Raw genomic sequence first — 57,671 nt, 5'->3', positions numbered from 1 at the left:
CGCCTGTGGCGCCTCGCCCTGCCGGCAGGCGCCAAGCAACTGCGGATCACCTACGCCGGTACGCTGCCGGCGACCGAAGTGCACCGTGACTATCGCCAGGTGTTGAGCGGATTGCCGCCGATGGCGGCGGCGGAGGGATCGTTTCTTCCCGCTGGCAGCGGCTGGTATCCGCAGCCGCAGGCCGCGCTGTTTGCTTATCGGGTTCGCCTATCGGTGCCTGGCGAGCAGCGCGCGCTGGTTGCCGGCCGCCTGTTCGAGGAGCGCCTGCCGGTTCGCGCCGGCGAGCGCTACCAGGCCGAATTTGAGTTTTCCCAGGCAACCGGCGGCATCGATTTGATGGCCGGGCCATGGCGTATTCGCGAGCGCCTGGTGGCTCGCGGACGCGCACCGGCGCTGCGTTTGCGCACCTATTTTCCGGCCGATCTCGACTCCGAGCCGGGGCTGGCTGCGGGCTACCTCACCGATAGCGAGCGCTACATCGCGCGCTACAGTAGCCTCATCGGCGCCTATCCCTATGACGCGTTCTCGATCGTCGCCAGCCCGCTGCCGACGGGCTTCGGCATGCCGACGCTGACCTATCTCGGGGTCGACGTCCTGCGCCTGCCATTCATCCGCGCCAGTTCCCTCGGGCATGAAATCCTGCACAATTGGTGGGGTAACGGGGTTTATGTCGAGGCGCAGAGCGGCAACTGGAGCGAGGGGCTGACCACCTTCCTGGCGGATTACGCCTACAGCGAGGAGCGTTCGGCGGCGGCCGCGCGCGACATGCGTCTGGGCTGGCTGCGCGACGCCGCGGCGCTGCCGGCGACCGGCCAGCCAGCGCTAGGCGACTTTCGTTCGCGTCAGCATGGCGCCGAGGCGGCCATCGGCTACGGCAAGGCGGCAATGCTTTTCCTGATGCTGCGCGACCGCATCGGCGAGGCGGCCTTCCGGCAGGGGCTACGCGATTTCTGGCAGGCGCAGCGCTTCCAACAGGCCAGTTGGGACGATCTCTGCCGCGCCTTCGAGCGTTCCTCGGGCGCCGAACTGCGCGCTTTCTTCGCGCAATGGCTGAGTTCGCGGCAGTTGCCCGAGGTAGCGGTGGTTAGTGCCGTGGTCAGCGGACACGCCGCCGGCTATCGCCTGCACCTGACGCTGCGTCAGGAACAGCCGCCGCTCGCCCTGCGCTTGCCAGTTGAAATCGCCACCGGCGAGCGACGCGTCGTGCGCTGGGTCGCGTTTGACAAGGTGCGCGCGGTCGCCGAGATCGATCTCGACTTTCGTCCGGAGCAGCTTCGCCTTGACCCCGAAGCGCGTCTCTGGCGCCGCCTCGAGGTCAGTGAACGACCGCCCATCCTGCGCCGCTGGATCGGCGCGCTGAAGCCGCGCTCGATCGTTCTCGGTGGCGATGTCGCGTTTCGCGACGCGGCCAGGGTCGTCGTCGGTCAGTTTTTCGAGCGACCGGCGACGCCGCTTGGCTTGTCGGAGATGAAAGCGGCACTCGCTGCCGACGAGTCGGTGATGCTCATCGGCACACCGTCCGAGGTCGATGCCGCGCTGCTGGCCAGCGGCCTGCCAAAGCCGTCGGATGCCTTGGAAAAAAACGGTGAGCGGGGCTCGGCGCGGGTGTGGACGGTCGAGCGCGTGCCGCTGCTCGCGGTGGTCGCCACCGATGCCGCCGCGCTGCGTGCGCTGGCACGGCCGCTGCCGCACTACGGCGGGCAAAGCTGGCTGCTGTTCGATGGCGGGCGAGTCATTGCGCGCGGGCTGTGGCCGACACAGGCCCCGGTCATCAAGGTGCGAAGCGACAGACACGATCAAGGCCGCTCCAACATTCCCGAGTCGTTGTCACCCAGATCTGCCGTACCGACTTCGCACCCGTCACGCGCAGCATCCGGGTGACAGTCCAGACACGATGTTTTCACTCAGCGCCCCGAAAGCAAGGAGGCTTGATCAACCGGCTTGCGGGCGGATCGTTCATGGCTGCGGGTATTGCCCTGAGCACGGTGAACAATCGCTGAGCCCGTGTCGGTGCGCGTGAGACAGCTGAGCAGCAGAAGTACTGGCGTGGCGCTTCCCGGAGTTGACGGTGATTGTGGGTACTCGATGCTCGATCGCAGGACCTGCCCCCCGCCAGCCTGAGCGACCGGCAACTCCGTGCGCATTGCGATCGTGGCGAAGATGCATTCCGCTCACAGCGGTGTGATGGTAAAGCCAAGGTTCAACAGTGTTCAACGAGGCAAACCATGGCCGGTGACGATTGGGCGGCGCATCTCGACCGCCTCGGCATCTGCGATGAGCGCCACCGCCACATCGCCACCGAGGCCGCCTTGTTGGGCGGCCACGTGGCCAAAGGCATCCATCCGATGCTGGCCATCGCCAGTCTGAAGAAAACCTGCCGAATGCTCGGTGTCTCCTTCTGGGCCTATCTCACTGACCGCCTCACCAACGCCGGCAAAGTGCCGTCCCTCGCCGACCGCATGCGCCAACGCGCCGCATGAGCCGGACCACCAGTTTTTGAGAAGCTACACTTGGGCTAGGGAGGTCCGTCTGGGTCGCTGGCCAGGCTTGACGGCGGACCCAAGGCGCTTACAATGCCCACAAGGGCTTTTTCGCTCGCCGCGTCAGCCCGCCGAGGTTCATCTGCTGTAATAGGCAAGCGATCAGACTGGGTAGTTTCTGGGCAGCGGATAAACGCTATCCTTGGGATCTCCGTTCGTTTGGCTATCCATAGGAGGCCGACATGTCTTACCACTTGTCCCCAGATTCACCAGGCGAGCAGGGAACCGCTCCGCCGTACGAAGCTGAAATCCAGCGTGCAAAAGGGCGCCGTGAGGGCTTCAAGGTCGTCCGGCCGGAAGGACACGACGACGAGCAATGGGCGCTTGCCTTCTCCGGTGGAGGGATCCGCAGCGCCACGTTTTGCCTAGGCGTCCTGCAAGGCCTCGCCAGGGCGCCCCGTCCGCAGGGTTCATCGATCGAGAAGTCGGGCCAGTCCGGCAGTAGCCGTGAGAGTCTGCTTCCCCAGTTCGACTACCTCTCGACCGTCAGTGGGGGTGGCTATATAGGCAGTTTTTTCGGCAGCCTATTTGCGAGAGGGCGTTTAAACAAGGAAGATGATCCTCCCAAGCAAGGTGATGCTCCGGACCCAGCCTTGGATGCAAAAACTGCACAACAAGCGTACGAGGTCTTCGCACACGAACCTCCCGGACGACTCACCAGCCGGGTTCACTTCACCCCTGAACGTCCAGGTGCGGCGCCGCTCGCCTGGTTGCGAGAAAATGGGCGGTACATGGCCCCAACCGGTTCCGGCGACATGGTGTATGCAGCATCGCTGGCGGTGCGAAACTGGTTTTCTGTGCAATACGTCTTGGGCATTGTGTTCCTGACGGCGTTCGCGTTGATCGCATTGGGTCGCGCCGGCCTTGTTGCGATTTCGTGTACCGGATGCTGGCTAGAGACCTACCGTACATACGAGTTGTCCCTGTTGAAGGGCGTGACCGATTGCGGCGGCTGGGTTTGGTGGAGTCCCGTGTGGTGGGTTTCGTTGCCGGTTGCGTTATTGTGGGTGATCCCCTGCGGACTCGCCTTCTGGTTTACGCACCCACCCCGTGGTGGAACGGTTCAGACCCGGCCGAAGGTGTTTTCGAAAGCAGGGCTTTTCGGGTTGCTGCTTGGCTTCCTCCTTGTCGTTGTGGCTGCCGCCTGTTATTCGAAACTGGGGCCGAATTGGCGTGGGTTCGCAAGAGCCTTGGGGGCTCTCGGGGCCTTAAGCGTGGGTGCCTTCGTCTGGTACGCGACGACTGCACGTACCGCCGTTTCCATTGGAGTGCAGCGTGTCACCCTGACACGCATGCTTACCACCGGGTGTATCTGGTTGGCCGGCGTGACCTTGGTGGCTTTGGTGGATACGACAGCCCAGTCGATTTATGTTCTGGACCATCGGATCGCCGCATGGCTGACATCAACGGCCGCAACCGGCGGATTGGCCTGGGTACTCCGGCAGATGGCGACCTCGCTGCCTGACGCGGCGAAGGGAGGTTGGCTGAGCAAAATCCCGGCCAGTGCCGCCGCGACGATTGGCGGAGTCGCCTTGCTGTTCCTGACGGCCATGTTTTGGTCGCTCTTGGTGCTGTGGATTCGTTGGCGGGGCGAGTCGCCAGTCGACCTTCTCGAATCGACAATTCAGACTGACCACGTCGACGCAGTCATTGCACTTGCCGTGACATTTGGCATTGCCCTGATCCTCTCCCTCGTCGGCGGCCGGTTTCCCGGATTTCTCAATCTGTCGACCCTGCAAACGCTTTATAGCGCACGCCTTACCCGCGCCTACCTGGGTGCCAGCAATGGCGACCGTTTTGGGAAAGGCAGCGACAAGCTTCGCAGTGTCGCCGAACCGGCCCCCGGGGACCAGATGACCATGGATCGGTACTATGATAATTCGTTGATGCCGATTCATATTATCAATGTGTGCCTGAACCAGACCAGCGACCCGGGTGAGCAACTCGTTCAGAGGGATCGCAAGGGAAAGCCGCTAGCCGTCCTGCCATCGGGCTTCGTTGTCGATGGCAAGCTCGTCCCAGGTCCAGGCAAGATCAGCAGCGGCGAACTGGATGCTGAACTGACGCTTGGTGAGTGGGTAGGGGTCTCTGGCGCAGCTTTCTCCACCGCTCTGGGACGAGGCACTACACTCGGCTTGTCGCTCCTCATGGGATTGACGAATATCCGGCTGGGCCGCTGGTGGGCGTCTGGAATCACCAGCTCAGGAAAGGGCTCCGGAGCTGGCAAACAAGTTACAGGGATGGGCTCCGGATTTGGTAAAGGCATCCGCACCCTGTTCAAGACCCAGACGTACCTGTTCTATGAATTGTTTGCGACCTTTCATGGGACCCGCCGGCCTCTACTGTATCTCTCCGACGGCGGCCATTTCGAAAACACTGCCATCTACGAGCTGCTACGGCCCGAGCGGAAAGTTCGCTTGATCGTCGTTTGCGACTGCGGGTGCGATCCCGGGTATCAGTTTGACGACATCGCCAATCTGGTGCGCCTGGCGCGCATCGATTTTCGTATTGAGGTCGAGGTCGACCGCGAAATAGCGGAAGACAAGATTCTCGGACCTGTATTCGGTATACCTGAGGACTTTGAGCCTGTTGGCGATAAAGGTGGGCCTGAGAGCGCCAAATGCGCATTGCTGTTGAAGGTGTTCCATGCGGGGGCCAATCCTGTTGCCAGGAACGCTCCGGATGCTCACGTTGTTGTTCTCAAGCCGCGGCTCGTCTCAGGGGTACCGGTCGATCTCGTGCAGTATCATTCCGCTCACCCAGACTTTCCCCAGGAGTCGACGACCGACCAGTTCTACGATGAAGCTCAGTGGGAGAGTTACCGTAAGCTGGGACTCGAGATCTCCACGCGCGTCTTTGGGGACAGCAATGGAAACGACACCTTCCGCAACGCACTTTGGAAGTACCTGGAGCGCGTATAGCCTGCCGTCGACATGCGTCATGTGATGTGAATGTCGCGGTGGGTCACGAATCAACGCTCTCAACCTATCAGAAGATAGCCATATTCTTCTCTTGTAAGCGTTTGATAAACGTGGATTTTACTTTAAATTTCTGGGGTATGACCGGTTTGGCTTGATCTGGACGAAGTTCTTGTGCAGAAATGGCGTCCTCGCTGCCACAAGGCGGCGACGAGCCAGTAGGCCTGCTAACCGCGGTCGAGCACCAGAAGGTCGTTGGGGCGGAGTTTGTCGAGGAGTTCGAAGAGCCTCTGGCGCTCGCCGATGTCGGGAGTCTAGCGCTTGGTGGCCAGAGTCCTCTCGATCCCGGGCAGATAGAGCGCGAAGCCCATGGCGTCGACCACAGGGCGGACGAATGGCTTGCCGAACCGGGTCAGGTGCAGGACTGTGACATCGTCGGCCAGCACCCGCAACCCGTGCCCGAGAGGAAAGCCGAATTGCGCATCGACCAAGGCGAGGAAATGCTCGTTGAGCAGCCCGAAGGGGATAGCCGACACCTGCTTCCGGGCTTGGGCAAAGGCCTGCGCGGAGACTTCTCGCAGCAGGTCGGCGCGGTTCGCCCGATTGGCGAAGAACGCGTCGAGTTCCGACTGCACTTTCGACGGATATCCGCCGAGCAGGCAGGCGATCAGACGGGGAAAACTGAGGAAGCCGGTTCGCGAGAAGGCTTTCTTCGAAAGACGCGACTCCAGGAAAAAAAACTTGCGAAAAAAGATACTTGGAACATCAGTTAACGACTTTGTCATGGCATATAAAATTTTACATCCGTATCAAGGGCGAAAACCCTCGCCGGTCGGGTTTTCAGGAGGTCTGCACGCTGGGAGAGAGACACACCAGGCGCAAACCCAGGTAGCCGCTGCGGTAGCCAGGGAGGAAGCCGAGGCGGTAGGTACAGCGCGCGAAGCCGCGACCGTAATACCAGGAGCCGCCGCGCAGCACGCGCCGGACCTCGGCTTGTTCGGGATCCTTGCGGTGTCCATTGGGTGAATAAGAGTAAGGCAAATAGGGACTGCTGGTCCATTCCCAGACATTGCCGCACATGTCGACCAGCCCGTCCGGCGTATCACCTCCCGGAAAGACACCAATCGGTGTCGTGCCGCGCACATGGCTCTCGAAAGTGTTGCAGCGCGTCGCGTCAAAGACTTCGCCCCACGCATAGCGCCTGTGCTCAGGCCCGCGCGCAGCGGCTTCCCATTCGTCTTCGCTCGGCAGTCGCCAGCTCTGCCCGGTTTGCGCCGACAGCCACGCGCAGTAAGCAAGGGCTTCGTAGCAGCAGATACCGACCACCGGCTGACTGGGGTCATTGTACGCCGGGTCATTCCAGTACGCAGGCTGTGTTTGCCGACCGGAGGGGTACCAGTCATCGAGCAAGGCGTCAAATTCGCTGTCGGACATCTGCCGTATCGTCTCCCATTCCTTCGCATGCTTCGAGCTGATCCGCTCCTCTCTGAGCAGTTGTTCGATACGCTTCGGATTGTCACGCAGCCACTGCCTGAATTCGCGCTGCTGCTGCTTCTCTGCTTCCGTCGCCCCCTCGCCGCGCCGCCAGCGCTGCGCCGCTTTGCTCGGCCACCAGCGCTCGTCCTCATAGCCGCCAGCGTCGATGAAACCGCTCCATTCGGCGTTGCTCACCGGGAACTGACCAATCGCGAAAGGACTGAGCTGCACCTGGTGCGCCGTCAACTCTTCAGCGCTGCCGATCGAGTAGCTTCCGCCGTCGACAGTTACCAGCGGCGGCAACAGGAACTCGCCGTGTGGACCGGAGTGCCATGCGAAGCGCGGGTCGCCGAGTCCGCCGAGGGCACGGGCGGCGGCGATGCGCGCACGCAGGTCGACGGCGGGATCGCGAGTGCGCACGACCAGCGCCTGCTGCAGCCGCCGCCGCAGTGTGTCCGAGACGACGACGTCGGGCTGTGCCGCACAGCGACCGGCGAGCGGCAGGTTCACCGCCATCAAGGCGGTGACGAAAGCCTCCGGCGCCGGTGTCATGGCGGCAGCCAGAACGAAGGTTTCCTCCCAGCCGGTCGTCGGCACTTCGGGCAGCGGATCGGAATCGGCGAGGCTGGCCAGCACCTCGGCCAGGGTCGGTGAAATCTCATCGGTGCGCCAGGCGCTGGCCACGAGTTTGGGCTGCGGTTTGCCGGCCAGCACCCGCGCGGCAAAATACTCTTGCAGCAGTTGATGGACGTAGAGCACATCGTCCCACTGTACTTCGAGAACCTGCAGCGCGACGCCGGCGTGCAGCAGGTCGTCGCCGGGCTGTGCGCGCAGCAATTCGAGTGCGTCGTCGTACGGCACGCGCACCCGCGACACTTCACCGGGCACACGCCGCGCCTGCAGCGCGAAGGCGAGCTGGCACAAGGCCGGCAGCAGCGGCCCGCGTACTGGCAGGTCGATGGCGTTGCGCCATTGGCAGCGGATGATGCGTTCGTGGTCGCGCCTGCCGAGCAGCGCGCCGGGACGGAAGAGCGGATTGCCGGATGCGATCTCGCGCTGCAGCGCCTGCCGGACGAAACCGCTGAACAGCGCCGCCCTGCCCGACAAGGCCGGCCCGCCTTCGCCGGCCTGGGCGAGCAGCAGCTTGAGGAAAAAGAGCGAGCGGAAGAGGTCGAGCTGCGGCGTACCGCGCAGTTGCCGCCAAAGTGCGGGTCCGTGCCTGGAATCGTGGAGGGTCAGGAATTTTTCGACCTGGTGGTCGCTGAGCCGCTCGATGCGCACGTGCGGCACCGACAGCTTGGGAGTCGATAGCGAGGCGCTGTAATCGAGGCTGCGGCACGAGAACAGCACGCGTGTGCCGGCCGGCAGCTCGGCGACAAAGTCGCGCCAGCAGTGGATGCGCTCGCGGTAGTCGGCCTCATCGCTATGCGGAAGCTCATTGACGGCGTCGAGCAGGAGGATGAAGCGCCCCGCGTGCAGCACTTCGTCGAAAGCCGGCAGCTTCGGGTAGCGCCGCGCCCATTCCTGCGCCAGCCATTCCATCGGCGTCGGCAGTGCTTCGCCCGGGCGCGCCGGGCGATAGCGGTTGAGCGGCACGAAAAAGCTCAAGCACCCTGGCTCGGCTTCGCCAGCGTGCAAGGCATCGACCGCGAGGTCGAGTTCGAGCCGGCGCAGTAAGGTGCTCTTGCCACAGCCCGGCGGTCCGAGCAGTACCAGCGCGGGCTCGCTGAGCTCGGTCAGTACCGCGCGCAGGTCGTTGAAACGCTTCTGCTGCGCCTGCCAGCGCGGACCGTGCGTGTCCGGCCCCTGATCGAGCAGCAGGGTCAGGCGCGTGAAGCGCTTGTCGAGTGCATGGCGTGGCTGCGACCACTCGGCGATGCGCGCGAGACGGTATTCTTCGAGCGTGCACGGCGGATGGCGGAGGATTTCCTGCAGCGTTTTCTCGGTGAGTTGCAGGGTTTCGTGACGCACCATGAGCGCTTCACGAAAAACGCGCAGCGGCTCGGGCAACTCATCCGTTGCCGGCGCAACCCGCTGGCTCTGGATCGTGCACTGGCGGTCGAGTTCGTCGATCAGGGTCTGGAAGTGTTCCTGGAGTTCGCTGCCCGCTGCACCGCGTACAGTTTCAAGCAGCAGCGACAGCGCATGCCGGCTGCCGACACAGCCGCGTTCGAGCAGGTGGCGAACGCAGCGAACCGTGAAGACGGACGTCGCACCGTTCTGCGGAATGCCATCGTAGATACCGCGATGCTCGCCGTGGAATGCGAGTGTCAGCCAGGCGTCACGGTGATCCTCGCCCATGAAATGTCGCAGGAGCTGCGTCGCACGCTGGAGGATGTCCATGGTTTGCTCTGGTGGCCGGGCGGGAAGTCTGGCGCCTGTCGGGGGGTGGGGTACAAGGGCGATGTTAGCCGAAAATCGTCGTTAACGGTCATGGCCGTTGCAGGCACCCCCGATCATGACAGCCATGACCATTCCCTCTGCCGCTTGCTGGCGAGGGGAGACCTTCGACAAGGATTCGTTGGTCCGGAACGAGAACTGCCAGCCTGAAGCCGGGTCAAGGGCTGGCGCCAGCCCGGCGCAGCGAATCCTTCACAAAGTCAAAAGGGCAAAGTCAAAATGGGACAGACCACGTTTTCTTGTCCGCCAATTCGGCATGAAGCCACCCGGGGTCGAGATCTGCGCCATTCGGCCAGGTCAGCGCACCGAGTTCCAGTCTGACCTGCGCGAAGAACTCCGGGGAGGCCAGGGGTGCATAAACTCCCGGATTGGTGCTGGTAAGGATAGTTGAGCAGTCGACGATGCCGTTGCTGCCATCGCGAAAGATCACAGCCAGTCTGTACTCGGGAAGGACAGAGACTGCCTGAATTCGCCAAGGTGCTGCCGGGATTACTCCAGCGGCTGAATTTTCTTTGGCTGCTGTTTGGCTTGGCATAAGTTCCAATCCTCCATGAGTTCTGCGCGATGTTCGATGGCCCACTCGATGGTGAGGTTAAACGCACGCTTGGGTAAATGGCCGACGATGACCTCCAGTGTTCGAATATCGATCTGCGCTTCGTGCTCTCCATACAGCGCATGGAAATGCGGTGGAGCGTGTTCGCGCCAAAACATCTGGATGACGATTCCGAAGAACTGGCTGATGGTTGGCATGGTGTTCTTAGGCGCTCGGCTATTGTTTGATGCCTGCAATGCAAAGCATCAGCGCTACTGTTCAAAGGTCGTCTGCCAGGCGGCGAGCGAGTCAAGCGCGGTGGCTGGCCAAACCGGAGAATCAAGGTTCTCACCGAGGGGCCGAGGCAGTGGCACGGCTGCAAGCCTGGCGCGCCAAGCATCCGGGCTATAGCCGCCGTCCGGGCAAAAGCCCGAGCCCTGCGCACCTCCCGCACCGTTACCAGAGGTCCTGCCCAGGCAAGGCCTTGAATTTGTCGGCGTATCCGGATGGGCTGCACGGCCCAGACTACAAGCTCACCAGCAACACGCCCGCGAGTACCAGCACCGCGCCGGCGATCTGCGCAGCCGAGATCGGCTCGGACAACAAGCACCAGCCGAAGAAAATCGTCAGCATCGGACCGAGGGTGCCGATCAGCACCGCCTGCGATGAGCCGATGCGGCGAATCGCCGCCGACTGCATGAACACCGGCAAGACCGTCGAGAACAACGCCATCGCTACACCATAGCCATAGATCGGCAGCGGCTGCAGCAGTGCCGAGAGGGGTTTGGTGGCGAGGAAATGGATTTGCGTCGCCAGTGTCGAAGCCAGCATCGCCAGCGCCGTGAAGCGCGCTGCGCCCAGTCGCTGGATGGCCGGGCCGCTGCCGGCGAGATAGCAGGCGTAACAGAGCGACGAGCCGAAAACGAAGGCCGCGCCGATCAGCACACTGTTCCTCTCGCCCAGCACCTGCAGGTCGTGCGCAAAAGCGAGACCGATGCCGGCATACGAGAGCAGCAGCGAACCGACCTCACGCCGCGACAGCGTCCTGCCCATGAACAGCACGCCGATCAGCACGGTCAGCGTCGGGTAGGTGAACAGGATCAGACGTTCGAGGCCCGCCGAGATGTATTGCAGGCCCAGAAAATCGAGCAAGCTCGCGCCATAGTAGCCGAGCAACCCGAGCGTCACCAGCGTCCCCCAATCCCGACCCGTCAACGGCAGCGCCGAACGACTGGCGACGAAGCCGACCCAGAGAAAAGCTGGCAGCGCAAACACCATGCGCAGCGACAGCAGCGTCACCGCATCGACCGGCGCCGCCGCGTACGCGAGCTTGACGAAGATCGCCTTGAACGAGAAACCCAGTGCCGCCAGCACCGCGAGGGCGATACCAAGACGTTCTGCGGACCATTTTTTCCAGGGCATCGGGACTCCGGAGTATTAAAGCGTCGCCGCCCAATCCTTGCGCGACCATTCAGGGAGCCACACCAGCGTCGCGCAGACCTCGGCCACCTGAGCTGCGCAGAACTCGCGATCGCAATGCACTCCATGCGTGCTTCAGGGCTGGGGCGGCGCGCAAGTTTTGACCCGATTCTAGCCCAGCAGCGCTGCACCCGGAATAGTCAATCATCGTCCACAACCGTTGCGAGTGTCTCGGGAGCGCTTGCCGGGCGACGGTGCAGGATACCGCTTCGGGCCAGAGCGCCCTGCGGGTCGGCTATAATCGCGCCGTTCCTTCCTTGAGCGCAGCTCGCCTGCCCTGCCGCCCACCATGGCCGATCTCCTGTTTCTCCGCGGTGCCCCCGCATTTTCTTCTTTCCGCCTGCAGGGCCTGCAGCAACGCGTGGCCACTGTCGCGCCAGGTCTGCGCATCGTGGCTGCCGAATATTGGCACTTTGTCAGCACCCGGCAGCCGCTGAGCGACGCTGAACGCCGGCAACTCGCGGCTCTGCTCGAAGAACGCCCGGCAGCCAAAGACACGCCAGGCGAGTTGCTGCTCGTCACACCGCGCATCGGGACGATCTCGCCCTGGTCGTCGAAAGCCAGCGACATCGCCGTCAATTGCGGACTGCACGCCATCGAGCGCATCGAACGCGGCATTGCCTACTGGCTCAAGGCCAGGCGACGCAAGCTGTCGGCCTCCGAGAAGGAAGCCCTCGCCGCCCTGCTCCACGATCGCATGCTGGAGACCGTTGTCGACGACTTTGCGCGCAGCGCCGACCTGTTCCGCCACTTTGCGCCGCAACCACTGACCCGCGTCGATCTGCTGGCCGGCGGTCGTGCCGCGCTGGTCGCAGCCAATGCGCGGCTGGGGCTGGCCCTGTCGGAGGACGAAATCGATTACCTCGTCGAGCTGTTCCTCAAGGCACAGCGCAACCCGACCGACGTCGAACTGATGATGTTCGCGCAGGCCAATTCCGAGCACTGCCGGCACAAGATTTTCAACGCCTCCTGGGTGATCGACGGGCAGCCGCGCAGCGAAACGCTGTTCGGGATGATCCGCGAGACACATCAGGCGCATCCGGATGGCACCATCGTCGCCTATTCGGACAACTCATCGGTCATCGCAGGCGCCAGCGTCCTGCGCTTCCACGCCGGCGCCAACGCCCGTTATGCCTATCACGAAGAGCCGACGCACATTCTCGCCAAGGTCGAGACGCACAATCATCCGACCGCGATCTCCCCGTTCCCCGGTGCCGCGACCGGCGCGGGTGGCGAGATCCGCGATGAAGGCGCCACCGGCCGCGGCTCGAAACCGAAAGCCGGCCTCTGCGGTTTCTCGGTCTCCAACCTCCACATCCCGGATTTCCCGCAGCCCTGGGAGCGCGCCAGCGCCGACTACGGTCGCCCGGCCCGCATCGCTTCGCCACTGGCGATCATGCTCGAAGGGCCGATCGGCGCCGCCGCCTTCAACAACGAGTTCGGCCGCCCGAACCTGGCCGGTTATTTCCGCAGCTACGAGCAACTCACCGGCAGCGGCGACGAACCGCTCGTGCGTGGTTACCACAAGCCGATCATGCTTGCCGGCGGCGTCGGCAACATCGCCGCCAGCCAGTCGTTCAAGGCCGGCACGCTGCCGCCCGGCACGCTGCTGCTCCAGATCGGTGGACCGGGCATGCTGATCGGCCTCGGTGGCGGCGCCGCCAGTTCGATGACCACCGGCAGCAACGACGCCGACCTCGATTTCGCTTCGGTGCAGCGCGGCAATCCCGAGATTCAGCGGCGCGTACAGGAAGTCATCGACCGCTGCTGGCAGATGGGTTCGCCCGACGGTGACGGCTCCACACCCGGCGACGGCAATCCGATCCTCTCGGTGCATGACGTCGGCGCCGGCGGCATCTCGAATGCCCTGCCCGAACTCGCGCATGGCGCCGGCAGCGGCGCGCGCTTCGAGCTGCGCGCTGTGCACATCGAGGAACCCGGCATGTCGCCAGCCGAGATCTGGTGCAACGAAGCCCAGGAGCGCTACGTGCTGGCGATTGCGCCCAGCCGCCTCACCGAGTTCTCGGCGCTCTGCGAACGCGAACGCTGTCCCTTCGCCGTCGTCGGCGTGACCACCCACGAAAAGCGCCTGCTCGTCGCCGACAGTCATTTCGGCAACCATCCGGTGGACATGGACATGGACGCGCTGCTCGGCAAACCGCCGCGGATGACGCGCACGGCGACGCACCTGCCACCACTGTGCGTGCCTTTCGATGCCACCGAGGTGGATCTCAAGGAAGCCGCGTATCGCGTGCTGCGCCTGCCTGCAGTCGCCGACAAGACCTTCCTGATCAGCATCGGCGACCGCAGCGTCGGTGGCCTGACGGCACGTGACCAGATGGTTGGCCCCTGGCAACTGCCTTGTGCCGACGTTGCGGTGACGTTGATGGCTTTTCACGGCTACCGCGGCGAAGCCTTCGCCATCGGCGAACGCGCGCCGCTGGCGCTCATCGACGCGCCCGCTTCGGGTCGCATGGCAGTCGGCGAAGCGCTGACCAACCTCGTCGCCGCCGACATCGCGACGCTCGGCGAGATCAAACTCTCCGCCAACTGGATGGCCGCCGCCGGTTTCCCCGGCGAGGATGCCCGCCTGTTCGATAGCGTGCGTGCGGTCTCCGATCTCTGCCAGCAAATCGGCGTCTCGATTCCGGTCGGCAAGGATTCGCTATCGATGCGGACTGCCTGGCAGGAAAGCGCCGGTGCCGACAAAGGCCGCCAGAAACAGGTGGTCTCGCCCCTGTCGCTGATCGTCACCGGCTTCGCGCCGGTGCACGATGCCCGCCGGACGCTGACCCCGCAACTGCGGCTCGACGCCGGTGAAACCGACCTGTTGCTGATCGACCTCGGCGCCGGCCGCAATCGCCTTGGTGCTTCGGCGCTGGCGCAGGTGTATCACGCCACCGGCAGCGAGCCCCCCGACCGTCGACGACCCCACCCGCCTGCCCGCTTTCTTCACCGCGATCCGCCAACTCGCTGCCGCCCATCTGCTGCTCGCCTACCACGACCGCGCCGATGGTGGTCTCTTCGCCACCGTCTGCGAAATGGCCTTCGCTGCCCATTGTGGCGTTTCGATCGACACCGACGGCCTGTGCTACGACCCGCTGATCAACGACGTCGACGGCAACGAAAAAACGGCCCAACCTGCTCGGTGGCCGTTCCTTCGAGAAGCTGATGCGCGCCCTGTTCTGCGAGGAACTCGGCGCTGTCGTGCAGATTCGCCGCAGCGAAAGGAGCCAGGTGATGGGTGTCCTGCGCGCCGCCGGCCTCGGAGCCTGCTCGCAATTCATCGGCGCCCCCAACCCCTGGGACCAGATCCGCATCATTCGCAACGCCAGGGCGGTGCTCAGCGAAGCACGCGTCGATCTGCAGCGCGCCTGGTCGGAAACCAGTTTCCGCATGCAGCGCTTGCGTGACCACCCGGAATGTGCGCAACAGGAATACGACCGGATTCTCGATACCGCTGACCCCGGCCTGTCGGTGACGCTGAGCTTCGATCCCGCCGACGATGTCGCGGCGCCGTTCATCCATAGCGGCGTTCGACCACAAATCGCGATTCTGCGCGAACAGGGCGTCAATGGCCAGGTCGAAATGGCCGCCGCATTCGACCGCGCCGGCTTCGCCGCCATCGACGTACATATGAGCGACATTCTCGCCGCTCGCGTCGCGCTGGCCGACTTCAAGGGCGTCGTCGCCTGCGGCGGTTTCTCCTATGGTGACGTACTCGGCGCCGGTCAGGGCTGGGCGAAGACGATCCTCTTCAACGACCGCGCACGGGACAGCTTCTCGGCCTTCTTCGCACGCCCGGACACCTTTGCCCTCGGCGTCTGCAATGGTTGCCAGATGCTGAGCGCCCTCAAGGACATCATCCCCGGTGCCGACGCCTGGCCGCGTTTCGCACGCAACCGCGTCGAGCAGTTCGAAGCGCGCTTTACGCTGGTCGAGGTGCCCGAGTCGCCGTCGATCTTCTTCGCCGGCATGGGCGGCAGTCGTCTGCCGATCGTCGTTTCACACGGCGAGGGGCTGGCCGTCTTTGCCTCGGCGGCACAGCAGGCGAGCGCGCTGGTCGCGATGCGCTACATCGACAACATTGCTCAGCCGACCGAAGTCTATCCGTACAACCCGAACGGTTCGCCGGCCGGTGTCACCGGCTTCACTTCCGCCGACGGCCGTTTCTCGATCATGATGCCGCACCCCGAGCGCGTCTTCCGCAGCGTCCAGATGTCCTGGCACCCGGCCGACTGGGAAGCGCGTGGCTGGGAGGATTCGCCTTGGTTGCGGATGTTCCGGAATGCAAGGCGGTGGGTAGGATGATTAGTTCCGTTTGCGTGTCCTTGCCCGCATTGCCGTCATCGCCTTGTTGGCCAGCACGCTGTCGGGCACCGGATGAACGGGGAATCTAATCCGGCACGGCCAGCGCCCGTGCCTGTGCCCGGCAACGCTCGTGGATATCGGGGTCGAGTGCCTGCAGCCAGCGCGCCGGCAGGGCTTCGCGGCCGTAGAGCGCGCCGGCCAGCATGCCGGCGATGGCGCCGGTGGTGTCGGCATCGCCACCGCGATTGACTACGTCGACCAGGCAATGCTCGAAGCCGTCGAGCTCGACCAGCGCCTGCAGCACGGCCTGCACCGTCTCGACGATCCAGCCGCTGGGGTTTTCGCGCCGAGGCCGCTCGTCGAAGGCGAATTCCGGATGCTGCTGCACCAGCGGCGAGATGCGCTGGCGGAAAACCTGACCCAGCGATGCGCCCGTGATGAAATCCTGCACCGTCAGCACGAGGAATTCGCAGGCGGCGTCGGACAGCGCATTGTGGTGGGTGACGCGGGCCTGGGCGCGGCAGGCGGCGCGAACCTGGGCCTCGGATCGGCCGAGGGTGACCAGCGCCACCGGCAGCACGCGCATCGCGGCGCCGTTGCCTGCGTCATGATCGGAATACTCCGCCACGGGATTACCGCTGTTGCGAAAGCGGATCAGGTTGCGGCGCACGGTGTTGCCGATGTCGATCGGCTTGCTACGCATCCAGGCGTCGAAGGCCTCGGCGCAGGCGAGCGGGACGACGTTGCCGCCTTTGGCCAGGATCGCCTCGCCAAGCGCCAGTGACATGCCGGTATCGTCGGTGATCTGGCCGGGTTTGAGCCTGAGCCAGCCGCCGCCGACGATCTCCCGATGCACGCCATAGTGATGGACGATTTCACGCGGCGTCATGAACTCGACCGTGGCGCCGAGCGCATCGCCGAGCGCGAGACCGAGGTAGGCGGCCTCGGCGTGTGCCAGAACCGTCCCGGGGGGCCGCGCGGACGCTGGCGCGGCAGTCACCGGCTCGGATACTCGACCAGAATGTCCTCGTCGCGCACGATGTACTGGCAAGCGAGACGCCATTCCGTCGGTGGCAGGTCATCGACGTACATCTGCTCGATCTGTGCCTGCCTGATCTTGCCCATGTCCTTGAGCACCGCAACCTCGCGTACGTTCAGAGGACCACCCATGTGCCCGTATTTGTTGTGGCTGCTCTTGTCGACGCTGCTGACCCTGACCAGGCAGGTGCCACACTCGCCATCGCCACAGGAAAAGTCGATCGGGACATGGTTCTCCTTGGCGAGCTTGAGAATCGTCTGGGTGTGGCTGCCGGCGACGGCGTAAATGGTCTTGTCCTTGTGCATCGGACTGGAAAAGGTGATATTGGGCATGCTGGACTCCTTGTAGATGGGAGGGTTGGTGAAAAAACTCAGGCAGGCTGGACGACAATGTTGCCGCCGAGGATCTGCGCCTGACACGCCAGACGGTGACGGCGTGGCGCGAGGTTGTCCTTGAGCACCTGGTCTTCGAGCACGGAAGGTGCGGCCAGGTGTTCATGACCGGAAACGATCCGCGTCAGGCAGGTGCAACATTCGCCTTCGCGACAACCGTAGGTGATGCCGGCACCGACTTTTTCCGATACCTCGATCAGGCGGGTGCCCGCGGGTACGGTAACGGTGACGCCGATATCCTGAAAAGTGACGCTGGCTTTGGGCATGGGGTTTCTCCGGTAAGTGAAATCAGACGAGGTTGGCCATATCGATGGTACGTGGCACGGCGCGACCCAGCAGGTGTAGCGCGACCTGGCGGCCGAGATCGTGGCAGGCGCTGAATTCGTCGGCGGTCGGCGTCAGGCGCGCCTTGACGCCGAGCACCGGCACGCGCAGCTTGAGGCGGCGCAGACGGTCCTCGATCATCGGCACCGCCTCGCCGCTCCAGCCATAGGAGCCAAAGGCGGCGCCGAGCTTGCCCTTGACATCGACCATGGTCAGCGAAGAGAGCAGGTCCCAGACCGGCTTGACGGCGTCGCCGTTGATCGTCGGGCTGCCGAAGACCAGCGCATCCGCTTCCTCGATCAGGTCAACGAAAGGCTGGGCGTGGCCGCCCTCGAGGTCGTAGAGTGAGACGCGCACTTCGCCGGCAGCGGTCGATGCCGATTCGGCGCCGGCCGCAACGGCCTCGGCCATGCGCCGCGTCGCACCGTAGGCGGAGATGTAGAAAACCAGCAGGGTCTTGGTACTCGCGCCGTGCAGGCCGGGCGCCGAGAGCGCGCGATAGCGCGCCACGTAGTCGCGCGGGTCGTTGCGCAGGATTGGGCCGTGTCCCGGTGCGATGACCTTGATCGGCAGCGGTTCGATCAGGTCGAGCGCATCGCGCACATGTGCGCGGAAAGGCCGCATGATGTGCGCGTAGTAGTACTCGAAGGAGAAACGGAAATCGCCGACCGCGTCATTGAACAAACGCGTGTCGCAGTAGTGGCAACCGAGGAAGTCGGCCGAAAACAGGATGCCTTCCGCCGCCAGCCAGGTGCACTGCGTGTCCGGCCAGTGCAGGTAGGGCGTGTTGAAAAATTCCAGCCGCCGGTCGCCGAGACCGGTACTGTCGCCGGTGCCGACCGAGACGATGCGGTCGGCAAATTCGCCCGGATCGAAAAGCCCCTTCAGCATCAGGCGCGCCTGCGGCGAGACATGCAGCTTGGCGCCGGGCGCTCGCCGCAGCAACTCCGGCAGGGCGCCGGAGTGATCGGGTTCGAGGTGGTTGAGGACGATGGTGGTGATTTCGTCGTATTCGGCAACCGACTCGAGACGACGGAAGAAGGTCTCCGAAAAACCGAGCTTGACCGTATCGATGACGGCGACGCCCTCGCTGCCGCGTACGGCATAGGCATTGTAGCTGGTGCCGTTGGCAGTGCGCAGGATGATGTCGAAGCTGCGCAGATCGGGGTCGAAAGCGCCGATCCAGTGCACGCCGGGGGCAACAGCCAGCGCGCTTTCAGGGTTTGCAGAGGCTCGCATGCGCTCTTTCATCGGCGAAGCGGCAGGGATATGCACCGCCGCCAGCCGATTGCACATAGAAAATGACCTCGGCCATGGCTCAGCGCGCCGCGATCTCGGCCTGCGCCGCGGCCCAGCGTTCGGGCGGAATGCCGGTCAGCGATCCGGGCGGGTTCAGCGCTTCGCCCAGTTCATCGATGATCGCTCCCTCGATCGGGCAAATGCTGGCGCACTGCGCTTCGGCAAAGTCGCCGACGCACTCGCTGCATTTGTCGGCGTCGATCAGAAAGTGAGGGGTGGCCGCATGGATGGCCTGGTTTGGACACAGCGGCTCGCAGGCCCAGCAATTGACGCAGCTTTCGATGATTTCGAGAGCCATGATCTCCTCCTCAGGCGCGCTTCGCGGCAGTCGACCCGGCGGTCAGCCTGCCGGCCACGAGCATCTCGTGCCACACGGCGATCACCGCCTCCTCGATCGGCTGCATGGCGTGCTCGCCGTTCGGCTGAATTCCGGCTGCTTCCAGTTCACCCCAGGGTTCATAACCGATGCGCGAGCAGAGCACGACTTCGCAGTCCTCGAGCGCCTGGATGGTTCTCGCGAGCACCAAATCGGCATCGCCGCAGTTCTCATCACCTGCACAGTAGGACTCGGCCTTGCGATGCCCGACCAGGCGAGCCCCGCTTGCCGACGCTTCATAGACCAGGAACTCCTTCGCGTGACCGAAGTGCACGGCGACCAGTCCGTTTTTTGCCGCGACCGCCATCAGTACGGGCCGACCTGCGGCTGGAGCGGGTTTCGCGGCGTGGGGCTGGAAGTGAATCACCTGCGGGGTCACTTGCGGCGCGGCCGGCGCGTGTGCCTGGGCACGCTTTTCGGCCAGATCCGCCGCGATCTGCGCGCGCAACTCGGCGCGCACGACCATCGCTGCTTCGTAATCGATGTCCATGGCCTCGATCTTGTCGAGCGTGAACTCGGCGCCGCGATCCTCACCGAGCAGTCCGACCGCATCGGCGCGGCACTGGCGGCAGTGGCGCATCATGTTCATGTCGCCTTCGCAGGCATCCTGCAGCGCCTTGAGTTCGGCCGGCTTCGGGCTACGCTGTCCCATCACGCCATAGAAGGTGCCATGCTCGGCCTCGGCAATCAGCGGCATGACGTTATGCAGGAAAGCGCCTTTCGCCTTGACGATCTTCGACACTTCCGGCAGGTGATGATCATTGACGCCGGGGATCAGCACCGAGTTCACCTTGGCCAGAATGCCCCGCGCGGTGAGCATCTCGAGTCCCTGCTGCTGTTGCTTGATGAGGATCGCGGCGGCCTCGCGGCCGAAAACGCGCCGGTTCTTCCAGAATATCCACGGATAGATGCGGGCGCCGACCTCCGGGTCCACGCAGTTGATGGTGATCGTGACGTGGTCGATGTCATACCTCGCCAGTTCCTCGACGTACTCGGGCAACACCAGGCCGTTGGTGGACACGCAGAGCTTGATGTCCGGCGCTTGCAGCGCCAACTGGCGAAAAGTCTCGAAGGTCCGCTGCGGATTGGCCAGCGGATCGCCCGGGCCGGCGATGCCGAGCACGCTCATCTGCGGAATCGTCGCCGCCACGGCCAGCGTCTTGCGCACCGCCTGGTCGGGCATCAGCAGTTCGGAAACCACGCCGGGGCGCGACTCGTTGGCGCAGTCGTACTTGCGATTGCAGTAGTGACACTGGATGTTGCAGGCCGGCGCCACCGCGACGTGCATGCGCGCGAAATAGTGATGCGCTTCTTCCGAATAGCAGGGATGATCCTGCACCCTGGCGCGGATGTCGTCCGACAGGCCATCCATCTGGCTGGCCGTCGAGCCGCAACTGCCGGCGCTGCAGCCAGCGGCTACGGGCGGCGAGGATTCAATGACAGGCAGATCCATGGCGAGCTTCCCTTACGTTCCGTCGAAGTTGGCGACAGCAAAGATCCAGCAATCGGCATGCCATGTTTGTCGAAACCATTAACAGGCTGAAAAATAAGGGGTTCTATCTTCCTGCCGGAATGTCGCAAACGCGACAATGGCGGATTGGCGACCAGCCGCAGCGGGCTGGTTTCCGGCCGACGCGAGGAGGGATCAGGAAGACGGCCAAATGATCGGCAACGACGACCTCTGCATAGACCCTCTCAGCGGCCCGCTTACGGAATCATGCGCGGCGGAACCGGTGGAAAGCCTGAAGCCATGGAGATTCGCATGTCCCATTACGCCTACATAACGCGCTGCCGTCTTCTGCTCGTCACCGCCGCTGCCAGCGGACTCTCGCTCGCGGAGGACAACCTCGCGGCCGGTCGTGGCCGCTTGCCAGACGCACGGCAACGGACCAGAATGGCCAATTACTTGGCGACGCTTTGAGCCGGAAGGAAGCTCCGCTCCTGCCAGCCCTTGCGTATCCCGTTCGCGCCAACAGTTGCCGAGAAGGGTGGCGGCTAGCCAGGCTAGCTTTTTCAGATTGTCGGCGAATGGCGGCGTCGCTTACGCTTTGCGATTGTGTATCGCGCCAAGCAGCATGCCGATCGCCGCGCAGGCCAGGGTGATCGCCAGAACCGGCTCGCCGCTAGCCTGTTCGGGACCGACGATCGAAGACCAGACGGCGGCTGCCAGGCCACCCGCCAGCAAGCCGAAAACGCCGCCAATGAAAGCGCCACGCTTGATCGCTCCACGCCGACCGTCTTCGCCGCAGCAATGCGGGCAGTACGGCGAGCCGGCAGGCAGCAGTTGTTCGCAACTGCGGCAGAGAATCATCGCCGCGCCAACCTCTGCTGGCGGCTGCTCGGGCGCGTTGACGGGGCTTTCCTCGGGCCGCATCAGATCCTCCGCGCCAGTTTGGCGGCCATACCCGTGTAGCCCCATGGCGTCAGTTCGAGCAGAGCGGCCTTCGCCGCTTCCGGAATCGCGAGTGACTCGACAAAGCGCTGCATGTCCTCGCGCGAAACCCGCTTGCCACGAGTCAGTTCCTTGAGCTTCTCGTAGGGATTGACAACGCCATGACGACGCATCACCGTCTGCACCGGTTCGGCCAGCAGTTCCCAGTTGGCATCGAGGTCGGCATGCAGGCAAGCCGGATCGGCCTCGAGCTTGTTCAAGCCACGCAACAGCGAGTCGTAGGCGAGCAGCGTATGGCCTAGAGCAACGCCCATATTGCGCAGCACCGTCGAATCGGTCAGATCGCGCTGCCAGCGCGAGACCGGCAATTTCTCGGCAAGGTGGCGCAAGACGGCATTGGCCAGACCGAGGTTGCCTTCGGAATTCTCGAAGTCGATCGGATTGACCTTGTGCGGCATCGTCGAAGAACCGATCTCGCCGGCCTTGAGCTTCTGCTTGAAGAAGCCCAGCGAGATGTAGCCCCAGACATCCCGGTTCAGGTCGATGAGGATCAGGTTGGCGCGCGCAAAAGCATCGAACAACTCCGCCAGCGTGTCGTGTGGCTCGATCTGAATCGTGTAGGGATTGAATTCCAGGCCCAGCGATTCGACGAAGGTTCTGGCAAAGTTCTCCCAGTCAAAGTCCGGGTAAGCCGCAAGATGGGCGTTATAGTTGCCGACCGCGCCATTGATCTTGCCGAGCAACTGCACCCCGGCGATGGCCGACCGGGAACGACCAAGGCGATAGGCAGCATTTGCCATTTCCTTGCCGAGCGTCGTCGGCGTTGCCGGCTGGCCATGCGTACGCGACATCATCGGCAAATCGGCCAACTCGTGTGCGAGTTCCCTGAGCCGGGCGATCGCCCGGTCAAGCGTCGGCAGCATCGTTTCGTCACGCGCCGCTTGCAGCATCAGGGCGTGCGCAAGATTGTTGATATCCTCGGAGGTACACGCGAAGTGAATGAACTCGGCGACGCGCATGACTTCGGTGTTGTTCGCCAGACGTTTCCGGATCCAGTACTCCAGCGCCTTCACGTCATGATTGGTTACTGCCTCGATCTCTTTCACCTCGGCAGCCTGCTGCGGACCGAAATCGGCCAGCAATGCAGCCAGCTCAGCGAGCGTTCTCTGCGAGAAAGCAGGAATCTCGGCAAAATGCGGCTCGGCGGCAAGCGCCTTGAGCCATTCCAGTTCGACCTGCAAGCGGCGCCGGATCAGCCCGTATTCGGAAAACTGCGGGCGCAGCGCATCGAGCCTGCCAGCGTAGCGACCGTCCAGCGGGGAAAGGGAAGTCAGGGAAAATAGGGACATGCAGTTTATCCTCAAGGCGTGCGCCGGGTAGCCCGCTATTCTACCTGTCTGTGAGATATGCCAGTAAACGGGATACAAGCACGATGCTATAATTCTGTGCAAACACTTATCATCAGGAAGCCAATGAAGCTTATCGGATCACTGACCAGTCCTTACGTCCGCAAAGCGCGCGTCGTGCTGGCCGAGAAGAAGATCGACTACGACTTCGAACTCGACTCTCCGTGGACACCGAACAACCAGGTGAACAACGTCAATCCGCTCGGCAAGATTCCGGTACTCGTCCTCGACGACAACACGGTCCTGTTCGATTCACGGGTGATTGTCGAGTACCTGGACAATGTTGCCCCGAACAACAAGTTGATGCCTGGGCAAAATCGCGAACGTACCGAAGTCAAGCGCTGGGAGGCCCTGGCTGACGGTGTGTGCGATGCGGCCGCACTGGTTTTTCTTGAGAAGAAGCGGCCTGGCGAGCAGCAGAGCGGCGACTGGATTGCACGCCAGGAAGACAAGATCGTCCGCAGCCTGGCATTCATGTCGGGCGAACTTGCCGACAACACCTGGTGCATGGGAACCCATTTCTCGCTCGCCGACGTGGCTATCGGCTGCGCGCTCGGCTACCTGGTATTTCGCTTTCCCGAAATCGACTGGCAGGAAAAGCACCCCAATCTCGCTCGCCTGTACGACAAATTGATGCGGCGGCGTGCTTTCCTGGACACCATCCCGCAAATCGGCTGATTCTCAACCGGGCTTGCTGCCCGGCGTGCTCCGTGGCGCAATCTGCCTGGTGTCCATTCCCTGCGCGCCAACTTCGACCTCATCACCCTTGCTGTCTTCCTGCAACAGCGACTCTTCCGATCTTTTGTTCAGAACGACGATGCTGATCCGGCGATTGATCGAACTGAGCGGATCGTTCTTGTCGAACAACACCGTGGACGCGAGTCCAACCACGCGCAGCACCTTGTGTTCATCCATGCCGCCGACAATCATCTCGCGCCGGGAAGCGTTCGCACGATTGGCCGAAAGCTCCCAGTTCGAGAAACCCTTGTCGCCACCGCCGAACTGCGCTGCATCGGTGTGCCCTGACAGACTCAGCTTGTTCGGTACGGCATTCAGCGCCTTGCCGATCTCGCGCAGAATCACCCGCGTATAGGGTTTCAGCTCGGCACTACTGGTATCGAACATCGGGCGATTCTGCTCATCGACGATCTGAATTCGCAAACCTTCACTGGTAATGTCGATCAGGAGCTGACTCTTGAACTGTTGGAGGGCCGGATTGCTCTCGATCAGTTTCTCGATGTTCTGCTTGAGATCACCGAGCATTGCCTTCTCGCGCTCTTCAAACTCCTTGCGCGCCAGTTCGGCATTGGTCTCCTTGAGGTTTATGGCCTTGCTCTTGGCTTCCGTGTCGCCACCCTTGACCTGCCCGGCGGTGCGCGACAAATCCTTGCCACCACCCTTCAGCACACTCGAACTGTCACCCGTCCCCGAACCGCCTGTCGAAGCGATCTTCAGCGGGTTCTGAAAATAATCGGCAATCCCTTTCAGATCACCGCTGGCAGTCGACCCCAGCAGCCACATCAACAGGAAAAAGGCCATCATCGCTGTCACGAAATCGGCATAGGCGATTTTCCACGCACCGCCGTGGTGACCCGCCGCGAACTTCTTGATACGCTTGATGACTATCGGTCGTACATCGTCGCTCATTCAGCTCCTCCGATCCGCTGCAACGGCATGGTTTACTTGCCCTTGCGGTTCTTGAGCTCTTCCTCGAGTTCGCTGAAAGTCGGGCGAACCCCGGCAACCAGCGTCTTGCGCCCGAACTCGACGGCCACTTGCGGCGCATAACCGGACATCGAAGCCAGCAGGACGACCTTGATCACCTGATAAATCTTCGCACCGTCCTGTGCCTTTTGCTCAAGCAGGTTGGCCACTGGCGAAACGAAGCCATAGGCAATGAGAATGCCGAGGAAGGTGCCAACCAGCGCTCCGCCGATCATCTTGCCGAGCACTGCCGGTGGCTCACCCACCGAACCCATGACGTTGACCACGCCCATCACCGCCACGACGATACCAAAAGCCGGCACGGCGTCAGCAACTTTGGATACCACATGCCCCGGTGTCTCGGCCTCGTGATGGTGTGTCTCGATTTCGATATCCATCAGATTTTCGATCTCGATGGCATTGAGGTTGCCGCCCACCATCATCCGCAAGTAATCGGTGATGAATTCCATCACGTGATGGTCACTGGCAAGCGCGGGATACTTGCCGAATATCGGACTGTTCTGCGGGTTTTCGACATCGCTTTCGATCGACATCAGGCCTTCCTTGCGCACCTTGGCAAGCACCTCGAAGAGCATTGCCAGCAGGTCGACGTAGAGCACCTTGGTAAACTTCGAACCCTTGAAGATCCCCGGCAAGGCGCCCACCGTCGTCTTGATGGTCTTGATGTCGTTGGATGCGACAAAGCCACCGATCGTCAAACCAACGATCGCTACATATTCAAGCGGTACCCACAGGGCAGCCAGGCTGCCGTGAACCGAATAGGTTCCCAGTGCTGCCGCCAGAATGATCACATACCCAACAATCAGAAACATCCGCCACCCCTTGTCATTGCGCGTTCCGCAAACGTCGCTGCTCCAAGCTCATCATTGTCCCGCATTCTAGCCAGATTGCGAACCACAGACGGTAGCCAATTTCCAGCTCACCGCCTCCGCAGTACAACTTGCGTCCCGCGCGCAACAATTCCACGCAAGTGTCGCCGCCCACTCTCGGGCGGTGCCGCCGGCGGAGACTTCCTTCTCGACACGAATCATATAAACTTGCCGAATGATCAAACAACGGCCGAGGGGATTCCAATGAAATTCTGCAGCGAGTGCGGCCAAACGGTCAGCCTGCTGATTCCTGAGGGCGATAACCTGCCGCGTCACGTTTGCCAGCACTGCGGGACGATTCATTACCTCAACCCCAAGCTTGTCGTCGGCTGCATTGCCGAATGGCAGGATCAAATCCTGCTCTGCAGGCGCTCGATTGCTCCTCGCCATGGCTTATGGACCCTGCCTGCCGGGTTCATGGAAAACGGTGAGACAACGACCCAGGCGGCAATCCGTGAAACGCTCGAGGAAGCCTGTGCTCGGGTCGACATCAGGCAACTCTTTTCGCTGGTCAATGTGCCGCATATCAACCAGGTGCACCTGTTCTACCGTGCCCGACTGCTCGATACCCGCTTCTCCGCCGGCCTGGAAACCCTCGAAACAGCGCTGTTCTCGGAAGATGCCGTACCCTGGCCGGATCTCGCCTTCCAGAGCGTCACACTATGCCTGAAAGCCTATTTCTCCGATCGCAGGACTGGTCGCTTTGTGTTCCACGAAGAAGCACTGCAGCCTCGGCAGGGTTAATGCTCATCCGACAGGGTGAATTCAATCGGCAACAAAACACGGAAATCCCTGCCTCTCAGACTGTCCGGCAAAGTCGTTGCCGCTGCGGCCTGTTCAATCATCGACAGTGCCTGCTCATCCAGTAGAGCACGTCCACTGGATCGAATCAGAGAAAGTTGGGGGCTCGGCTGCCAGGCACTGACGTTCACCGCGACCTCGACGCGCCCTTCCCAGCCACGCTCCCGCGCTACCAGCGGATATCGCTTGAAGCGACGTGCGGCGATCGCCAGAGCGACACGATACTGGCGCAAATCGTCGGCGCTGGCCCCTTCACGCAGCACGGTCGACGCACCGCTGGGCACGGGTACGGGTACTGGTGCCACCTCCGACTCTGACGGCGACAAGCGCTCAGTATTGGCATTCGCCGGGGACGCCAGCGCTGCCGTCCCGACATCGCGGACAGCCAACTCCGAACGGACACGCCGCCCGGAAATCGGCATTGGCGCAGTTTTCAGGCGCGCCGGCGCATGCGTGCTTGCAGGCACCGGTACGGCAGCACCGGCCGGCAGCACCCGATTCGGAACCTTGATCACCGCCAGCAGTGGCTTCGTAGACACCACAAGGCGTAGCGGCAATACCTGGACCATCATGGTCAGCAAGCCCGCGTGCACTAGCGTTGACACCGCCAGGGCAAGCCATAGGCGAGAGTGGGCGGACGCGAGCATCGACATGCTCTGGCCCCCCCACTTCAATATGAAAGTCGCGTCAGCGACTCATGAACCACCCCTCCCCACTCGCGGGGGAGGGGGTTGGGGGAGAGGGGAAACGGTCATGGACTTTCATGATCGGGGATGCCTGCAACAGCCATGACCGTTAATGTGAAAGTCGCGTCAGCGACTCACGAATCTCCCCTCCACACTTGTGGGGGAGGGGTCGGGGGAGAGGGAAACGGTCATGACTTTCATGATCGGGGGTGCCTGAAGAAGTCATGACCGTTAGTCAGAATTCCCCTTCGACGCAGCTGTTGCGATGGCAGACGCCGGCAGACGCAGCACCGACTGTTTCCCGGTCACCCAATCGCCCACCAGCCGCCACGCCTGCCCTTCGTCTTCGAGCGTAATGTGCCAACGGCCAGAAAACGGCTTCACTGCTCCGGCATAGACAGTACCCCCCTCGGAGTGCAGGAGCACCTGCTGATCGAAACCCTGGCGCGTCGGGTGGGTAATACGCATACTCAGTGTTTCCGGCAGGAGGACCCCCTCCTTGCTGTGCAGCAGGGCACGAATCCGATCCCCGTCAGCGCCAATGAGCAACTCGGCTTCGATTCCCAGCTCGACCGCCCTTTGATCGCGCGCCGTGCGCTGATTGACCGTCAGGCCCTGCTTGTAGTAGTCGTCTTCCACCAGACCATCACTGCTGACGACTGCCAGATAGGCGGTGAATATGCCTGCGACGATGACGCTCGCCGGGCCCAGCATCAGCAGCCACGGCCACGGCTCACGATACCATACCGCAGAGCTGACATTCAGTTTGGGGTTCATGGCCTCGGGTTTTGCGTTCATGGCAGGAAGAAGCTCGTCATCTCGCGCACTGCGATTTTTTTCGTGATTGTCGGCTCGGACTTCGAAGAAGATCTGGTTTGCCCCTTTCTTGCCCGCCCCCGGCTCAACCCGCGCAGACAGCGCAACCGTCTTCGATGAAGCCGGCGGGAGTTCCACGCTGCGTTCGCCGACAATATCGATACCGTCAATACCGCTGACGCTGATCGAATAGCGATGCGGAGTTTCATCGGTATTCGAGATGTGCAGCCTGAACACGTTCTCGATGCGCCCATCATCGGCCTCGCGTGACAGCGTCGAGCGATCACGCAGGACATCAAGCTTCAATGGCACCCGGTGGGCTAGACTCCATGCTGCTGCCAGAATGATCGCCAGCAGGATGCTCGTGTACAGCAGTGTTCGTGGCCTCAGCAGGTGGCCAAACATCTCGCTTGCCGTATAGTGCTTCGTCAAGGCATTCTCGGTCGAGTAGCGGATCAGGCCACGCGGTGAACCCACCTTGTCCATCACCTGGTCGCAGGCATCGATACAGGCGGCACAGGCAATGCATTCGAGTTGCAGGCCGTTGCGGATATCGATGCCGGTCGGACAAACCTGAACACAGATGCTGCAATCCACGCAGTCGCCGAGCGGCTTCGCTGTGGACGCTGCGGCGCCTTTCCGACGCCCCCCCCCGTGGCTCGCCTCGTTCGGGATCATAGCTGATGATCAGGGTATCCGGGTCGAACATCACCCCCTGGAAACGCGCATACGGGCACATGTACTTGCAGACCTGCTCGCGCAGGAAACCTGCCATCAGGTAGAGGAAGGCCGTGTAGAAAAATATCCAGAAAGCCTCCCAGGGCCCCAGTTCGAAAGAGGCGATTTCGCCGAGCAGTTCCTTGATCGGCGTGAAATAGCCGACGAAGGTGACTCCTGTCCACAGGGCCACAAGCAGCCATAGCGAATGTTTGATGAACTTGAGGCGAAACTTGCGCGCAGACATCGGTTGTGCGTCGAGCTTCATTCGCGCCGGGCGTTCGCCCTCGATCTTGCGTTCGATCCACATCAGTATTTCGGTGTAGACCGTCTGCGGGCAGGCGTAACCGCAGAATAGACGACCGCCCACGGCAGTCACCAGGAACAGCCCGTAAGCGGAAATCACCAACAGTACGGCCAGGTAGATCACATCCTGCGGCCAGAACACCATGCCAAAGATGTAGAACTTGCGTTCGGTGATGTGGAAGAGCACCGCTTGCCGGCCACCCCATTCGATCCAGCACAGACCATAAAACAAGGCCTGGGTGATGCAAACCATCGCCCAACGCCAGCTGTTGAAGATCCCCGTGGTGCTGCGGGCGTAAACGGTGCGGTGTTTCTCGTACAAACCATCAACGTTGATGGGAATTGCCTTGGCCTTGCTGCTGGCCGCCTGGTCCATGATCTCAGCTCCGATCCATTTCAGAATTACACCAAACGCTAATATTACCTTTTTGGCGGGAGCGTGGCATTGATATGAATCAGCCAGGGCATGAACTTTCCAACTGGCGAGACGAGAACAACGATGGGCACGCGTGCGTCAATCGCCACCCTGGCACGCCGGTCGTGAACAAAAACGGAGCGGCCAAAAGCCGCTCCGCCGATCCCGCTTGGCTACTTGCTGCCCGCACCCAGGCTCAACACGTAGGCGGCAAGAACGTGCACCTTTTCTTCGCCGAGGAACTCCTTCCATGCCGGCATCTGGTTGGTGCGGCCCTTGGTAATGGTCTCGATGATTGTCGCTTCGGAACTGCCATAGAGCCAGATCTTGTCAGTGAGGTTCGGAGCACCCATGGCATGTACCCCCTTTGCGTCCGGACCGTGACAGCCCGAACAGCCAACGCTGTTGAAAGCTTCCTGTCCCTTGGATACGCGTAGCGAATCAGCCGGCATACCGGATAGAGAACGCACATAATTGGCAAGATCCTTGATCGTTTCGGCTCCGAGTTGGGCGTGTGGCGGCATCATCCCCATCCGGCCGGCGCTGATCGTCTCGACGATCACCGCCGGCTCACCACCCCACTGCCAATCATTGTCGGCAAGATTCGGGAAGCCCTTCGAGCCACGCCCGTCAGCGCCATGGCACTGCATGCAGTACGTGAGGTACAAGCGCTTGCCGGTCTCGTTGCCTTCCTTGTCGGCCGCCAGCGCCTGCAAGTCCATTTTCATGTACTTATCGTAGAGCGGTCGGCTCTGCTCTTCGGCCTTGGTCAATTCCTTCGCGAGCTGTCCACTCGACGACCAGCCAAGCATGCCCTGGTAGCTGCCCAGGGTCGGATAGAGCGCGCAGTAGACCAGCGAAAAGATGACAGTAATGTAGAACAGCCACATCCACCACTTCGGCAGCGGGTTGTTATATTCCTCAAGGGTCTCGTCCCAGACATGGCCGGTGGTATCGAGCTTGCCGCCAGTGGGCGGCACACTTTGCATCCACAGCAGCACGCCGCAGGCAATGATGCTGACCAGCACGAGAAGAATGACGTACCAGTTCCAAAACTGATTCACAAAATCGTTCATGATGCTTTCCTTTGTCCATTGCGATCCAGGCCCAATTCGGCCAGATCCGCCTCTTCATCGGTGAACGGCAGCATTGCCGCTTCTTCAAAGCGCTTCTTGTTGCCCTTCACGCCGTATGCCCACCAGACGATCCCGAGGAAGGTCAGCAGGGAAACGACGGTCACGATGGCTCGCAGATCGTTGATGTCCATGCGCTTACTTGACGTTCTTCATTTCGAGGCCCATCCCCTGCAGATAGGCGATGAGTGCGTCCAGTTCGCTCTTGCCTTCAAGCTGTTTTCTGGCTCCGGCAATCTCGTCATCGGTATAGGGAACACCAACCTTGCGCAGGGCGTGCATCTTGCTTTCAATGCTGTTCGCATCAGCAGGCGCTTTTTCGAGAAAAGCGAAAGCAGGCATGTTGGACTCGGGAACCAGGTCACGCGGATTGATCAGGTGTGCACGGTGCCATTCGTCCGAATAGCGACCTCCGACCCGATGCAGGTCCGGGCCGGTACGCTTCGAACCCCACTGGAACGGATGATCGTACACGAACTCACCGGCCACCGAATAATGCCCATAACGCTCGGTTTCCGCACGGAACGGACGAATCATTTGCGAATGACAAAGGAAACATCCTTCGCGAATATAGACATCACGACCCGTCAGGCGCACCGGATCGTAGGGCTTGAGTCCGGTCACCGGCTCGGTGGTGGACTTCTGGAAGTAAAGTGGCACGATTTCGACCAGGCCACCGATGCTGACCACCAGCAGAGTGAGCACCACCATCAACGTGACATTGCGTTCAATTGCATCATGCGTGAGTTTCATTTGATTCTCTCCTGTCAGGCGTGGTGAGCGGCAGGCACCAGAACGACGCGTGCATCATCGACCGAGCGGCCGCCGGCGATCGTCTTGAACATGTTGTACGCCATGATCAGCATGCCGAACAGGAAGAGAATCCCACCGAGGAATCGAATCGCCCAGAACGGATACGAGGCCTTGACCGATTCAACGAAGCTGTAGGTCAGCGTACCGTCGATATTGACCGCCCGCCACATCAGTCCCTGCATCACACCGGCAATCCACATCGAGGCGATATAGAGAACGACGCCGATGGTTGCCACCCAGAAGTGCACGGTGATCAGCTTGATGCTGAACATTTCGGACTTGCCATATAGACGCGGCAACAAATAGTAGATCGAACCGATCGAGATCATCGCCACCCAGCCCAGCGCACCCGAGTGCACGTGACCAATCGTCCAGTCGGTGTAGTGCGACAGCGCATTGACCGTCTTGATGGCCATCATCGGACCCTCAAAGGTCGACATGCCGTAGAACGACAGCGAGGTGATCAGAAACTTGAGGATCGGATCGTCACGCAGTTTGTGCCAGGCACCCGAGAGGGTCATCACGCCATTGATCATGCCCCCCCACGAAGGGGCCAGCAGAATCAGCGAGAACAACATGCCCACCGACTGGGTCCAGTCCGGCAGCGCCGTATAATGCAGGTGGTGCGGGCCGGCCCACATGTAGGTAAAGATCAGCGCCCAGAAGTGCACCACCGACAGGCGATACGAATAGACCGGACGACCGGCCTGCTTGGGAACGAAGTAGTACATCATTCCCAGGAAACCTGCCGTAAGGAAGAAGCCGACCGCGTTGTGGCCGTACCACCACTGCACCATCGCATCCTGCACGCCGGCGTAGGCCGAATAGGACTTGGTCAGCGAGACCGGGATGGCGGCGCTGTTGACGATGTGCAGCAGCGCAACGGCGAGAATAAAGCCACCGTAGAACCAGTTGGCCACATAGATATGGGTGGCCTTGCGCTTGACGATGGTGCCGAAGAAAACAATCGCGTAGGCGACCCAGACCACAGCGATCAGGATGTCGATCGGCCACTCCAGTTCGGCGTATTCCTTGCCCGAGGTGAAACCCAAGGGCAGGGTGACCGCGGCAAGGACGATGACCAGTTGCCAGCCCCAGAAGGTGAAGGCCGCCAGACCATCCGAGAAGATCCTCGTATGGCAGGTGCGTTGGACAACGTAGTAGGAGGTAGCGAACAAGGCGCTGCCACCAAAGGCGAAAATGACCGCATTGGTATGCAATGGACGCAGGCGACCGAAATGCAGATATGGCCCAAAGTTGAGTTCGGGCCAGACCAGTTGGGCGGCAATGATCACCCCCACCAGCATTCCGACAATTCCCCAGATGACGGTCATCACGGCAAACTGCCGCACCACCTTGTAGTTGTATGTTGACTGAGTTTCCGACATGGACTCACCTCGTTTATGACTAGAAACCGGTTTTCACCGCCCTGAATGCCCTTATCCATAGCATTGCTATGTAGATGCTATTCTAACCTCTCGGGCACCAATTTGACACAGATCAAGCGCCACAGCCTTCACCAGCGAATTCTGCCGCACAAAAAAAAGGGTGCGTTTCAACGCACCCGAACCCCAACAGAGAAAACATCTCTACACCCCCCCCTCAAGGCGTATGGCATCAGCACTCCCACCATCGACCGGCGAATTATCCCAAGCCGCGGGAGAATCCTGTTGACTTGCATCAAGAGTCACGCAGATTGACTGCCGAAGCTGGCCTTGAACTATCCCGAGGGGGCGCGCCTGGTTCCCCATCGGCAAGCGGTTCCGATGCTTGCGATGACTGCGATGACTGCGCTGACGCGCTGTCGTCATCCATCAGGATGCGATAGGCTGGCCCTTCGAGGTCATCGAACTGACCGTTGCGCAGCGACCACCAGAAGGCGATGGCAATCAGGAAGACCAGCACCACGGAAATCGGAATCAGCAGGTACAGCGTCTCCGTCATCGATCAGCCCTTGCAGCCTTTCTGCAGCCGCAGCGAATTCGCGACTACCAGCAATGAACTCCCGGACATGCCGATGCCGGCCATCCACGGTGTGATGAAACCGCTCATCGCCAGCGGCAGGGCAAGCAGGTTGTAGGCAAAGGACCATGACAGATTCTGCCGAATCACGCGCAAAGCACGCTGCGCCAGGAGCACGCCGCGCCAGAGATGATCCAGGTTTTCGGAGAGCAGCACCAGATCGGCCTGCGTACGCGCCAATTGCGAACCGCCTCCCATGGCCACCGAGACCTGCGCCTGCGCCAGTACCGGAGCATCATTGACGCCGTCGCCAACCATCGCCACCACTGCCCCGCTGGCCTGCAAGCGGCGCACATAGTCGTTCTTGGCCTGTGGTGACGCGTCCGCCTGCACCTCGTCGATGCCCAGTGCCTGCGCAACCCGGCGAGCAGCCGGCGCAGCATCACCGGTCAATAGCGCGACCTGCCGCCCCGCGGCGCGCAAGGCGGCGACCATCGCCGCCGCTTCCGGTCGCGGCTCATCGCCCAGACAAAACAGCGCGATCCAGCCCGACTCGTCGCCAAGCGCGATCACCGTATCGCCATTCGCAAGCAGGGACTGCGCGCCTTCCGGCAGGGGCTTGCCGTGCAGCGCCAGGACATAGTCCGGGCGGCCCAGGCGCACCGACTGGCCGGCATGCTGCGCACTCATGCCAGACCCTGGCTCGTTGATCAACCCGTCAACCGCCGGCAGCAGCTTGCCCGCAGTAGCCTGCCGCAAGGCTGCCCCGATCGGATGCTCCGAAGCCTGTTCGAGAGCCGCCGCCAGCACCAGACTGTCCAGCTGATCGAGTTTGCCGAGTGGCAGTATGTCAAGCACACGCATCTCACCGGTGGTCAGCGTTCCGGTCTTGTCGAAGATGAAATGGCTGGCGCGCGCGAGGGTCTCGACGGCATGACTGTGCGTCACCAGCAGACCGTTCCTGGCCATCGCCCCGCTGGCCACCGTCAGTGCTACCGGAGTAGCCAGCGACAATGCACAGGGACAGGTGACGACCAGCACCGAAACCGTGATCCACAGCACCTGCCCTGGATCGATGAACCACCAGGCCACCGCCACTGCCGTCGCCAGGAACAACAGGGTGATGATGAAGCCGTTGGCAATCTGGTCAGCGAGTTCAACGATGCGCGGCTTCTCGGTCGACGCACGCTCCATCAGACGGATGATCGCCGACAGGCGCGTCGCCTCGCCGACCTGCGTCACCTCGACCAGCAGCGGGCTCTCGACGTTAACCGCCCCGGCGATCACGAACGCTCCCGGGCGCTTGCTGACCGGCGCACTCTCACCAGTGAGCAGCGCCTCATTGGCGCTACTCTCGCCTTCAATGACCTGACCGTCCGCCGGAATCGTCGCGCCGGGCCTGACCAGAACGACATCGCCACGCCGCAGATCGGCCGCCATCACCTGCTCGAGGTCGCGACTCGCCGGATACGCAGAGATTCGCTCCGCTAGCGCCGGCATCAGCTTGGCCAGCGCCTCGGTGACACTGACCGCGCGCTGGCGGGCGGTCATTTCCAGGAATCGCCCGCTCAAGAGAAAGAATACGAACATCGTCACCGAATCGAAATAGACCTCGCCGCTGGCAGTCAGCGTCGCCCAGACACTGGCCGCAAAGGCAGCGCCAATCCCCAGTGCCACCGGCACATCCATGCCCGCACGCTGGAGTCGGAGGTCGCGCCAGGCATTGCGAAAAAAGGGGGCGGCCGAATAGCAGACCACCGGCACCGTCAGGACCAGGCTGGCCCAGCGCAACAATTGTTCGATCGCTGGGGTCATCTCGTCGGCACCTGCGAAATATACCGGCACGGCATACATCATCACCTGCATCATGCCGAAACCGGCGACGAACACCCGCCACAGCGCGCTGCGTCGTTCCTGGCGCGCCAGTTCCTCGCTTTTCGCCGCGTCGTAAGGATAGGCGCGATAGCCGATCGCAGCGATCGCCGCCAGAATGGCCGACAACTTGATCCGCCGCTCGTCCCAGCGCACCCGCGCACGCCGCGTCGCGTAATTGATATCGACCGCGGTCACCCCGGCGAGGCGGGAAAGATGCTGCTCGTTCAGCCAGATGCAAGCCGAACAGCTAATCCCCTCGAGAATCAGCGAGGCTTCGCGCTCGCTACCCTCAGGAGCGTCGCCGAGGATCCGCACGAAGCCCTTCTGGAAATCGGCGTGATCATAGAGCTGCAGACCCTCGACGATCGCCGGCAGAGCCTCGTGTGGCGCATTCGGCAAGGCATCGCGATGACGGTAGTAGTCGGCCAGCCCGTTGTCGACAATCGCCTGCGCCACCGCCTGACATCCACCACAGCACATGGCGCGCGGCTGCCCGTCGATGCTTACCGCAAGATCGACCGCAGTGGGTACGGGCTGGCCACAATGGTAACAATTGCCGACATTCATCGCTGCCACAGACGAGGAAAAGGGAAAGGGAAAAAGGGGAGGCGCCGGCTGGTGCCTCAAGAAACTGGTTATAATCGCACGTTTTGTCCGTTCCCACTCGCGCCCGATGCTCGTCTATCGCGGTTTTTCACAGACAGCGCCCAGTGCCACCGTCCTGACCGTAGGCAACTTCGATGGCGTGCATCTTGGCCACCGCGCGCTGCTCGCCCGTCTGAAGACGGCTGCTGTCGACGCCGGCCTGCCGGCGGCAGTGCTCACCTTCGAACCGCATCCGCGAGAATTCTTTGCGCCCGAATCGGCTCCGTCACGGCTGTCCACGCTGCGGGAAAAACTGGAACTGCTCGCCGACGACGGCGTCGATCTCGCGCATGTCTGCCACTTCAATGCCCGTTTCGCCTCCCTGAGCGCCGAAGAATTCGTCGAACGTGTGCTGCTTGGCGCGCTGCGCGTCCGGCATCTGATCGTCGGCGACGATTTTCGCTTCGGCGCCAGGCGCACCGGCGACTTTGCGATGCTGCGCGCCACCGGCGCCAGGCTCGGCTTTCAGGTCGAGGCCATGGACAGCGTCACCCTCGACGGCGAGCGCGCTTCGAGTTCGGCAGTGCGCGACGCGCTGCAGGCGGGGCGACTCGAACACGCGGCACGTCTGCTCGGCCGCCCCTACTCGATCGACGGACGTGTCGTGCACGGCGACCAGATCGGACGGCAACTCGGCTTCCACACCGCGAACATCCGCATCAAGCACGAGCGGCCGCCGCTGCAGGGGGTCTTTGCGGTCGAAGTCAAGGGTTTGCCGGGTGGCCCGCACCAAGGCGCCGCCAACCTCGGCTACCGCCCGAGTGCCCATCAGGTGCTACGGCCGCTGCTTGAAGTGCATCTGTTCGATTTCTGCGCCGACATCTATGGCGCCCATCTGAACGTCCGCTTCCTGCACAAGTTGCGGGACGAAATGAAATTCCCTGACTATGACGCCCTCAAGGCGCAGATCGCCAGAGACGTTGCCGCCGTGAAACAGTACTTCCAGATGTGAGAACCGCCATGGCCGATTACAAGAAAACCCTCAATCTTACCGACACGCCATTTCCGATGCGTGGCGATCTTGCCCGCCGCGAACCGCAGTGGCTTGCCGCCTGGCAGCAGACGAAACTCTACGAGCGGATTCGCGAGGCGTCGCGGGGACGCCCGCGCTTCGTTCTGCACGATGGCCCGCCCTACGCCAACGGCGACATTCACATTGGCCACGCGGTCAACAAGATCCTCAAGGACATCATCGTCCGCGCCAGGACCCTGGCCGGTTTCGACGCACCCTATGTGCCGGGCTGGGACTGCCACGGCCTGCCGATCGAGCACCAGATCGAAAAGCTGCACGGCAAGCATGTCCCGGCCGACCGCGTACGCGAGTTGTGCCGTGCTTTCGCCGGCGAACAGATCGAGCGACAGAAGAAGGACTTCATCCGCCTTGGCATTCTCGGCGAATGGGACAAACCCTATCTGACGATGAATTTCAAGACCGAGGCCGACGAAATCCGTGCGCTCGGCCGGATTCTCGAAAAGGGCTACCTTTACCAGGGTCTCAAGCCGGTCAACTGGTGTCTCGATTGCGGTTCCGCTCTGGCCGAAGCCGAGGTCGAATACGAAGACAAGACTTCGGCGGCAATCGACGTCGCCTTCGAAGTACACCCGAATCATTCTGACAAGGTGGCCAGGGCTTTCGGTCTGACGCACCTGCGCGGGCCGGCCTTCACGGTGATCTGGACGACGACGCCGTGGACGCTGCCGGCCAACGAGGCCGTCTGCGCGCACCCGGAATTCGACTACCAGTTGATCGATACCCCGAAGGGTGCGCTGATCCTCGTGCGTGAACTCGCCGAAGCCTGCCTGCAGCGGTATGCGCTGACCGGCACGGTGATCGGCGCAGCGAAGGGCGTCGCGCTCGAGCAGGTGCTGCTCAAACACCCGTTCCAGCCGCGCGACGTGGCAATCATCTGCGGCCGGCATGTCACCGTCGAGGCCGGCACCGGCCTGGTACACACCGCACCGGCGCATGGCACCGACGACTACCTGATCGGCAAGGTCTACGGTCTGCCGGTCAACAATCCGGTCGGCGACGACGGCCGCTTCGTTGCCGGTACGCCGGCGCTGGCCGTCGGCGAACTGGCCGGCAGGACGGTCTGGGAAGCCAATCCGCTGGTACTGCAGGAACTCGCCGCCAACGGCCATCTGCTCCAGTCCGAGAAAATCCAGCACAGCTACCCGCACTGCTGGCGCCACAAGACACCGATCATTTTCCGTGCCACGACGCAGTGGTTCATCGGCATGGAGCACCGCCCCAACTCGCCCGGCGCCACCTCGACACCGCCCGGCGACGAGCAGCCGACACTGCGCTGGTGCGCCGAGCGTGCGGTCGACGAAACGCAGTTCTTCCCGACCTGGGGTCGCGCGCGCCTCGAGGCGATGATGCGTACGCGCCCCGACTGGTGCGTCTCGCGGCAGCGTAACTGGGGGGTTCCCCTGCCCTTCTTTCTGCATCGCGAGACGGCGGCGCTGCACCCGCGCACCGGCGAACTCATCGAAGCCGTCGCGCAACGCGTCGAGAAATCCGGCATCGAAGCCTGGTTCGCGCTCGACGCCAGCGAACTGCTCGGCGCCGAAGCCAGCGAGTATCGCAAGATGAGCGACACCCTCGACGTCTGGTTCGACTCCGGGTCGACTCACTCGAGCGTCCTGCGCGGCTCGCATCGCAGCCAACTGGCCTATCCGGCCGATCTCTACCTGGAAGGCTCGGATCAGCATCGCGGCTGGTTCCAGAGCTCGCTGCTGATCGGCTGCGCGATGGATGGCCGCGCGCCATACAAGGCCTTGCTGACGCACGGCTTCGTCGTCGACGGCAAGGGCCTGAAGATGTCGAAATCCAGAGGCAATGTGATCGCACCACAGAAGATCGCCGATACCCTCGGCGCCGAGATCCTTCGCCTGTGGGTCGCGGCCACCGACTACTCTGGCGAACTGTCGATCTCCGACGAGATTCTCAAGCGCGTCGTCGAAGCCTACCGCCGCATTCGCAACACACTGCGCTTTCTGCTCGCCAACACCTCGGACTTCGACGCCAGCCGCGACGGACTACCGATTGAGGAATGGCTGGAGATCGACCGCTACGCGCTGGCCATGACCAGGCAAATGCAGGCGCAATGCGAGGCCGACTACGAACGCTTCGAGTTCCACCGCGCCGTGCAGTCGCTGCAGACCTTCTGTTCCGAAGATCTCGGCGGCTTCTACCTCGACATCCTCAAGGACCGCCTGTACACCACGGCCGCCGCTTCCCCGACACGCCGCTCGGCGCAGAGCGCGCTGTGGCACATCCTGCAGAGCCTGACCAAGACGATGGCACCGATTCTCTGCTTCACCGCCGAAGAGATCTGGCAACTGCAGACCGGTGACCGCGAACAGTCGGTGATGCTGCACACCTGGCAGCCGCTGCCGGCGCCGGCGTCTGAAGGCGAACTGCTCGAAAAATGGCAGAAGATTCGCGCTTATCGCGCCGAAGTCATGCGCGCCCTCGAGGAACTGCGCATCGCCGGCAGCATCGGTTCACCGTTGCAGGCCGAGGTGAGCCTCTACTGCGACGGCGAGAAGCACGAGATTCTCTCTTCGCTGGGCGACGACCTGCGCTTTGTCCTGATCTGCTCGCAGACCCGGGTCATTCGCGACGCCAACGACCGGCTGCTCTGCGCGCCACTGACCCATGCCAAATGCGAGCGCTGCTGGCACCTGCGCCCGGATGTCGGAGTTCACCCCGATCACCCCGGCCTCTGCGGTCGCTGCATCGAAAACCTGTATGGCGAGGGCGAAACCCGTGCCTTCGCGTAATATCGACCGCTGGCTGTGGCTGGCCGGCATCATCGTCGGCCTAGACCAGATCAGCAAGTGGCTGGTCCTCGCCTGGCTGCAACCTGGCGACTCGATCTATGTCGCTCCTTTCTTCAACTGGGTACTGACTTTCAACCCCGGCGCGGCCTTCAGCTTCCTTTCCGACGCCGGCGGTTGGCAGCGCTGGTTTTTCACGATCCTGTCACTGTCCATCTCGGCCTGGATCGTCAGCATCCTGCCACGCCACAGCGCTGAGTTCCGACTCTCGCTGGCCCTCACCCTGATCCTCGGCGGCGCGCTGGGCAACGTCATCGACCGCCTGCGCTTCGGCGCCGTGATCGACTTCATTCAATGGCATGCTGCGGGTTTCTACTGGCCAGCCTTCAACATCGCCGACTCGGCCATCTGCATCGGCGCGCTGCTGATGGCCTGGGACCAGTTTGCCAGCAGACCGAACGGTCATGACTTTTCCAGGCACCCCCGATGATGAAAGTCATGACCGATACGCCGAACGCCGACCCATCGCCTGCCGACATCGCAACGGTGAGATCCGACAGTTTCCTGACGCTGCACTACCGCCTCTCTGCCCATGACGGCAGCGATTACGTCAGCACCTTCGACCTCTCGCCGGCCACTCTCCAGATGGGCAGTGGCCAGCTTGCCGAATCGCTCGAAAACTGCCTGATCGGGCTCGCCGCCGGCGAACGCCAGGTCTTCCAGCTCGCCGGCCTGGACGCTTTTGGACCCCACAACCCGCGCCTCGTCGAACGCATCGCCCGCAGCGCGCTGCCCCCGGGAATCGAACTCCGGGTAAACTCGCTGATCGAGTTCAGCTCGCCCGACGGTTCGGCCAGTTTTGCCGGCTTCCTGCGCGAGCTGACCGACACCAGCGCGCTCTTCGATTTCAACCATCCGCTCGCCGGCAAACCGATCCGTTTCGAAGTCGAAGTCATCGCCATCCTATGAGGCCCAGCATGCAGGTCATTCTCGCCAAGCCGCGTGGCTTCTGCGCTGGCGTCGAGCGCGCCATCGCCATCGTCGAACGTGCCATCGAAATCCTGGGCGCACCGATCTACGTCCGCCATGAAGTGGTGCATAACCAGTTCGTCTGCGACAACCTGCGCGCCAAGGGCGCCGTCTTCATCGACGAACTGGCGCAAGCACCGGCCGGCAGTACGGTCGTCTTCAGTGCCCACGGCGTCTCGATGGCGGTTCGCGAAGAGGCCGCAGGACTCGGCCTGAAGGTCTTCGATGCCACCTGCCCGCTGGTCACCAAGGTGCACGTCGAAGTCGCCAAGATGCGCAGGGAAGGCTGCGAGATCGTGATGATCGGCCACAAGGGACATCCCGAGGTCGAGGGAACCATGGGACAGAGTCCGGATGGCATGTATCTCGTCGAAACCGTCGCCGACGCGCGCCAGTTGCAGGTCAGATCGCCGACGCGCCTGGCCTACGTCACGCAGACCACCTTGTCGGTCGACGACGCAGCCCTGGTGGTCGCGGCCTTGAAGGAACGCTTTCCCGGGATCATTGGCCCGAAGAAGGACGACATCTGCTACGCCACGCAGAATCGGCAGGATTCAGTCAAGCAGTTGGCCAGGACGTCGGAAGTCGTTCTCGTGGTCGGTAGCCGGTCGAGTTCCAACTCGAATCGCCTGCGCGAAGTCGCCGAACTGATCGGCAGCCGCTCCTATCTCGTCGATCAGGCCGAGCAGATCGACCCGGCCTGGCTCGCTGGCGCCAGCCGGGTGGGCGTCACCGCCGGCGCCTCCGCCCCGGAGGTGCTGGTCCAGGAGGTCGTCAATCGCCTGTCGGGTGGCGACCCGGCCAAGGTAGGCCAACTCGACGGCGCCGAAGAAAACGTCACCTTTGCCCTGCCGCGCGAACTGCAGTAGCCAGAACCGTCATACCTCGCACCACTCATCCCCCACAAGCGGCCGTATATCGCGCCGAGCTTGCTCGAAGCCGACCCTCGACTATGATGGAACGGTGTCTGTGCCCCGCCGGACCCGCTTGAGGCCCTGCCCTACACTTCACCTCGCAGGCGAAATGATGATGAATCATCGGACTGAACCAAAGAGTTCCGGCTTTACGCTGATTGAATTAATGATGGTTGTGGCAATCATCAGCATTTTGCTGGCGATTGCCGTACCGGCTTACAATGAATATATCAATCGAGCCCACCGTGCCGCCGCCCAGCAATTCCTGCTGGATGTCGCACAGCGTCAGGAACAGTATCTGCTGGACAATCGGCAGTACGCAACGGTACTGGGTGCCGGAGCTGGCGGACTGGGCATGAGCACACCCGCGGACATCGCTGCCGATTACGCCGACCCGGCTATTACAGTGAACATTGCAGGCACTCCTCCCTCGTTTCTGCTGTCCATGGCCCCGAAGGCCGGCGCCAGAATGGCTGCGGACGGGACTCTGTTCATCAACAACAGAACCGAGAAGTGGAGAGAAACCGACGGAGACAAAAAGTACACGGCAGGAGGGACGGACAAACTATGGTAATTCCCTTCCAGCAAACCCGCAATGACGGCTTCAGCCTGATTGAGCTGCTCGTCGTAATTGTCATCATGGGTATTCTGATGAGCATGGCCACGCTCCCCTTTCAGGAAATGATCGCCAATCAACGCCTCAGGACAGTCAGCTCGGACCTCACTGCTGACCTGGCTCTGGCGCGCGTCGAAGCGATCAAGCGCAGCACTCGCGTCGGTATCACGCGCACTACGGCCCAGTGGGTTGGCGGATGGCAGGTCTTTGACGATGCCAACCGCAATGGGGTGTGGGATGCCGGTGAGGGTGTCCTCGTCTCCCGACCGGCACTCGACAATACCGTCAAAGTCTGCAGCGTCGGCACAAACGTCGACAATTCGATCAAAGTCCTGAGCTTTGGTGCAGATGGCCGGGTACGCACCTTCATTGATGACGGCACCGAAAAAACGGGGGTCCGAGGAATCACGGTCAGTTCCACGCTCATTTCCCCGAGCGTACCGGCACGCCTGCTGGAGTTCAGTCCGACGGGACGGATCACGACCGTCAGTGGCGTTGCTGCTTGCCCTTGAGAACGCGCCATGAAATTCTTTCAACAGGCCACGCGCGGATTCACTCTTCTCGAAGTGCTGATTTCCCTGCTCATCCTCATGATTGCTTTGCTCGGCATTGCGGCCCTGATGCTCAAGGGGCAGCGCGCCGGGTTCGAGGCCTACCAACGTCAGCAGGCGCTGGCCATGGCTCAGGAAATGGCCGAAAAAATCCGGGCCAATCAGGGAGGAGCCCCGTACTACGTGACGGGGGTTGCCGACGGTGATGCTATGCCTGGATGGGGAGGTTTGTTCAAGACGTACAAAGCGCTCTCCGACGAAGCCAAGTGTTTGAGCGTCGATGAAAAGTACTACAAGTGCATTGACAACAAGCAGATTGCGGAGAATCACCTCGCCACATGGGATGGCGTGCTTGCCGGTCTATCGGAAATCAAGGATGCTGCGACCAATCGTGTCGGGGGCATCATCGGCGCACGCGGATGTGTCGAACGGCCCGACGCCAATCAGCCGGTGTTCTTGATCAGCGTTGCCTGGCAGGGCGAAAGCGACACGGGAATCCCAACGGCCTCGGCATGCGGTGCAGGACTGTATGGAACCGATGCTCGCCGCCGCCTGGTCACCCTCACGGTCGTCACCTGCCAATTGAACGCCGCCGCACCCTGGGGATGTTCCTGATGTTCAAGCGCGAGTCCATTCGGCCCGCAGCCCGCTCGCTGCAAAGTGGCATGACCCTGGTGGAAATCATGGTCGCCATGACGATTGGCATCATCCTGCTGCTCGCCCTGGGCAGTCTGTTCGTCAATTCCACCCGGGTTTTCAAGGTCAATGACGAATTCTCCCGCATGCAGGAGAACGGAGCCTATGCACTCAATACCATGGGCAATGACCTGCGCATGGCGGGATTCTATGGCCATATCGCCACCAACGACCTTGCCATTCCGGTGGCCATTACCATTACCAACGATTGTGGCACAGACTGGGCCACCACTTTCACGCAATCGCTCGGCACGGGCACCCTTGCGAAAATGTCCTGCATCAAAGCCGGCAATTACCTCAGTGGCAGCTTCATTCTCGTGCTGCGCGGAGCCATCGGAATAGAGGTGAAACCTGCCGATCTGCAAAATGGGACGCTGTATGTGCAGTCGGATCCGGGCGGCGGCATCCTGTTCCAGGGTGACCAATATGCCGGTTTGCCAGCGTCGTCCAAACGAGCTTTTCTGGGTGGAGCCGCTGCGCCGATTTATCCCTATCAGGCCAGGGCCTACTATCTACGCCCCTGCAGTCGCCCCACCGGCACGGGCGGCACCGTCTGTCTTGCCACAGATGACGGTAGCCAGCCGATTCCCACATTGGTACGACAGGAACTTGCCGGCACGACGATGACCGAGGTGGCTATCGCAGAAGGCATCGAGGCGGTGCGGATCCTCTACGGTCTCGGCACTGGCGGCACCGGCGCTCCAGTGACTTACACCGAGACACCGACGGCCGAGCAGTTTGCAGAAAGGGTGGTGATGGCGAGAATTTCTCTGCTGGTTCGCTCGCCCAGGCCAAGCAATGACTATGACGATCGCAGCAGATCCTATGATCTCGATGGTGACGGAACCGCCGAGTTGAACTGCCTGGAAGACGGACTTCCCTGCAATTATCATCGACATGTGTTCACACAATCCTTCCAGGTTCGCAATATCGCCCAACGGCTTGAATCCTCACCACCATGAAAACAACCGCCCAATCACAAACCGGCGTGGTACTGATGTTCAGCCTGATCATGATGGTCATCATGACGCTGCTCGTCGTTTCCATGCTGCGTACCGGTGTCCTCGAACTGAAGATCGGGGGCGCCAGCCAGACTTCCGCCCAGAACCTGGCCAACGCAGAAGCCGCCATCTGGGATTTCATGAACACGAACCGGGGAAAGTTCTCCCATCGCGCCGAACCTGAATTGGACGCAAAAAATTTCAATAAAAAGTTCGATTTGGACTCACGACAATTCAGCCATCTGAAGAATGTCACCTTGACCGCCACTGAAGTGGCATGTACCGACTTTGCCGGCCTGGGAAGCGGCAACATGCTGGGTCCGAGTGCCCTGCAGGCTGTCTATTTCGACGTTCTGGCGGAAGCCAGAGACCCGATCTTTAGCGGCAGAACCAATGTACACCAGGGGGTTCGTGGCGTCTTGCCCCCAGGTGGCTGCTCCTGATTACCAACCGTTGACGACATGCGAGGCCCGATCATGCTCACCCCCGACCCCACCCGGAATCCCCTCAAGCCCTGGCAAAGGCGTGTCGCTTGGACCCTGATTGCGGCGCTGGCAAATCCGGCGGCCGTACTGCCACTGTCTCTGTATTCCTCTGTCGCTTCGGCGCGAGACACGGACATCTACCTGTCGACGCCCTATGCCGGCAGTACCGCCGAACCGGCGATCCTGCTGATTCTCGACACCTCGGACTCGATGAACAGACCGGAAGGATGGCGCGAATATTCCGAGAATTCCGGCGCCTACGATTCGCATGTGGAATATCTGTGGAACGACCCCGGATTTATCAACAACATATCGGATACCGCAAGGGATCCCGGCCATGCATTGGCCAGAAACGGATTCTGGTCAGAGGAATTGATGGAATCCTATGGATCTTATATAAAATCGAAGAATATACCGGGCACCTTGACTACATTCCTAACTAACTACACCAACCAAGCCGAGGCAGACGACCCAGGGTCGCGCAGCATCTACCGCAATTACAATAACGCCAGCTGGATCTTCTGGCTGCCGGCCGGGGCCCCGGAGACAGACCCGCGACTGTGGTCGAATGCCTTCAATCGTTGGGCTGGTGGGGTGTCGCAGAGCAGTTTCCCTGCACAGGTTCGCGGGGGGATCGACTATGGGCCAACCCAGGATTTTCGTGAACATAACAAATGTAACGACTCGCCGGAGAAGCTTCTCCCATCCACGGTCTTCGCGCCGACACCCTACCCGCGCAATACGGGAAAATACCTGAACCAGCAATGGCAACGTTGGGAACCTTATCTGAACCTGAAAAATGGGCGGCAGAGCAACGGCGATACCACCTACCCCGGAAAATTGGATACTAGCCCGATTCCCAGCGCAACAAGCACGCTGCAGATTTCTAGCGGTAGCGTAGTCGGAGCCATCGGCAGCAACATCCGCGCACAAAGCGAGTTTCTGGGCACTGCGGGTGGCGGAGAACCCACCGGACCATTCCCGGTACGCGACAGTTTCCCACGTTCGGCTCCGTTTAGCAGCTGGACCGATATTGGCGACCAGGGGCAACCGATTCGCACCCAAGACACGTCGTCACGTTCCGGATGGACAGATCTCAAGGCCGACATGGGGGGATTCAACTTCCAGATTTACATCAATAGCATCCAGGTGGGGGGGCGTGAGTCGCTGTTCGACGTGCTCGGTCTCTACGGCCTCACCGTCACCTTCGACGCGATGACAACCACGGCAGAACAACAACTGTCGGCAGTAAAGCACACGGCGTGGAAAGGCAATCGCGACGCCTCCCCTGCCCCAGCTTTCGGCGATATGACCGGCACTCCTGCCTATTACGATTCCCCGAAATCGCTATTGAGACTGGCCGATGTCTCATCGGTCACCACCACCACGCTGTGTACACGCAGTTGCGTGATCGATGCCACGCCAAGCAGCAAGTTCCTGGGCAAAAAATGGGTTCCGAGTGGCACCCAATGCAGAGACAACGGCATCAATCCTGCAGATTGCAGCACGCCACCTCCGGCCTGCGGCGCGCCCGTTCCCGAGACGATCCAGAACACCATCAATTGCCAATGGAGTGACCGGCAAACGGTCCAGGTAGAGGGGGTGGGCACCTATTATCACGGTGGCACTTGCAGCGGCACTTGCACAGGGGTGGCCTGTTCGTTCGGCGCGAGCAGCTCCAGCTACTGTGAAAGCAACCTCCCTGACATTACCGTCGGTTCAACGGTCTATCGCAATGCCTCGCTCAACAGTAGCGCCGGTTGTAACGCAAAGCCCGACACCAGCACCACCTGCGAGGCAAACGAGGGCTCTCCCGCTTGTTTCTACGTCGGTGACAACGCTTGTGCCAATCCGATCAGCACGTCTCCAATCGATTACGACAAGGTTCCCAAGTACGATTACTACGTCTATCCGTTCGCTGCCAAGACGGATTATCTGGATCACGACTGCAAGGCCGATAATGGCACGAGCGGCAACCCGGGCAGCGGCTTCATGACTAACGCAACCGACCGTACCTTCGGCCAGGCCTGGAACACTACGAGTTCCGCCACAGGAAGCACAGCGTCCTATATACCGACCGACCCGTCCGCCAACTATAATGCGGTCGACATGTACTCGGTCAATTACCTCAACTGGAAATTCGGACCGAAAGGGCCGAATGGTGCCCCGATCGGGCGCAAGACACGTTTGCAGATCGCCAAGGACGCCTTCACATATCTGGTCGCGAACACGAACGGTGTCCGCTTTGGCCTGATGGTTTTCAACAGGATGCCCGCCCCTTCCACCGGACTTGCTGGTACTGAAGGTAGCCAGGGAGGCAACGTAGCCTATGCGATCCGTCGCATGGGTTCCAGCAGCACGGACACCGATTACGTCAATCGCGAGGGACTCTCCGGCGCAATCAACCGTGTGGTGGCCAGCGGCTCGACCCCACTGACGGAGGTGATGTACGAAGCATACCTGTACTTCCGTGGAGAAACTCCCCTATTCGGAATCAATTCCACCGACGCAGTCGGCGGTGGCAAGGTATCGGAGGGCAGAGACCCGTCAGCCATTGTCGACGGAAAATACGATTCTCCAATGATGAGTAACCCGCAAAAAGGCAAAGACAAACAAGCGAATTGTCAGAAAAACTATGTGGTTCTGGTTTCGGATGGCGGCCCCGAGAACGACAATCAGGCGGATACTCTGGTCAAGGCGCTCACCCAAGTCGGCACGCCCGAAATCAGCACACAGCAAGACAGCAGTTCAGGGCAGTACGAACCCGACCCAACCAGCCCCGGCGTACCGTATGGTCCACCGGACATCCTGTACCCCGCCAATTACATTTGGCTGGACGAACTGACCCATTTCATGGCCCAGGGCGACATGTCTCCCGGTGGTGCCACAGACTCTGACTCGATTCCAGGCACTCAGTCCGTCTCCACCTACACGATTGGTTTTGCCGGTGGCTCCTCGCCGGTGCTCGAAAATGCAGCCACAGCCGATAAAGGCGCTTACAAGGCAGATAAGGCTAGTGAACTGTCCAGTAAACTTTCCGAAGTCATCGCAACGATCCGCGACTGGAATCCGACGCTCGCTGCGCCGACCGTTCCCATCTCGGCGACCAACCGCGCAGAGAGTTCGGATGACATTTTTCTTGCTTTCTTTGGACCCAGACTGCAACAGTGTTGGGAGGGTACGGTCAAGAAGTTCAAGCTCAGTAGCGATGTCGATGAGTGCGGAAAAGACATCGACGGCGTGCAAATCCCGCTGTGCCTGACAGGCCAGACAACCTTCACAGACAAGCTGAAAAACATCGAGGAATTCGACACATCCAAGAGAACGGCCAGAGTGCGGGACGCGGCCGTGAGCCACTGGAGTGACCCTGCCAAGCCGGATGGTAGCAAGCCCAATGCGGGTGGGACCGGACATGTATTGAAGACGGCTTCCGGTTCCACGCCGGCTACCCGTAAGCTGTACACCCATCTCTCAAGCAGTACGGAGAAAGTCTTGACCGACAGCAGCAATGCCATGTCGGAAGTCAATACGGCGATCACCAAGACATTGCTGGGCGATCCCTCGATGCTGGATGCGACGCGGGCAACGATCATCAACTATGCCCGGGGGGGCGATCCGACGGATGCGGGATGCAAGGACGCCAACTCCGCAACGGCTTGTTCCACATGGCGAGCCTGGCCACATGGAGACGTGTTGCACTCCAACCCGGCCATCCTCATTTACGACAGCGACAAGAAAGGGGATCCTGCCGATCCGGTCGTCTATCTATTCTACATGTCCAATGATGGCCTGTTGCACGCCGTGGATACGAAGGATGGCAAGGAGCAATGGGCCTTCATGCCGGAAGAGTACCTCCCGAAACTCAAGACGATGTATGAAAACCCGATCGGCGAGCATCTCATCACAGGCGATGGCAGCCCGAAGATTTACTTTGAGGACAAGGATCAAGACGGCAAAATCGACAAGGCTTACCTGGCCTTCGGCATGCGCCGTGGTGGCCGTGCGGTCTACGCCCTCGACATTACCGACAAGGCGAAACCCCAGTTCCTGTGGAAGATTGACGACAAGACTACGGGATTTTCGGAATTAGGGGAGACCTGGTCTGCACCCGCCTTTACCAGGATGCGCGCAGATACGGAGAACCCCGTGCTGGTTTTTGGCGCCGGTTATGATCCGGTACCCAATGACCAGATCTCGGTGACGATCACTCGCTCGGGAACGACGGCAACCGCCACCACCCCCGTTGATCATGCTTACACCACAGGTGATTCGGTTCTGATATCGGGCGCTACGCTAGCTGGCTATAACGGCACCAAAACCATCACGGTCACAGGTGCTCGCAGCTTTACCTTTACGGTAAGCGATTCGCTATCCACTCCTGCGCTGGGTTCGGTGAAAGTCGAGAGTATTACGAGCACGAGCAAGCCAATGGGCCGTGGGGTATTTTTTGTGAACGGCAAAACCGGCGCCTTGATCAGGAGCTTTACCCCGCTAGACAAAACCGACCAGAACACACAGGTGTCCGAAATGGGGTTCAGCATTCCCTCGGATGCGACTCCTTTAAACACGGATCTCGATTCCAACGGCTATGCCGATCGTTTGTATCTGGGTGACCTGGGAGGAAACGTCTGGCGTTTCGATATCGACAGCGACAAGCCATCCGACTGGACCTCCATCAAGTTTGCCGATCTGACCAATGGCGAAACACCGCGGCGAAAGATTTTCTTCCCTCCCGCCGTAGTGAAACAGCTCGACCAGGGGCAGCGCTTTGACGCGGTATACGTCGGGACCGGAGACCGAGAGAATCCCTTGCGTACGGATAACCATGACCTGATGTTCATGATCAAGGATACCGACACAGGTTTGACGACGACGAAGGACAAGGCGGTCATCAAATACTCGTCCGACCCGAGCAAGAGTGACTTCTATGACCTGACCGACAATCTGGTCCAGTTCGGTACCGAGGACCAGAGAAAGACGGCGCAAACCGCACTTCACGACAAACTGGGCTGGGCGATGCGGCTGGACCAAACGGTCGACAGGGATGGCAAAAAGGTGGATGGAGAAAAGGTGGTCAATGCCCCATCGGTCTTCTTCAACATACTGCGTTTTGGATCCTATAGCCCGTTTGCTGCGGCCTCAGCCTCAGCCTGCGTGCCGCTCGGAAAGGGAACGAACTACGCCATGAACGCGCTCACAGGCGGAGTGGTGGTGGATACCAACTACGATGGTACGATCACGAGCAGCGATTCGCGCGTTTCCTCCAAGTATGCGATACGGGGTTTTCCATCGGATGGAATCCTCGTCATCCGTGGTGGCAAGATTTTTGAAGGGTCCTGCAGTGATGGCAACTGCGGGATGAGTCAAATCGGCACGGTGGGTGCGAATCAGCGCGCCTACTGGTTCCAGGAAGCCGAGAGATGAGGGTCGAACTGCTCGGTTCCCGGAGGCGCCTCTGCGGATGACACGGCAACTGGCAGGCTGGCTGCTGCTGTCCGCCTTGCTGCATGCCGAAATACTAGCCATCCTGGGGCCCGCGAGGGCCCCAATCCGGTCCACCGCACCCGCTCGTCTGGAGATCCGAATCCAGGATTCCCCGCATACGGTAGCCACTGATCCAGCACCACCCATTGAAACGATGACCTCGCCATTGGCTCCCTTCGCCATGGCTGAGGCCAGTAGTCAGGGGCCATTCGACTCACCCGGCACGCCTCCGGAGGCGCGGCTGCCCATGCCGGCGCCGCTCAATGAAACCGAGGCAAACGAGCGAATATCCACGCCGCCAGAAAAGGCTGAAGCCAGCAGTCCAGGATCATCCAACTCACCCGACGCATCCCCGGAGATCCCGCTTCCCATCGAGGAGTGGTTTTTCAAATCCTCCGAACTGGACGAACAACCGTATCCCTTGATTTCCGTAGTACCTGCCTATCCAGCGTATGCTCAAGCCCATGACCTCGAGGGTTGGGTTCGCTTATTGCTATTGATCGATGAAAGTGGCCGGCTGCGTCATCTGGAGGTGCTTGAGGCCAGCAGCCCCCCCCGGCATTTTTTGAAGAATCGGCACTGGCCGCATTTCGCATCACCCCGTTTTCTCCGGGGCGACGGGGAGGTGAGGCGGTCAAGTCTCGGATGATCATCAGGATAGACTTCAACATTACGGGAATCGAAGGGACCAAACTGCCTGGATCCTGACCGCATCAGGCCTGCGCCAGCGGCAGACTGAGAGTGAACAAGGCGCCGCCCTCTGGCCGGTTCGCCGCTTCCAGGCGGCCACCATGGCGTTCGACAATACCGTAACTGATCGACAGGCCGAGCCCGGTTCCCTGCCCGACCGGCTTGGTCGTGAAGAAGGGGTCAAACAGCCGCGACAGGTTCTCGGGTGCGATTCCTGGCCCGTTGTCGGCGAAGTACACCCGGATCATGCCGTCGCGGGGCTCGGCGCTGATCTCTAGGCTGGGCGATTCGCTGCTGCTGCTGGCGTCACGGGCGTTCTGCACGAGGTTCATCAGTACCTGCTGCATCTGGCCGGAAGAACCCATGACCGGCAACTCCTGCGGCAAATGGAACGTCACCCGAAAATTGCGCGGATCCGAGCGCGCCACCCAGCGCACCGCACGCGCAACGACTTCAGCGAGGTTGAAAGGCTCGGCAATGCTGCGGTCGATCGCCGAAAAGCGCTTGAGTCCATCGACGATGTCGCGCGTACGTTCGGCGCCCTCGTTCATGCCGTCGAGCAACGGCGGCAGGTCGGCCATGATGCGGTCGATGCGCAGTTCCTGGCGCAGATCTTCGAGTTCCAGCGAACGCGTGCACTGGTCCGAGTGGATCGCTTGCAGGTAAGTCTGCAGGCGCGCAGTGTAACGTCGGAGGGCCAGGACATTGCCGAGAACAAAGCTGATCGGATTGTTCAGTTCATGTGCCACACCAGCCACCAGACGTCCTAGCGAGGCCATTTTCTCAGCCTGTAGAAGCTGTTGCTGGGTGCGCTTGAGATCTTCGTGCGCCTGCCGCAGCGCGTGATAGGCACGCCGCAACTCGCCGACCGGGCGGCCGGTGAGCACCATGCCGACCAGCTTGCCGGTCCCCGAGAGGCGCGGCGTGCAGTTCAGCGAGACCGGCAGCGGACTGCCATCGCGGCCGCTGATCAACAACTCGCAATCCTGGACGGTCGCCGGACGGGCCGGCGAGAAGAAATCGCGGGCGCGTTGCTGCGACGCCTCGTCGGCGAAGAGATCGCAAAGCGGTCGCCCGCGCAGGACGGTCTCGTTCTGGCCGATGAAGCGGCACAGCGAATCATTGACCTCCTGGATCGCACCATGCCGGTTGCAGACGATCAGGATGTCCGACATCGACGCCAGGACGCTCTCGATGAACTGCTGCGAGTCCTCGAGCGCAGCGTTCTTCTGCTCGAGGACCACCTCGTATTGCAGGAGGTCATTGTAGACCTCGTCCATCTTGCGGATCACCTCGACCCAGACCGTCTCGTCCACGCCCGCAAACGCCGATGGTGACTCGGGCAGCGATTCGGGAGCAAGCAAAGGACGCCGCAGCGGCCGCTTGGCGGGTGACTCCGGGCTGGACATGGTGCGATCGTAGAGCCAAAAGACGCGCGCGGCAACGATCTGACGACGCCAGGGTGCAGCACCGAACCCCTCCTCCCTGACAGACTGCGAGTCCTCGCCGCCCGGCCCCTTCCTGGAAATGTTCGCCCGCGGCTCGCGCGACGGCTGGACGACCTGGGTTCAGCAGGCCGGCGCCTATTCTCCCGACTGGCCGACGTACGCCAATCACTCGCAGGCAGAAGCCGACGCCGACTGTCTGCTGGCGACGGGCCGATCGCGGCCCCCTGCCCCGCTCATCCTGGCAGGCAGGAACAGGAATCCGCGGCCGACCCTGGTTGCTGTTAACGGCGTCGTCATTCCGTAGAAATCTGGCGTCGACAGTTTTGCTACGTAGCCTGCAGGTCGGGTTTTTTGATTTTCAGTGATTTTTAAACCGGTTCTGCGGTTTGCGCCCGCAGGGCTTCCGGCGGAGGGATTGCATCGCAATCCCTCGTCTGGCAAGCGAAGCGCGGCAGGGCTGAGAGGCAGGGAATGGGTCGTCCCCACAGCCGGGGGCAGCGTTCGACTGGCGAGATTTTGTTCTGTACTGCCTGCGTGGGGATGGCGTCAGCGCCGCTGATGCGGTAGATAGTTGACCCGCCGGTGGAAACACGGGCAGGGCATCGGGACCAACCGCCAAGCCAGACCCGATGCCGCGCCCACAGCTGTGACGAAGCGACGCTGCCTGCAAAGTATGTCACGAAGCGGGCGTCGCCGTCTTTCCCCATTGGCCAAGGTGACCAATGGAACTGCCTGGAAGACGCTATCTGTGCGCCGCCTGCCGCACCGCTGTGCTGATCTGCAGCCACTGCGACCGTGGCCAACGCTACTGCACCCCCCGATGTGCCGGCGAAGCGCGCAGACGTTCGGTCCGTGCTGCCGGGCGCCGCTATCAAGCCGGCCTGCGCGGCCGTCATGCCCACGCCAAACATCAGCAGCGTTATCGGGCTCGAACGCAGAAAGTGACGCATCAGGGTTCCCCGCCCCCGGCCCCGGCTGATCCAATCTCATCCGAACCGTCGGTGCCGGTGAAGCCGGTGCCCTGGCACTGCTGGCGTTGCCATCGTCCCTTGCCGGACTGGGTGCGCCAGGACTTCCTGCGCCGTCGGATTCGCCGTAGCCAACCCGATCGGAGAACGCATGTCTATCCCCCCCGAAATTGAAGCGCAGATCCTGCGCTATTACCACGCCGAACGCTGGCGCATCGGCACCATTGCCACGCAACTGCACGTGCATCGCGACAGCGTCTCTCGCGTGCTCGCTCAGGCCGGCTTGCCGGCATTGGGTAGCTTCTGCCGGCCGTCGGCCATTGATGCCTACCTGCCCTTCATCCTGGAGACCCTTGCGCAGTTTCCGCGCCTGCGCGCTAGTCGCCTGTACGACATGGTGCAGGCGCGCGGCTACCCGGGACGACCGGATCACTTCCGGCATCTGATCGCTCGCCATCGACCGCGCCCCAAAGCGGACGCCTATCTGCGTCTGCGCACCTTGCCCGGTGAGGAAATGCAAGTGGACTGGGGGCACTTCGATCACCTTGAAATCGGACGTGCCCGTCGGCCGCTGATGGGCTTTGTCGCTGTCTTGTCGTGGTCGCGCCAGATCTTCCTGCGCTTCTATCTGGGCGCCCACATGGAGAACTTTTTGCGCGGCCATGTCGCCGCCTTCGAGGCGTGGCAAGGGGTGCCGAGGATGGCGCTCTACGATAATCTCAAGAGTGCGGTCCTCGAACGCCAGGGCACGGTCATCCGCTTCAATCCGACGCTCCTTTCCCTGGCCGGCCATTACCGCTTCGAGCCTCGTCCCGTGGCGGTGGCCCGAGGCAACGAGAAGGGCCGTGTGGAGCGCGCCATCCGTTATATCCGCGACGCCTTCTTCGCCGGTCGCGCGTTCCAGACACTGGACGACCTCAATGCCCAGGCCGATGCGTGGACCCGCGGACCCGCCGGCGAGCGTCGCTGCCCGGAGGACGAGGCACTGACCGTTTGCGCGGCCTTCGCCCAGGAACGGGGTCGTCTGCTGGCGCTGCCCGCCGACGGCTTCCCGACCGACGAGGTCAAGGCGGTAGTGGCCGGCAAGACCCCGTATGTGCGCTTCGACCTGAACGATTACTCGATCCCGCACGGCTGTGTTCAGCGCACGCTGACCGTTGTCGCCAGTCCGGATCAGGTGCGCATCCTCGATGGCCAGACGCTGATCGCCACGCACCCGCGCTCCCATGATCGCCGCCAACAGATCGAAATCCCCGCGCACATCGCCACCCTGGTCGCGCATAAACATCAGGCCCGTGCACATCGCGGCACCGATCATCTGATCCAGGCGGTGCCACTGAGCCGGGATCTGCTGACTCAGGCCGTCGAACGCGGCGAGCCACTGGGGCAAACGGTCAATACGCTGACTGACCTTCTGGCGCATTACGGCGTGGCCGAGCTGACGGCGGCGATTGCCGACGCCCTGGGGCGCGGTGTGCCGCATCCGAATGCGGTTCGCCTGGTGCTGGAGCGACGGCGGAAAGCACAGGCTGAACCGCCACCGCTGGCCATCACTCTGCCCGAACACATCAAGCACCGGGACGTTCCCGTGCGCCCCCATCGCCTCGATGGCTACGATCAATTGATGGAGAACGCCGATGACGACGACTGATGCCCGCCAGCGCGCAACGGCCTTGCAACTGCACGGCGTGTTGGCCCATTGGGCTGAATGCGCCGACCAGCCCTGGCTTGATCCGTTGTTGTCCTGGGAGGAAACCGAACGTGCTCGCCGCTCGCTTGAAAGGCGCTTGCGCTGCGCCCATATCGGCCGCTTCAAGCCGCTGGCCGATTTCGACTGGTCCTGGCCGCAGCAGTGCGACCAGCGTGCGATCGCGGAATTGATGACGCTCGACTTCATGGACTCGGCAAGCAATGCCATCCTGGTCGGCGCCAGCGGCCTGGGCAAGACGATGATTGCCCAGAATATCGCCCATCAGGCGGTCTTGCAGGGGCATACCGTGGTGTTTGCCACGGCCGGGCAGTTGCTCGGCGAACTGGCTGGTCTGGACAGCGATTCGGCCCTGCGTTATCGCTTGCGTCGCTATGCGGCGCCAGATTTGCTGCTGATCGACGAAGTCGGCTATCTCTCGTATTCGAACCGCCACGCCGATTTGCTCTTCGAACTGATCAATCGGCGCCACGAGAAGAAGAGCACCTTGATCACCACCAACAAGTCGTTCTCGGAATGGTCGGAGGTGTTTCCCAATGCCAGTTGCGTCGTGGCCATGATCGATCGCCTGGTGCATCACGCGGAAATCCTATCCATCAAGGGCGAATCCTACCGCCGCAAGGAAGCGCAGGAACACGCCGCTGCCAACGCCAGTAAGCGCAAGGCGAAGGGGGCGCCGTGAAAGGCTACCACTTACCCTCCGGACTGCACCACGGTCTGGAATTCCTCATCGATCCAAACTGGTCACCTGATCAGGCGCTTGCAATTGTCGAGTTGCTTGACGACCTGCGCGACCGGATCTGCTCTCACTATGGGCACGTTCTTCACCAACAACTGCGCAACGACCGGGTGATCCGGCTCCCCGTCGACAGCACCGATCCCCCTTTCTGACCAGCATCAGACTCTGTTACCCACAGGGGCCTTCGTGGCCCCTGTTTCGTCTACTCCCTTACCATGCTCGCCGCCAAATCCCACCGCCAGATTTCTGCGGATTTACTCCACCGGCAACAGTTGCTTCCCCCGTACCGTTGGCGACCACGTAGAGCAACAACGCAAGGGCGAATGAACGCCGGGTGGTGTTTTAGAGCGTGTTAAAAAACCTAACCTCTTGATTTATAATGATGGCTCATCCGGAAGGCGGGAAGAGAGGCCTGTCTGACCCGGAAAAATATTCCATCCGTTTAAACACGCCATTATCTATCCATTATATGAGCAGAGCAACCTACGATTCCGATCTGACGAACGAACAGTGGAAAATAATAGAACCGTTCTTGAATGAACGCCATCCGCTCGGGTCAATCCTCACAACTTAGCACTTTGTCATGATGGTTTATAGGCATGGGAGAGATGAGAGCGTGTTAAAAAACCATATTTGATTATGTTTTATATTTTAACAATGGAAGACGCGCTATGCCAAGGACTTGGAACAGGTGAAAGCTGCTTTAACATAATTCTAATCATAGAAATATAAATCATCGCCACGCTAGATTCCGTGGTACGCTCGTAGTCACGAGACATTCGTCGTTGCCGACTAATCCAAGCGAATGTTCTTTCTACTACCCAACGCTTACGCGCCGGCTTGAAGCCGGGCTCTTTCGGTGCCACCTCCGTTTTGATATTCAGAGTGTCCTTCAACCATTTTCGAAAAGGTTCCTGATAGCCAAGATCAGCGAATAAAATTCGTATTTTTGAATGCACGGCGAAAACCGGTGTGACCACACTCGGGGCCTCTGTCGTATCCGCTTTGTTGGCCGCGTGAACCGTGGCGCCAATCACATAACCCATTGTATCCGTTACGATATGACGCTTTCGCCCTTTGACCTTTTTCCCGCCGTCAAAGCCGCTTTCCTCCCCTCCCGATTCGGAGGTTCCTTTGATACTCTGGCTGTCGATCGTGGCAGCAGTCGGTTCGGGATCGCGTCCCGCAGTTTCTCTGCACTGCTGGGTCAGCGCCTGGTTCAATTGCGCCCAGGTCCCTTGGTTACGCCACTTCTTGAAGTAGTAAAATACGACCGGCCATGGGGGAAAGTCATGAGGCAAACTCCGCCATTGACATCCGGTCTTCAGGAGATAAAAAAATAGCATTGACCACCTCTCGTGTGTTCACGAGACGAGGTCTCCCCCACCCGAGCGGATGGCGTTCATTCAAGAACGGTTCTATTATTTTCCACTGTTCGTTCGTCAGATCGGAATCGTAGGTTGCTCTGCTCATATAATGGATAGATAATGGCGTGTTTAAACGGATGGAATATTTTCCCGGGTCAGACAGGCCTCTCTTCCCGCCTTCCGGATGAGCCATCATTATAAATCAAGAGGTTAGGTTTTTTTAACACGCTCTAAACCTAAAGAGCCTGTGATCTTAGATGCTTGTAGAACAGGGCAAGGAGATAACTCTAAGCGGTTCCAGATAAGTCCCCCGCTTTATGCCTGTATACTTGCCACCCCCACCTTCCGGAAGCCTCGCGATGTCCCGCACAGCCAAGACCCTAGCCCTCACTGAGGAAGAACGCCGCCAGTTGACGCAGATCGACGAGCGCGGCAGCGACTGGCGCGAACGCCGGCGAGCGCGGACCGTACTCCTCCTCGACAAGGGGCTGTCGATCAGCGCCGTAGTGACCGCGCAGAAAATTCATAAAGAGACCGTGGCC

The 57,671-nt window shown here is 61.4% G+C and carries 45 protein-coding genes and 4 pseudogenes (1 of these 49 running past the window's edge); 23 read left to right on the top strand and 26 right to left on the bottom strand.

The features are described from left to right. The 3 genes from E4Q08_RS19140 to E4Q08_RS19130 form a co-directional block, all read left to right on the top strand. Positions 1–1,881, top strand: partial view of a M1 family metallopeptidase gene (locus E4Q08_RS19140; protein WP_308240179.1) — the 3' portion only. Its footprint begins 195 nt before the window's first position; the window shows 1,881 of its 2,076 coding nt (coding positions 196–2,076); its start codon lies off the left edge, out of view; the stop codon is at positions 1,879–1,881. 344 nt (positions 1,882–2,225) lie between these two features. After that, positions 2,226–2,480 carry a hypothetical protein gene (locus E4Q08_RS24120; protein ID WP_211203491.1) on the top strand — a complete coding sequence of 85 codons (255 nt, stop codon included), beginning with the start codon at positions 2,226–2,228 and terminating at the stop codon, positions 2,478–2,480. 242 nt (positions 2,481–2,722) lie between these two features. Next, positions 2,723–5,461 (top strand): patatin-like phospholipase domain-containing protein, encoded by a 2,739-nt coding sequence (locus E4Q08_RS19130; protein ID WP_169071532.1) that lies wholly within the window; start codon positions 2,723–2,725, stop codon positions 5,459–5,461. Between the two features lie 311 nt (positions 5,462–5,772). On the opposite strand, the gene E4Q08_RS19125 is transcribed toward E4Q08_RS19130, so the two are convergent. From E4Q08_RS19125 to E4Q08_RS19105, 5 genes are all read right to left on the bottom strand, one after another. Further along, complete coding sequence (locus E4Q08_RS19125; RefSeq protein ID WP_169071531.1) at positions 5,773–6,093, bottom strand: hypothetical protein; 321 nt, start codon at positions 6,091–6,093, stop codon at positions 5,773–5,775. A gap of 205 nt (positions 6,094–6,298) precedes the next feature. Next, positions 6,299–9,277, bottom strand: a complete 2,979-nt coding sequence (locus E4Q08_RS19120) for an SUMF1/EgtB/PvdO family nonheme iron enzyme (protein ID WP_169071530.1) — start codon at positions 9,275–9,277, stop codon at positions 6,299–6,301. Between the two features lie 271 nt (positions 9,278–9,548). After that, a complete protein-coding gene (locus E4Q08_RS19115; RefSeq protein WP_169071529.1) occupies positions 9,549–9,869 on the bottom strand; it encodes a DUF2442 domain-containing protein in 321 nt (106 codons plus the stop codon). Continuing rightward, positions 9,824–10,084 (bottom strand): DUF4160 domain-containing protein, encoded by a 261-nt coding sequence (locus E4Q08_RS19110; RefSeq protein WP_169071528.1) that lies wholly within the window; start codon positions 10,082–10,084, stop codon positions 9,824–9,826. The genes E4Q08_RS19115 and E4Q08_RS19110 overlap by 46 nt, the downstream gene beginning before the upstream one ends. 307 nt (positions 10,085–10,391) lie before the next feature. Then, on the bottom strand, positions 10,392–11,288 hold the full coding sequence (locus E4Q08_RS19105) for a DMT family transporter (protein WP_169071527.1): 897 nt from the start codon (positions 11,286–11,288) through the stop codon (positions 10,392–10,394). A gap of 346 nt (positions 11,289–11,634) precedes the next feature. On the opposite strand from E4Q08_RS19105, the pseudogene purL reads away from it, so the two are divergent. Further along, positions 11,635–15,656, top strand: a pseudogene (gene purL / locus E4Q08_RS19100) (phosphoribosylformylglycinamidine synthase). Between the two features lie 85 nt (positions 15,657–15,741). On the opposite strand, the gene draG reads toward purL, so the two are convergent. The 6 genes from draG to nifB all read right to left on the bottom strand — a co-directional run bounded on the left by draG (position 15,742) and on the right by nifB (position 20,539). Next, on the bottom strand, positions 15,742–16,656 hold the full coding sequence (gene draG, locus E4Q08_RS19095) for an ADP-ribosyl-[dinitrogen reductase] hydrolase (RefSeq protein ID WP_308240178.1): 915 nt from the start codon (positions 16,654–16,656) through the stop codon (positions 15,742–15,744). Next, entirely contained in the window at positions 16,653–17,027 is a 375-nt protein-coding gene (locus tag E4Q08_RS19090) for a 2Fe-2S iron-sulfur cluster-binding protein (protein WP_034916411.1), read from the bottom strand. The genes draG and E4Q08_RS19090 overlap by 4 nt, the downstream gene beginning before the upstream one ends. Before the next feature lie 38 nt (positions 17,028–17,065). Then, positions 17,066–17,353 (bottom strand): 2Fe-2S iron-sulfur cluster-binding protein, encoded by a 288-nt coding sequence (locus tag E4Q08_RS19085; protein ID WP_034916413.1) that lies wholly within the window; start codon positions 17,351–17,353, stop codon positions 17,066–17,068. A 22-nt stretch (positions 17,354–17,375) separates the two neighbouring features. Next, positions 17,376–18,650: an FprA family A-type flavoprotein gene (locus tag E4Q08_RS19080; protein WP_034916420.1), complete on the bottom strand. Its 1,275-nt coding sequence runs from the start codon at positions 18,648–18,650 to the stop codon at positions 17,376–17,378. 79 nt (positions 18,651–18,729) lie between these two features. Further along, positions 18,730–19,008: a 4Fe-4S binding protein gene (locus tag E4Q08_RS19075; RefSeq protein ID WP_034916415.1), complete on the bottom strand. Its 279-nt coding sequence runs from the start codon at positions 19,006–19,008 to the stop codon at positions 18,730–18,732. A 10-nt stretch (positions 19,009–19,018) separates the two neighbouring features. Beyond that, complete coding sequence (gene nifB, locus E4Q08_RS19070; RefSeq protein ID WP_169071525.1) at positions 19,019–20,539, bottom strand: nitrogenase cofactor biosynthesis protein NifB; 1,521 nt, start codon at positions 20,537–20,539, stop codon at positions 19,019–19,021. Positions 20,540–20,848: 309 nt separating this feature from the next. Here nifB and E4Q08_RS19065 point away from each other — a divergent pair, with 309 nt between their 5' ends. Next, positions 20,849–21,007 (top strand): hypothetical protein, encoded by a 159-nt coding sequence (locus tag E4Q08_RS19065; protein WP_169071524.1) that lies wholly within the window; start codon positions 20,849–20,851, stop codon positions 21,005–21,007. Between the two features lie 120 nt (positions 21,008–21,127). Here the strand turns inward: E4Q08_RS19065 and E4Q08_RS19060 are convergent, their stop codons facing one another. Both E4Q08_RS19060 and purB read right to left on the bottom strand, forming a co-directional pair. Further along, positions 21,128–21,460 (bottom strand): hypothetical protein, encoded by a 333-nt coding sequence (locus E4Q08_RS19060; protein ID WP_169071523.1) that lies wholly within the window; start codon positions 21,458–21,460, stop codon positions 21,128–21,130. After that, positions 21,460–22,827 (bottom strand): adenylosuccinate lyase, encoded by a 1,368-nt coding sequence (purB, locus tag E4Q08_RS19055; RefSeq protein ID WP_169071522.1) that lies wholly within the window; start codon positions 22,825–22,827, stop codon positions 21,460–21,462. Before purB ends, E4Q08_RS19060 begins: the two co-directional genes overlap by 1 nt. A gap of 123 nt (positions 22,828–22,950) precedes the next feature. Here purB and E4Q08_RS19050 point away from each other — a divergent pair, with 123 nt between their 5' ends. Then, positions 22,951–23,562, top strand: a complete 612-nt coding sequence (locus E4Q08_RS19050; protein ID WP_169071521.1) for a glutathione S-transferase — start codon at positions 22,951–22,953, stop codon at positions 23,560–23,562. A gap of 3 nt (positions 23,563–23,565) precedes the next feature. Here E4Q08_RS19050 and motB read toward each other — a convergent pair whose 3' ends face one another. Together motB and motA are read right to left on the bottom strand one after the other, a co-directional pair. Then, positions 23,566–24,531 (bottom strand): flagellar motor protein MotB, encoded by a 966-nt coding sequence (motB, locus tag E4Q08_RS19045; RefSeq protein WP_169071520.1) that lies wholly within the window; start codon positions 24,529–24,531, stop codon positions 23,566–23,568. Positions 24,532–24,563: 32 nt separating this feature from the next. After that, positions 24,564–25,421, bottom strand: coding sequence for a flagellar motor stator protein MotA (motA, locus tag E4Q08_RS19040; protein ID WP_034908604.1), 858 nt, complete (start codon positions 25,419–25,421; stop codon positions 24,564–24,566). A gap of 261 nt (positions 25,422–25,682) precedes the next feature. Between motA and E4Q08_RS19035 the strand changes: the two genes are divergently transcribed. After that, positions 25,683–26,222: an NUDIX hydrolase gene (locus tag E4Q08_RS19035; protein ID WP_034908602.1), complete on the top strand. Its 540-nt coding sequence runs from the start codon at positions 25,683–25,685 to the stop codon at positions 26,220–26,222. Here E4Q08_RS19035 and E4Q08_RS19030 read toward each other — a convergent pair. The 9 genes and pseudogenes from E4Q08_RS19030 to E4Q08_RS18990 form a co-directional block, all read right to left on the bottom strand. After that, on the bottom strand, positions 26,219–26,926 hold the full coding sequence (locus E4Q08_RS19030) for a TonB family protein (RefSeq protein ID WP_169071519.1): 708 nt from the start codon (positions 26,924–26,926) through the stop codon (positions 26,219–26,221). The two genes, E4Q08_RS19035 and E4Q08_RS19030, sit on opposite strands and share 4 nt — an antisense overlap. A gap of 270 nt (positions 26,927–27,196) precedes the next feature. Beyond that, positions 27,197–27,691: pseudogene (locus tag E4Q08_RS26245) on the bottom strand (FixH family protein); the annotation flags it as partial. A 68-nt stretch (positions 27,692–27,759) separates the two neighbouring features. Next, positions 27,760–29,180: pseudogene (ccoG, locus tag E4Q08_RS26240) on the bottom strand (cytochrome c oxidase accessory protein CcoG). Between the two features lie 212 nt (positions 29,181–29,392). Next, positions 29,393–30,295 (bottom strand): cytochrome-c oxidase, cbb3-type subunit III, encoded by a 903-nt coding sequence (ccoP, locus tag E4Q08_RS19015; protein WP_169071518.1) that lies wholly within the window; start codon positions 30,293–30,295, stop codon positions 29,393–29,395. Beyond that, positions 30,292–30,486, bottom strand: a complete 195-nt coding sequence (locus tag E4Q08_RS19010) for a cbb3-type cytochrome oxidase subunit 3 (RefSeq protein ID WP_169071517.1) — start codon at positions 30,484–30,486, stop codon at positions 30,292–30,294. The genes ccoP and E4Q08_RS19010 overlap by 4 nt, the downstream gene beginning before the upstream one ends. Before the next feature lie 4 nt (positions 30,487–30,490). Next, positions 30,491–31,105 (bottom strand): cytochrome-c oxidase, cbb3-type subunit II, encoded by a 615-nt coding sequence (gene ccoO, locus E4Q08_RS19005; protein ID WP_169071516.1) that lies wholly within the window; start codon positions 31,103–31,105, stop codon positions 30,491–30,493. Positions 31,106–31,119: 14 nt separating this feature from the next. Next, positions 31,120–32,553, bottom strand: coding sequence for a cytochrome-c oxidase, cbb3-type subunit I (gene ccoN, locus E4Q08_RS19000; RefSeq protein ID WP_169071515.1), 1,434 nt, complete (start codon positions 32,551–32,553; stop codon positions 31,120–31,122). Between the two features lie 292 nt (positions 32,554–32,845). Continuing rightward, a complete protein-coding gene (ccoS, locus tag E4Q08_RS25070) occupies positions 32,846–33,109 on the bottom strand; it encodes a cbb3-type cytochrome oxidase assembly protein CcoS (protein WP_248595014.1) in 264 nt (87 codons plus the stop codon). Positions 33,110–33,112: 3 nt separating this feature from the next. After that, positions 33,113–35,569 (bottom strand): heavy metal translocating P-type ATPase, encoded by a 2,457-nt coding sequence (locus tag E4Q08_RS18990; protein WP_169071514.1) that lies wholly within the window; start codon positions 35,567–35,569, stop codon positions 33,113–33,115. A 106-nt stretch (positions 35,570–35,675) separates the two neighbouring features. On the opposite strand from E4Q08_RS18990, the gene E4Q08_RS18985 reads away from it, so the two are divergent. From E4Q08_RS18985 to E4Q08_RS18930, 12 genes are all read left to right on the top strand, one after another. After that, positions 35,676–36,599: a bifunctional riboflavin kinase/FAD synthetase gene (locus E4Q08_RS18985; protein ID WP_169071513.1), complete on the top strand. Its 924-nt coding sequence runs from the start codon at positions 35,676–35,678 to the stop codon at positions 36,597–36,599. Positions 36,600–36,607: 8 nt separating this feature from the next. Then, the gene (gene ileS, locus E4Q08_RS18980; RefSeq protein WP_169071512.1) at positions 36,608–39,436 is read left to right on the top strand and encodes an isoleucine--tRNA ligase; all 2,829 of its coding nucleotides are present in this window, start codon (positions 36,608–36,610) and stop codon (positions 39,434–39,436) included. Then, complete coding sequence (lspA, locus tag E4Q08_RS18975; protein ID WP_169071511.1) at positions 39,405–39,923, top strand: signal peptidase II; 519 nt, start codon at positions 39,405–39,407, stop codon at positions 39,921–39,923. Before ileS ends, lspA begins: the two co-directional genes overlap by 32 nt. Then, positions 39,920–40,402, top strand: coding sequence for an FKBP-type peptidyl-prolyl cis-trans isomerase (locus tag E4Q08_RS18970; RefSeq protein ID WP_248595013.1), 483 nt, complete (start codon positions 39,920–39,922; stop codon positions 40,400–40,402). Before lspA ends, E4Q08_RS18970 begins: the two co-directional genes overlap by 4 nt. Positions 40,403–40,410: 8 nt before the next feature. Then, a complete protein-coding gene (gene ispH / locus E4Q08_RS18965; protein ID WP_169071510.1) occupies positions 40,411–41,331 on the top strand; it encodes a 4-hydroxy-3-methylbut-2-enyl diphosphate reductase in 921 nt (306 codons plus the stop codon). Between the two features lie 154 nt (positions 41,332–41,485). After that, positions 41,486–41,950, top strand: a complete 465-nt coding sequence (locus E4Q08_RS18960; RefSeq protein ID WP_169071509.1) for a type IV pilin protein — start codon at positions 41,486–41,488, stop codon at positions 41,948–41,950. Continuing rightward, positions 41,944–42,504, top strand: a complete 561-nt coding sequence (locus tag E4Q08_RS18955; RefSeq protein WP_169071537.1) for a GspH/FimT family pseudopilin — start codon at positions 41,944–41,946, stop codon at positions 42,502–42,504. Before E4Q08_RS18960 ends, E4Q08_RS18955 begins: the two co-directional genes overlap by 7 nt. Positions 42,505–42,513: 9 nt before the next feature. After that, positions 42,514–43,158, top strand: coding sequence for a type IV pilus modification protein PilV (pilV, locus tag E4Q08_RS18950; RefSeq protein WP_256436007.1), 645 nt, complete (start codon positions 42,514–42,516; stop codon positions 43,156–43,158). Beyond that, a complete protein-coding gene (locus E4Q08_RS18945) occupies positions 43,158–44,201 on the top strand; it encodes a PilW family protein (RefSeq protein ID WP_169071507.1) in 1,044 nt (347 codons plus the stop codon). The genes pilV and E4Q08_RS18945 overlap by 1 nt, the downstream gene beginning before the upstream one ends. Beyond that, a complete protein-coding gene (locus E4Q08_RS18940) occupies positions 44,198–44,683 on the top strand; it encodes a pilus assembly PilX family protein (RefSeq protein WP_034919177.1) in 486 nt (161 codons plus the stop codon). The genes E4Q08_RS18945 and E4Q08_RS18940 overlap by 4 nt, the downstream gene beginning before the upstream one ends. Positions 44,684–44,716: 33 nt before the next feature. Continuing rightward, positions 44,717–50,149, top strand: coding sequence for a pilus assembly protein (locus E4Q08_RS18935; protein WP_169071506.1), 5,433 nt, complete (start codon positions 44,717–44,719; stop codon positions 50,147–50,149). Positions 50,150–50,186: 37 nt separating this feature from the next. Continuing rightward, positions 50,187–50,858: a hypothetical protein gene (locus E4Q08_RS18930; protein ID WP_169071505.1), complete on the top strand. Its 672-nt coding sequence runs from the start codon at positions 50,187–50,189 to the stop codon at positions 50,856–50,858. A 64-nt stretch (positions 50,859–50,922) separates the two neighbouring features. Here the strand turns inward: E4Q08_RS18930 and E4Q08_RS18925 are convergent, their stop codons facing one another. Further along, entirely contained in the window at positions 50,923–52,308 is a 1,386-nt protein-coding gene (locus E4Q08_RS18925) for a PAS domain-containing sensor histidine kinase (RefSeq protein ID WP_169071504.1), read from the bottom strand. A gap of 1,158 nt (positions 52,309–53,466) precedes the next feature. On the opposite strand from E4Q08_RS18925, the gene istA reads away from it, so the two are divergent. The 3 genes from istA to E4Q08_RS18910 are packed head-to-tail and all read left to right on the top strand — an operon-like array spanning position 53,467 to position 55,914. Continuing rightward, complete coding sequence (gene istA, locus E4Q08_RS18920) at positions 53,467–54,966, top strand: IS21 family transposase (RefSeq protein ID WP_169071503.1); 1,500 nt, start codon at positions 53,467–53,469, stop codon at positions 54,964–54,966. Next, positions 54,953–55,705 (top strand): IS21-like element helper ATPase IstB, encoded by a 753-nt coding sequence (gene istB / locus E4Q08_RS18915; RefSeq protein ID WP_169071502.1) that lies wholly within the window; start codon positions 54,953–54,955, stop codon positions 55,703–55,705. Before istA ends, istB begins: the two co-directional genes overlap by 14 nt. Beyond that, the gene (locus tag E4Q08_RS18910; protein WP_169071501.1) at positions 55,702–55,914 is read left to right on the top strand and encodes a hypothetical protein; all 213 of its coding nucleotides are present in this window, start codon (positions 55,702–55,704) and stop codon (positions 55,912–55,914) included. Before istB ends, E4Q08_RS18910 begins: the two co-directional genes overlap by 4 nt. A 492-nt stretch (positions 55,915–56,406) precedes the next feature. Here E4Q08_RS18910 and E4Q08_RS18905 read toward each other — a convergent pair whose 3' ends face one another. Continuing rightward, positions 56,407–57,108: an IS5 family transposase gene (locus tag E4Q08_RS18905; RefSeq protein WP_169071500.1), complete on the bottom strand. Its 702-nt coding sequence runs from the start codon at positions 57,106–57,108 to the stop codon at positions 56,407–56,409. Between the two features lie 380 nt (positions 57,109–57,488). On the opposite strand from E4Q08_RS18905, the pseudogene E4Q08_RS18900 reads away from it, so the two are divergent. Further along, positions 57,489–57,671: pseudogene (locus tag E4Q08_RS18900) on the top strand (hypothetical protein); the annotation flags it as partial.

Origin of the sequence: Candidatus Accumulibacter contiguus (genome assembly GCF_012940005.1) — a bacterium.
Classification (GTDB): Bacteria; Pseudomonadota; Gammaproteobacteria; order Burkholderiales; family Rhodocyclaceae; genus Accumulibacter; species Accumulibacter contiguus.
Note: the sequence above shows the minus strand (reverse complement) of the source record. Positions and strands in the feature narration are given on the sequence as shown.

Coding starts and splice junctions, on each gene's coding strand:
- E4Q08_RS19065 (WP_169071524.1), top strand. CDS start 20,849: ATGTCCCATTACGCCTACATAACGCGCTGCCGTCTTCTGCTCGTCACC.
- ccoS (WP_248595014.1), bottom strand. CDS start 33,109: ATGACGGAGACGCTGTACCTGCTGATTCCGATTTCCGTGGTGCTGGTC.
- motB (WP_169071520.1), bottom strand. CDS start 24,531: ATGAGCGACGATGTACGACCGATAGTCATCAAGCGTATCAAGAAGTTC.
- E4Q08_RS19075 (WP_034916415.1), bottom strand. CDS start 19,008: ATGGCTCTCGAAATCATCGAAAGCTGCGTCAATTGCTGGGCCTGCGAG.
- E4Q08_RS18930 (WP_169071505.1), top strand. CDS start 50,187: ATGACACGGCAACTGGCAGGCTGGCTGCTGCTGTCCGCCTTGCTGCAT.
- E4Q08_RS19130 (WP_169071532.1), top strand. CDS start 2,723: ATGTCTTACCACTTGTCCCCAGATTCACCAGGCGAGCAGGGAACCGCT.
- E4Q08_RS19085 (WP_034916413.1), bottom strand. CDS start 17,353: ATGCCCAAAGCCAGCGTCACTTTTCAGGATATCGGCGTCACCGTTACC.
- E4Q08_RS18990 (WP_169071514.1), bottom strand. CDS start 35,569: ATGAATGTCGGCAATTGTTACCATTGTGGCCAGCCCGTACCCACTGCG.
- istB (WP_169071502.1), top strand. CDS start 54,953: ATGACGACGACTGATGCCCGCCAGCGCGCAACGGCCTTGCAACTGCAC.
- ccoO (WP_169071516.1), bottom strand. CDS start 31,105: ATGAAACTCACGCATGATGCAATTGAACGCAATGTCACGTTGATGGTG.
- purB (WP_169071522.1), bottom strand. CDS start 22,827: ATGTCCCTATTTTCCCTGACTTCCCTTTCCCCGCTGGACGGTCGCTAC.
- E4Q08_RS18955 (WP_169071537.1), top strand. CDS start 41,944: ATGGTAATTCCCTTCCAGCAAACCCGCAATGACGGCTTCAGCCTGATT.
- E4Q08_RS24120 (WP_211203491.1), top strand. CDS start 2,226: ATGGCCGGTGACGATTGGGCGGCGCATCTCGACCGCCTCGGCATCTGC.
- E4Q08_RS19010 (WP_169071517.1), bottom strand. CDS start 30,486: ATGGACATCAACGATCTGCGAGCCATCGTGACCGTCGTTTCCCTGCTG.
- E4Q08_RS18985 (WP_169071513.1), top strand. CDS start 35,676: ATGCTCGTCTATCGCGGTTTTTCACAGACAGCGCCCAGTGCCACCGTC.
- E4Q08_RS19105 (WP_169071527.1), bottom strand. CDS start 11,288: ATGCCCTGGAAAAAATGGTCCGCAGAACGTCTTGGTATCGCCCTCGCG.
- lspA (WP_169071511.1), top strand. CDS start 39,405: ATGGCGAGGGCGAAACCCGTGCCTTCGCGTAATATCGACCGCTGGCTG.
- E4Q08_RS19110 (WP_169071528.1), bottom strand. CDS start 10,084: ATGCCAACCATCAGCCAGTTCTTCGGAATCGTCATCCAGATGTTTTGG.
- E4Q08_RS19060 (WP_169071523.1), bottom strand. CDS start 21,460: ATGCGGCCCGAGGAAAGCCCCGTCAACGCGCCCGAGCAGCCGCCAGCA.
- E4Q08_RS19090 (WP_034916411.1), bottom strand. CDS start 17,027: ATGCCCAATATCACCTTTTCCAGTCCGATGCACAAGGACAAGACCATT.
- ileS (WP_169071512.1), top strand. CDS start 36,608: ATGGCCGATTACAAGAAAACCCTCAATCTTACCGACACGCCATTTCCG.
- E4Q08_RS18905 (WP_169071500.1), bottom strand. CDS start 57,108: ATGCTATTTTTTTATCTCCTGAAGACCGGATGTCAATGGCGGAGTTTG.
- E4Q08_RS19115 (WP_169071529.1), bottom strand. CDS start 9,869: ATGCCAAGCCAAACAGCAGCCAAAGAAAATTCAGCCGCTGGAGTAATC.
- E4Q08_RS18945 (WP_169071507.1), top strand. CDS start 43,158: ATGTTCAAGCGCGAGTCCATTCGGCCCGCAGCCCGCTCGCTGCAAAGT.
- E4Q08_RS18970 (WP_248595013.1), top strand. CDS start 39,920: ATGATGAAAGTCATGACCGATACGCCGAACGCCGACCCATCGCCTGCC.
- nifB (WP_169071525.1), bottom strand. CDS start 20,539: ATGGATCTGCCTGTCATTGAATCCTCGCCGCCCGTAGCCGCTGGCTGC.
- E4Q08_RS19120 (WP_169071530.1), bottom strand. CDS start 9,277: ATGGACATCCTCCAGCGTGCGACGCAGCTCCTGCGACATTTCATGGGC.
- E4Q08_RS19080 (WP_034916420.1), bottom strand. CDS start 18,650: ATGCGAGCCTCTGCAAACCCTGAAAGCGCGCTGGCTGTTGCCCCCGGC.
- istA (WP_169071503.1), top strand. CDS start 53,467: ATGTCTATCCCCCCCGAAATTGAAGCGCAGATCCTGCGCTATTACCAC.
- pilV (WP_256436007.1), top strand. CDS start 42,514: ATGAAATTCTTTCAACAGGCCACGCGCGGATTCACTCTTCTCGAAGTG.
- E4Q08_RS19050 (WP_169071521.1), top strand. CDS start 22,951: ATGAAGCTTATCGGATCACTGACCAGTCCTTACGTCCGCAAAGCGCGC.
- E4Q08_RS19030 (WP_169071519.1), bottom strand. CDS start 26,926: ATGCTCGCGTCCGCCCACTCTCGCCTATGGCTTGCCCTGGCGGTGTCA.
- E4Q08_RS18960 (WP_169071509.1), top strand. CDS start 41,486: ATGATGATGAATCATCGGACTGAACCAAAGAGTTCCGGCTTTACGCTG.
- E4Q08_RS19035 (WP_034908602.1), top strand. CDS start 25,683: ATGAAATTCTGCAGCGAGTGCGGCCAAACGGTCAGCCTGCTGATTCCT.
- motA (WP_034908604.1), bottom strand. CDS start 25,421: ATGTTTCTGATTGTTGGGTATGTGATCATTCTGGCGGCAGCACTGGGA.
- E4Q08_RS18935 (WP_169071506.1), top strand. CDS start 44,717: ATGCTCACCCCCGACCCCACCCGGAATCCCCTCAAGCCCTGGCAAAGG.
- ispH (WP_169071510.1), top strand. CDS start 40,411: ATGCAGGTCATTCTCGCCAAGCCGCGTGGCTTCTGCGCTGGCGTCGAG.
- ccoN (WP_169071515.1), bottom strand. CDS start 32,553: ATGTCGGAAACTCAGTCAACATACAACTACAAGGTGGTGCGGCAGTTT.
- E4Q08_RS18925 (WP_169071504.1), bottom strand. CDS start 52,308: ATGTCCAGCCCGGAGTCACCCGCCAAGCGGCCGCTGCGGCGTCCTTTG.
- ccoP (WP_169071518.1), bottom strand. CDS start 30,295: ATGAACGATTTTGTGAATCAGTTTTGGAACTGGTACGTCATTCTTCTC.
- E4Q08_RS18940 (WP_034919177.1), top strand. CDS start 44,198: ATGAAAACAACCGCCCAATCACAAACCGGCGTGGTACTGATGTTCAGC.